This window comes from Azospirillum sp. NS33, from assembly GCF_059703765.1.
On record NZ_BAAKJB010000016.1, the window covers coordinates 1 to 54,201 of the forward strand.

56 protein-coding genes (1 of these 56 only partly in view) are annotated in these 54,201 nt (G+C 73.3%); 33 read left to right on the forward strand and 23 right to left on the reverse strand.

Annotated elements, in window-relative coordinates; genetic code table 11:
• On the reverse strand, positions 1-496 hold a 496-nt coding region (locus AC6H2I_RS15100), incomplete at its 3' end, for a helix-turn-helix domain-containing protein (RefSeq protein ID WP_497501485.1).
• 500 nt (positions 497-996) lie between these two features.
• On the opposite strand from AC6H2I_RS15100, the gene AC6H2I_RS15105 reads away from it, so the two are divergent.
• The 5 genes from AC6H2I_RS15105 to AC6H2I_RS15125 all read left to right on the forward strand — a co-directional run bounded on the left by AC6H2I_RS15105 (position 997) and on the right by AC6H2I_RS15125 (position 6,348).
• Positions 997-2,484, forward strand: coding sequence for a Do family serine endopeptidase (locus AC6H2I_RS15105; protein ID WP_497501486.1), 1,488 nt, complete (start codon positions 997-999; stop codon positions 2,482-2,484).
• Positions 2,484-3,473, forward strand: a complete 990-nt coding sequence (locus AC6H2I_RS15110; RefSeq protein WP_497501487.1) for a zinc dependent phospholipase C family protein — start codon at positions 2,484-2,486, stop codon at positions 3,471-3,473. Before AC6H2I_RS15105 ends, AC6H2I_RS15110 begins: the two co-directional genes overlap by 1 nt.
• A gap of 81 nt (positions 3,474-3,554) precedes the next feature.
• On the forward strand, positions 3,555-4,310 hold the full coding sequence (locus AC6H2I_RS15115; RefSeq protein ID WP_497501488.1) for a glycosyltransferase family 2 protein: 756 nt from the start codon (positions 3,555-3,557) through the stop codon (positions 4,308-4,310).
• A 35-nt stretch (positions 4,311-4,345) separates the two neighbouring features.
• Positions 4,346-4,687, forward strand: coding sequence for a lipid-A-disaccharide synthase N-terminal domain-containing protein (locus AC6H2I_RS15120; protein WP_497501489.1), 342 nt, complete (start codon positions 4,346-4,348; stop codon positions 4,685-4,687).
• Complete coding sequence (locus AC6H2I_RS15125) at positions 4,684-6,348, forward strand: ArnT family glycosyltransferase (protein ID WP_497501490.1); 1,665 nt, start codon at positions 4,684-4,686, stop codon at positions 6,346-6,348. The genes AC6H2I_RS15120 and AC6H2I_RS15125 overlap by 4 nt, the downstream gene beginning before the upstream one ends.
• Positions 6,349-6,375: 27 nt before the next feature.
• On the opposite strand, the gene AC6H2I_RS15130 is transcribed toward AC6H2I_RS15125, so the two are convergent.
• Together AC6H2I_RS15130 and AC6H2I_RS15135 are read right to left on the reverse strand one after the other, a co-directional pair.
• Positions 6,376-7,155, reverse strand: a complete 780-nt coding sequence (locus tag AC6H2I_RS15130) for an alpha/beta fold hydrolase (RefSeq protein ID WP_497501491.1) — start codon at positions 7,153-7,155, stop codon at positions 6,376-6,378.
• 98 nt (positions 7,156-7,253) lie between these two features.
• Positions 7,254-8,198 (reverse strand): ROK family protein, encoded by a 945-nt coding sequence (locus AC6H2I_RS15135; protein ID WP_497501492.1) that lies wholly within the window; start codon positions 8,196-8,198, stop codon positions 7,254-7,256.
• Between the two features lie 230 nt (positions 8,199-8,428).
• Between AC6H2I_RS15135 and AC6H2I_RS15140 the strand changes: the two genes are divergently transcribed.
• From AC6H2I_RS15140 to AC6H2I_RS15180, 9 genes are all read left to right on the forward strand, one after another.
• Positions 8,429-9,226, forward strand: a complete 798-nt coding sequence (locus tag AC6H2I_RS15140) for a hypothetical protein (RefSeq protein ID WP_497501493.1) — start codon at positions 8,429-8,431, stop codon at positions 9,224-9,226.
• Positions 9,227-9,421: 195 nt separating this feature from the next.
• Complete coding sequence (locus AC6H2I_RS15145; protein WP_497501494.1) at positions 9,422-10,162, forward strand: AzlC family ABC transporter permease; 741 nt, start codon at positions 9,422-9,424, stop codon at positions 10,160-10,162.
• Positions 10,155-10,508 (forward strand): AzlD domain-containing protein, encoded by a 354-nt coding sequence (locus AC6H2I_RS15150; RefSeq protein ID WP_497501495.1) that lies wholly within the window; start codon positions 10,155-10,157, stop codon positions 10,506-10,508. Before AC6H2I_RS15145 ends, AC6H2I_RS15150 begins: the two co-directional genes overlap by 8 nt.
• A gap of 293 nt (positions 10,509-10,801) precedes the next feature.
• A complete protein-coding gene (locus tag AC6H2I_RS15155) occupies positions 10,802-11,719 on the forward strand; it encodes an ABC transporter permease subunit (protein ID WP_497501496.1) in 918 nt (305 codons plus the stop codon).
• A 4-nt stretch (positions 11,720-11,723) separates the two neighbouring features.
• Positions 11,724-13,214 carry a high-affinity branched-chain amino acid ABC transporter permease LivM gene (livM, locus tag AC6H2I_RS15160; RefSeq protein WP_497501497.1) on the forward strand — a complete coding sequence of 497 codons (1,491 nt, stop codon included), beginning with the start codon at positions 11,724-11,726 and terminating at the stop codon, positions 13,212-13,214.
• The gene (locus tag AC6H2I_RS15165) at positions 13,211-14,137 is read left to right on the forward strand and encodes an ABC transporter ATP-binding protein (RefSeq protein ID WP_497501498.1); all 927 of its coding nucleotides are present in this window, start codon (positions 13,211-13,213) and stop codon (positions 14,135-14,137) included. The genes livM and AC6H2I_RS15165 overlap by 4 nt, the downstream gene beginning before the upstream one ends.
• A complete protein-coding gene (locus tag AC6H2I_RS15170; RefSeq protein WP_497501499.1) occupies positions 14,134-14,853 on the forward strand; it encodes an ABC transporter ATP-binding protein in 720 nt (239 codons plus the stop codon). Before AC6H2I_RS15165 ends, AC6H2I_RS15170 begins: the two co-directional genes overlap by 4 nt.
• Entirely contained in the window at positions 14,853-15,212 is a 360-nt protein-coding gene (locus AC6H2I_RS15175; RefSeq protein ID WP_497501500.1) for a DUF6867 family protein, read from the forward strand. Before AC6H2I_RS15170 ends, AC6H2I_RS15175 begins: the two co-directional genes overlap by 1 nt.
• Positions 15,213-15,372: 160 nt before the next feature.
• On the forward strand, positions 15,373-16,473 hold the full coding sequence (locus tag AC6H2I_RS15180; protein ID WP_497501501.1) for a branched-chain amino acid ABC transporter substrate-binding protein: 1,101 nt from the start codon (positions 15,373-15,375) through the stop codon (positions 16,471-16,473).
• 184 nt (positions 16,474-16,657) lie between these two features.
• Here the strand turns inward: AC6H2I_RS15180 and AC6H2I_RS15185 are convergent, their stop codons facing one another.
• Positions 16,658-16,930 (reverse strand): hypothetical protein, encoded by a 273-nt coding sequence (locus AC6H2I_RS15185; RefSeq protein WP_497501502.1) that lies wholly within the window; start codon positions 16,928-16,930, stop codon positions 16,658-16,660.
• A 230-nt stretch (positions 16,931-17,160) separates the two neighbouring features.
• Between AC6H2I_RS15185 and AC6H2I_RS15190 the strand changes: the two genes are divergently transcribed.
• Entirely contained in the window at positions 17,161-17,385 is a 225-nt protein-coding gene (locus AC6H2I_RS15190) for a hypothetical protein (RefSeq protein ID WP_497501503.1), read from the forward strand.
• Between the two features lie 87 nt (positions 17,386-17,472).
• On the opposite strand, the gene AC6H2I_RS15195 is transcribed toward AC6H2I_RS15190, so the two are convergent.
• Entirely contained in the window at positions 17,473-18,312 is an 840-nt protein-coding gene (locus tag AC6H2I_RS15195; protein WP_497501504.1) for an FkbM family methyltransferase, read from the reverse strand.
• Between the two features lie 93 nt (positions 18,313-18,405).
• On the opposite strand from AC6H2I_RS15195, the gene AC6H2I_RS15200 reads away from it, so the two are divergent.
• The 3 genes from AC6H2I_RS15200 (at position 18,406) to AC6H2I_RS15210 (ending at position 21,026) form a co-directional block, all read left to right on the forward strand.
• Positions 18,406-19,116, forward strand: a complete 711-nt coding sequence (locus AC6H2I_RS15200; protein ID WP_497501505.1) for a TIGR04283 family arsenosugar biosynthesis glycosyltransferase — start codon at positions 18,406-18,408, stop codon at positions 19,114-19,116.
• Positions 19,113-19,727: a TIGR04282 family arsenosugar biosynthesis glycosyltransferase gene (locus AC6H2I_RS15205; RefSeq protein WP_497501506.1), complete on the forward strand. Its 615-nt coding sequence runs from the start codon at positions 19,113-19,115 to the stop codon at positions 19,725-19,727. The genes AC6H2I_RS15200 and AC6H2I_RS15205 overlap by 4 nt, the downstream gene beginning before the upstream one ends.
• A 90-nt stretch (positions 19,728-19,817) precedes the next feature.
• Positions 19,818-21,026 carry an ABC transporter substrate-binding protein gene (locus AC6H2I_RS15210; protein WP_497501507.1) on the forward strand — a complete coding sequence of 403 codons (1,209 nt, stop codon included), beginning with the start codon at positions 19,818-19,820 and terminating at the stop codon, positions 21,024-21,026.
• On the opposite strand, the gene AC6H2I_RS15215 is transcribed toward AC6H2I_RS15210, so the two are convergent.
• Entirely contained in the window at positions 21,011-22,066 is a 1,056-nt protein-coding gene (locus AC6H2I_RS15215) for an SPASM domain-containing protein (protein ID WP_497501508.1), read from the reverse strand. The two genes, AC6H2I_RS15210 and AC6H2I_RS15215, sit on opposite strands and share 16 nt — an antisense overlap.
• Before the next feature lie 98 nt (positions 22,067-22,164).
• On the opposite strand from AC6H2I_RS15215, the gene AC6H2I_RS15220 reads away from it, so the two are divergent.
• From AC6H2I_RS15220 to AC6H2I_RS15230, 3 genes are all read left to right on the forward strand, one after another.
• Positions 22,165-23,889, forward strand: coding sequence for an ABC transporter permease (locus AC6H2I_RS15220; RefSeq protein WP_497501509.1), 1,725 nt, complete (start codon positions 22,165-22,167; stop codon positions 23,887-23,889).
• A 33-nt stretch (positions 23,890-23,922) separates the two neighbouring features.
• Entirely contained in the window at positions 23,923-24,579 is a 657-nt protein-coding gene (locus AC6H2I_RS15225; protein WP_497501510.1) for an ATP-binding cassette domain-containing protein, read from the forward strand.
• Between the two features lie 74 nt (positions 24,580-24,653).
• Entirely contained in the window at positions 24,654-25,088 is a 435-nt protein-coding gene (locus AC6H2I_RS15230; protein ID WP_497501511.1) for a DUF4383 domain-containing protein, read from the forward strand.
• Between the two features lie 94 nt (positions 25,089-25,182).
• On the opposite strand, the gene AC6H2I_RS15235 is transcribed toward AC6H2I_RS15230, so the two are convergent.
• The 8 genes from AC6H2I_RS15235 to AC6H2I_RS15270 form a co-directional block, all read right to left on the reverse strand.
• A complete protein-coding gene (locus AC6H2I_RS15235) occupies positions 25,183-25,572 on the reverse strand; it encodes a c-type cytochrome (protein ID WP_497501512.1) in 390 nt (129 codons plus the stop codon).
• Positions 25,573-25,681: 109 nt separating this feature from the next.
• Positions 25,682-26,053, reverse strand: coding sequence for a cupin domain-containing protein (locus tag AC6H2I_RS15240; RefSeq protein WP_497501513.1), 372 nt, complete (start codon positions 26,051-26,053; stop codon positions 25,682-25,684).
• On the reverse strand, positions 26,050-26,727 hold the full coding sequence (locus AC6H2I_RS15245; protein ID WP_497501514.1) for a cysteine hydrolase family protein: 678 nt from the start codon (positions 26,725-26,727) through the stop codon (positions 26,050-26,052). The genes AC6H2I_RS15240 and AC6H2I_RS15245 overlap by 4 nt, the downstream gene beginning before the upstream one ends.
• 20 nt (positions 26,728-26,747) lie before the next feature.
• Positions 26,748-28,289: an ABC transporter ATP-binding protein gene (locus AC6H2I_RS15250; RefSeq protein WP_497501515.1), complete on the reverse strand. Its 1,542-nt coding sequence runs from the start codon at positions 28,287-28,289 to the stop codon at positions 26,748-26,750.
• Positions 28,286-28,969, reverse strand: a complete 684-nt coding sequence (gene biuH / locus AC6H2I_RS15255) for a biuret amidohydrolase (RefSeq protein ID WP_497501516.1) — start codon at positions 28,967-28,969, stop codon at positions 28,286-28,288. The genes AC6H2I_RS15250 and biuH overlap by 4 nt, the downstream gene beginning before the upstream one ends.
• Before the next feature lie 40 nt (positions 28,970-29,009).
• Positions 29,010-29,936 carry an ABC transporter permease gene (locus AC6H2I_RS15260; protein WP_497501517.1) on the reverse strand — a complete coding sequence of 309 codons (927 nt, stop codon included), beginning with the start codon at positions 29,934-29,936 and terminating at the stop codon, positions 29,010-29,012.
• 3 nt (positions 29,937-29,939) lie between these two features.
• The gene (locus AC6H2I_RS15265) at positions 29,940-30,983 is read right to left on the reverse strand and encodes an ABC transporter permease (protein WP_497501518.1); all 1,044 of its coding nucleotides are present in this window, start codon (positions 30,981-30,983) and stop codon (positions 29,940-29,942) included.
• Positions 30,984-31,042: 59 nt separating this feature from the next.
• Positions 31,043-32,170 (reverse strand): BMP family ABC transporter substrate-binding protein, encoded by a 1,128-nt coding sequence (locus AC6H2I_RS15270; protein WP_497501519.1) that lies wholly within the window; start codon positions 32,168-32,170, stop codon positions 31,043-31,045.
• A gap of 379 nt (positions 32,171-32,549) precedes the next feature.
• Here AC6H2I_RS15270 and AC6H2I_RS15275 point away from each other — a divergent pair, with 379 nt between their 5' ends.
• The 7 genes from AC6H2I_RS15275 (at position 32,550) to AC6H2I_RS15305 (ending at position 41,016) form a co-directional block, all read left to right on the forward strand.
• Positions 32,550-33,392 carry a GntR family transcriptional regulator gene (locus tag AC6H2I_RS15275; RefSeq protein ID WP_497501520.1) on the forward strand — a complete coding sequence of 281 codons (843 nt, stop codon included), beginning with the start codon at positions 32,550-32,552 and terminating at the stop codon, positions 33,390-33,392.
• On the forward strand, positions 33,364-35,172 hold the full coding sequence (gene atzF / locus AC6H2I_RS15280) for an allophanate hydrolase (RefSeq protein ID WP_497501522.1): 1,809 nt from the start codon (positions 33,364-33,366) through the stop codon (positions 35,170-35,172). Before AC6H2I_RS15275 ends, atzF begins: the two co-directional genes overlap by 29 nt.
• A gap of 130 nt (positions 35,173-35,302) precedes the next feature.
• On the forward strand, positions 35,303-36,406 hold the full coding sequence (locus AC6H2I_RS15285) for a polyamine ABC transporter substrate-binding protein (RefSeq protein WP_497501523.1): 1,104 nt from the start codon (positions 35,303-35,305) through the stop codon (positions 36,404-36,406).
• Positions 36,407-36,528: 122 nt separating this feature from the next.
• The gene (locus AC6H2I_RS15290) at positions 36,529-37,683 is read left to right on the forward strand and encodes an ABC transporter ATP-binding protein (RefSeq protein WP_497501524.1); all 1,155 of its coding nucleotides are present in this window, start codon (positions 36,529-36,531) and stop codon (positions 37,681-37,683) included.
• A gap of 46 nt (positions 37,684-37,729) precedes the next feature.
• A complete protein-coding gene (locus AC6H2I_RS15295; RefSeq protein WP_497501525.1) occupies positions 37,730-38,752 on the forward strand; it encodes an ABC transporter permease subunit in 1,023 nt (340 codons plus the stop codon).
• On the forward strand, positions 38,749-39,582 hold the full coding sequence (locus tag AC6H2I_RS15300) for an ABC transporter permease subunit (protein WP_497501526.1): 834 nt from the start codon (positions 38,749-38,751) through the stop codon (positions 39,580-39,582). Before AC6H2I_RS15295 ends, AC6H2I_RS15300 begins: the two co-directional genes overlap by 4 nt.
• A gap of 390 nt (positions 39,583-39,972) precedes the next feature.
• Entirely contained in the window at positions 39,973-41,016 is a 1,044-nt protein-coding gene (locus AC6H2I_RS15305) for an agmatine deiminase family protein (RefSeq protein ID WP_497501527.1), read from the forward strand.
• Here the strand turns inward: AC6H2I_RS15305 and AC6H2I_RS15310 are convergent.
• The 4 genes from AC6H2I_RS15310 to AC6H2I_RS15325 all read right to left on the reverse strand — a co-directional run bounded on the left by AC6H2I_RS15310 (position 40,988) and on the right by AC6H2I_RS15325 (position 43,939).
• Positions 40,988-42,232, reverse strand: coding sequence for an MFS transporter (locus AC6H2I_RS15310; protein ID WP_497501528.1), 1,245 nt, complete (start codon positions 42,230-42,232; stop codon positions 40,988-40,990). The two genes, AC6H2I_RS15305 and AC6H2I_RS15310, sit on opposite strands and share 29 nt — an antisense overlap.
• Before the next feature lie 37 nt (positions 42,233-42,269).
• Positions 42,270-42,446: a (2Fe-2S)-binding protein gene (locus AC6H2I_RS15315; protein ID WP_497501529.1), complete on the reverse strand. Its 177-nt coding sequence runs from the start codon at positions 42,444-42,446 to the stop codon at positions 42,270-42,272.
• 34 nt (positions 42,447-42,480) lie between these two features.
• Entirely contained in the window at positions 42,481-42,930 is a 450-nt protein-coding gene (locus tag AC6H2I_RS15320; RefSeq protein ID WP_497501530.1) for a hypothetical protein, read from the reverse strand.
• 115 nt (positions 42,931-43,045) lie between these two features.
• Positions 43,046-43,939: a LysR substrate-binding domain-containing protein gene (locus tag AC6H2I_RS15325; RefSeq protein WP_497501531.1), complete on the reverse strand. Its 894-nt coding sequence runs from the start codon at positions 43,937-43,939 to the stop codon at positions 43,046-43,048.
• 142 nt (positions 43,940-44,081) lie between these two features.
• Between AC6H2I_RS15325 and AC6H2I_RS15330 the strand changes: the two genes are divergently transcribed.
• Positions 44,082-44,708: an FMN-dependent NADH-azoreductase gene (locus AC6H2I_RS15330; protein ID WP_497501532.1), complete on the forward strand. Its 627-nt coding sequence runs from the start codon at positions 44,082-44,084 to the stop codon at positions 44,706-44,708.
• 59 nt (positions 44,709-44,767) lie between these two features.
• Complete coding sequence (queC, locus tag AC6H2I_RS15335) at positions 44,768-45,475, forward strand: 7-cyano-7-deazaguanine synthase QueC (protein WP_497501533.1); 708 nt, start codon at positions 44,768-44,770, stop codon at positions 45,473-45,475.
• 35 nt (positions 45,476-45,510) lie between these two features.
• Here queC and AC6H2I_RS15340 read toward each other — a convergent pair whose 3' ends face one another.
• Positions 45,511-45,993, reverse strand: a complete 483-nt coding sequence (locus AC6H2I_RS15340) for a DUF411 domain-containing protein (protein ID WP_497501534.1) — start codon at positions 45,991-45,993, stop codon at positions 45,511-45,513.
• 115 nt (positions 45,994-46,108) lie between these two features.
• On the reverse strand, positions 46,109-46,495 hold the full coding sequence (locus tag AC6H2I_RS15345) for a hypothetical protein (RefSeq protein WP_497501535.1): 387 nt from the start codon (positions 46,493-46,495) through the stop codon (positions 46,109-46,111).
• A 205-nt stretch (positions 46,496-46,700) separates the two neighbouring features.
• Between AC6H2I_RS15345 and AC6H2I_RS15350 the strand changes: the two genes are divergently transcribed.
• A complete protein-coding gene (locus tag AC6H2I_RS15350) occupies positions 46,701-49,163 on the forward strand; it encodes a heavy metal translocating P-type ATPase (RefSeq protein WP_497501536.1) in 2,463 nt (820 codons plus the stop codon).
• Here the strand turns inward: AC6H2I_RS15350 and AC6H2I_RS15355 are convergent.
• Together AC6H2I_RS15355 and msrB are read right to left on the reverse strand one after the other, a co-directional pair.
• On the reverse strand, positions 49,111-50,166 hold the full coding sequence (locus AC6H2I_RS15355; RefSeq protein WP_497501537.1) for an LLM class flavin-dependent oxidoreductase: 1,056 nt from the start codon (positions 50,164-50,166) through the stop codon (positions 49,111-49,113). The two genes, AC6H2I_RS15350 and AC6H2I_RS15355, sit on opposite strands and share 53 nt — an antisense overlap.
• On the reverse strand, positions 50,163-50,642 hold the full coding sequence (gene msrB, locus AC6H2I_RS15360) for a peptide-methionine (R)-S-oxide reductase MsrB (RefSeq protein WP_497501538.1): 480 nt from the start codon (positions 50,640-50,642) through the stop codon (positions 50,163-50,165). The genes AC6H2I_RS15355 and msrB overlap by 4 nt, the downstream gene beginning before the upstream one ends.
• 152 nt (positions 50,643-50,794) lie before the next feature.
• Here msrB and AC6H2I_RS15365 point away from each other — a divergent pair, with 152 nt between their 5' ends.
• Entirely contained in the window at positions 50,795-52,999 is a 2,205-nt protein-coding gene (locus AC6H2I_RS15365) for a helicase-related protein (protein ID WP_497501539.1), read from the forward strand.
• A gap of 103 nt (positions 53,000-53,102) precedes the next feature.
• Complete coding sequence (locus AC6H2I_RS15370; protein WP_497501540.1) at positions 53,103-53,942, forward strand: ion transporter; 840 nt, start codon at positions 53,103-53,105, stop codon at positions 53,940-53,942.
• A 6-nt stretch (positions 53,943-53,948) separates the two neighbouring features.
• Here AC6H2I_RS15370 and AC6H2I_RS15375 read toward each other — a convergent pair whose 3' ends face one another.
• Positions 53,949-54,201, reverse strand: partial view of a DUF3750 domain-containing protein gene (locus AC6H2I_RS15375; protein ID WP_497501541.1) — the 3' portion only. The gene runs 527 nt beyond the window's last position; only the last 253 of its 780 coding nucleotides appear in the window; the start codon falls outside the window, past its right edge; the stop codon is at positions 53,949-53,951.

Here is a 54,201-nt window from a genome sequence, read left to right on the forward strand (position 1 = left end):
CGCCAGTCCCGGGCCGAGCCCGGGACTGGCGGTCGCCACGCAGCTGGTCGGCGCGCAGCGTGCCGCGGGAGCCTTCGCCACGCACCCGCGCCGGCGCCGGCTCCGCGGTGTCGCCGCCGGGCACGCCGCCTGGGGCGCCGCCGGGGACGCCATCGGGGCCGTCGTCGGCCTTCGTCTTGGCCGGGGCCGCTTCGCTGGCCGGCGCGGCTGCGCCGGTCGTCTCGCCGGCGGCCGGCGTGTCGGTCGCGTCCTCGGCGGCCACGCCCTCTGCCATGCCGTCCTCCCCCTCGGTTGCCGCGTCGTCTCCGGTCATGCCCGCGGCTTCCGCCTTGCGCACGATGTAGGAGATGGCGCTGGGCGTGCATTCGAATTCGCGTGCGATGGCCGACAGGGTCGCGCCCGAACGGTACCGTTCAAGAATTCGCGGCCACGCCGACTGCGGAATGCGACCGCGCCGCTTCGGGGATTCCGTATCGGTGCCGGTTTCTGCGTTCATAATGTCGCTCGGTTGCCAAAGTGAATTTTGCGTCATTCGACAGATGCCCGTGGGAGATCGCACACACCCGTCGCCGCGCCGCAACGGGGAAACGGCGGGACCTGGTGAAGCGCTGGCCTGGCGGCGATGATTTTCTGTGCAGATCAATATCGGCGTCCGGCCCGGAAAATACCAGCATAAGTTCGCCGGGAAAAGCGATTTCGTCGGCCGGGGCAGGGCAGCAGCCCTGGTCTGCGGGGCTGTGATCCTTCTGTGTCCCGGTGGTGCGTTGCTCGGCCGGCCGGGTTTGCGGTGGACCCGGTCACGCCGGCTGTTTTGCATTTTAAAAGTTAGCGCAATGGTGGTCGTTCTTTCACTCTTTCAAAAGAAATGCGGCGTGCCGTCCGCACCCCGTCTTTGCGGCGCCACCGCCGGCACCACGGCGGCGGTGGCGTCCCAGGGAACGCGGGCCGCGCCGGAGCGTTTCCCTTCGTCACGTCACGCCCGCCGGAGGTCGCCCCATGCCGCACGTTCTCGTCCCTGGCCGGCGGCACGCCGGCCGTGCCCTGCGGACGCTCGCCGTCGCCGCCGTCCTGGCCGCGGCGCCCGGGCTCGCGCCCGGCCCGCCGGCGGCGGCGGCACCGGCGCCGCAATCCTTCGCCGACATGGCGGAACGCCAGCTCCAGGCCGTGGTCAACATCTCCACCCGGGCGCGCGCCGCCGCACCGGCCTTGCCCGACGCCCCCGGAGTCCCGCCGGGCTCGCCCTTCGAGGATTTCTTCCGCAACTTCCAGGGCGAGGGCCCGCAGCCCGAGGGCGCACCGGAAACCGCGCTGGGGTCCGGATTCATCATTGATCCGGATGGCTTCGTCGTCACCAACAACCATGTCATCGACGGCGCCGACGAGGTGTCGGTCATCCTGCACGACGGGCGCTCGCTGACCGCGGCGGTGGTCGGGGTCGACGAGGCGACCGATCTCGCCGTCCTCAAGGTCGAGTCGGAGGGGCCGCTGCCCGCCACCTCCTGGGGCGACAGCGCGACGGTGCGGGTCGGCGACTGGGTCGTCGCCATCGGCAACCCCTTCGGCCTGGGCGGCACGGTCACCGCCGGCATTCTCTCGGCCCGCGCCCGCGACATCCAGCAGGGACCCTACGACGAGTATCTGCAGACCGACACGGCCATCAACCGCGGCAACTCCGGCGGGCCGCTGTTCAACGTGGCCGGCGAGGTCATCGGCATCAACACCGCCATCTTCTCGCCGACCGGCGGATCGGTCGGCATCGGCTTCGCCGTTCCGTCGTCGCTCGCCCGCCCGGTGGTGGAGCAGCTGAAGAACGGCGGCACCGTGCAGCGCGGCTGGCTGGGGGTGCGGGTGCAGGCGATCACGCCGGACATCGCGGAGTCCCTGGGGTTGGCGCAGGACGGCGGCGCCCTGGTCACCAGCGTCGACCCCGGCGGCCCGGCGGCGGCGGCGGGACTCGCCCAGGGCGACGTGGTCACCGCCTTTGCCGGAACGACCATCGCGTCCATGCGCGACCTGCCGCGTGCGGTGGCCAAGACGGCGATCGGCACCACCGTCCCGGTGCAGATCCTGCGCGACGGCGAGCGGCGGAGCATCGCGGTGACGGTCGGCGAGCTGGACCCGGACGAGCCGATGGCCGCCGCCGGGGCGAGCGGCGACCCGCCGCTGAGCCCGCCCGGCACCCGCGAGGTGCTCGGCCTGCGTCTGGCGCCGATGACGCCCGATCTGCGCGCGACCTTCGCCATCGCCTCCGGAGTCGACGGGGTGGTGGTCACCGGGGTGGCCGCCGACAGCCCGGCGGGCGAGCGGGGGATCGAGGCCGGCGACGTCATCGTCGCGACCGAGCAGGCGCCGGTGCTGCGGCCCGAGGACGTGCGGGCCAGCGTCGAGCAGGCGCGGGCGGAGCAGCGCACGACCGTTCTGATGCAGGTCAACCGTGGCGGCGACGCCCGGTTCGTCCCGGTCCCCGTGGGTGGGCGGGGGTGATGCCGAAGGAGCTGACCCACATCCTGTTCGCCGACAGCGTGCGCGACGCCGTGCCCGGGCCGGCCGCCCGCTGGACCGCCGACCTTCATTTTGGCGCGATCGCCCCGGACATCTTCTTTTACCGGCTTCCCCTTCCCCTGCCCGGCGGGGAGCCGGGCCTTCCGGCGTGGGGCAACCGGCTGCACGGCGAGGATGGCGAGGACACCGGCGCCGTGCCGGCGATGATGCTGGAGCGGATCGCCGCCATGCCGCCCGGCGACGAGCGCGACCGGCACGCCGCGTTCCTGTGCGGGTTCCTGTCGCACATGGCGCTGGACATCGCCGTCCACCCCTGGGTGCTTCACGTCGCCGGTGACGACGCGCGGGCGATGACCCGCCATTTCCTGGTGGAGAGCTGGCTCGACCTGGTGATGGTGCGTCGGGCCGGGCTGACCATGGAGGGCTGGCGGCCGCTCGACGCCGTCCTGCGCAACGGGCCGGCCAACCGCCGCGCCCTCGCGCTGCTGGCCGCGGCGGCGGCCCGGGCGTGGGGCACGGACGCCGCCGCGCTGCGCCGCGGTCTCCGGCGCCAGGCCGCGGTCCAGGCCGTGCTGACCCGGCTCTTCGCCCAGACCGGGACGGCGCGGGCGGCGGCGCTGGCCGACCGTGCCCTGGGCGGCGTCCTGGCGGAGCGGGTCGCACTGTTCTACCCGGTGGAGCGCGACCCGCTGCCCGAGCACCTGTTCGCCTTCGACGCCTTCGCGCACCCGGTCACCGGCAGCACCGTCGACGGCGGCCTGGCGGGCCGCTGGGCGGCGGCGCGGGACATGGCGCGGGCCTTCCTGGGCGCGGTCGGCGACGCGCTGGAGGGAGGGGCCGGCGCATCGTGGCTCTCGGCCGTGGTCGGCGGGCGCAGCCTGGCGACCGGGCTTCCCGCCTGCCCGGCCGTGCGGGCCCGCCACTTCGACCCCGTCGCCCTTGCCCCGCTCTGGCGGTATGGCACCACCTGAGGGCGCACCGCGTCTTTTCCCTATCGCTCCCGGGACGGCGGCGGTATTTTGCCGGCCGCTTGGGCTTTGGGACTCCTCCCCGTGACACCGAAACCGGACGACCGGGAGCCGCTGCTGCTGTCGGTGGTCATCCCGGTCTTCAACGAGGCCGACAACGTGATTCCGCTGCTCGACGAGGTCGCGGCGGCGTTGCGCGCGCACGGCCCGTGCGAGGTGGTGTTCGTCGACGACGGCTCCAGCGACGGCACGGTGGCGCGCCTGGCGCCGCGGGTCGCCGCCTCGGCCGGCACGGCGCTCGCCGTGCGCGTGGTCCGCCACCTCCGGCGATCGGGGCAGAGCGCGGCCGTGCGCACCGGCGTCAAGGCGGCGCGCGGCGGCTGGATCGCCACCCTGGACGGCGATGGCCAGAACGACCCCGCCGACATTCCGGCGCTGCTGGCCCGCGCCGGGGAGGCCGACCGGCCGTTGCTGGTGGGTGGCCTGCGGCGCCGGCGTCGCGACACCTGGTCCAAGCGGGCCGCCTCGCGCTTCGCCAACGGGCTGCGCCAGGCGATGCTGAAGGACGGCTGCGAGGACACGGGCTGCGGCATCAAGCTGTTCGACCGCGCGGCCTTCCTCGACCTTCCCTATTTCGGGGCGATGCACCGTTTTCTGCCGGCGCTGTTCCGCGCCCATGGCCACCCCGCCGCGTACGTCCCGGTGAACCACCGGCCGCGCCAGCGGGGCAGCTCCAAGTACACCAACCTGCGGCGTGGCCTGATCGGCGTCGTCGACCTCCTCGGCGTCTACTGGCTCACGCGCCGCACCCAGCTCTCGCCCGCGGTGGAGGAGCGCTGACGCGCTCGCTCCGCCCTTTTCGGAATCCCCCGTTCATGATCGACGCCCTGGTTTCCTGGTACGACGAGCGCACCACCACCGAGCTGGTGTGGATCGCCCTGGGTTTCTTCGCCCAGTTCCTGTTCATGATGCGCTTCGTGGTCCAGTGGCTCGCCAGCGAGCGCGCCCGCCGCAGCATCGTGCCGGAGATGTTCTGGTACTTCAGCATCGGCGGCGGCATCCTGCTGCTGGCCTACTCCATCCACCGCGCCGATCCGGTGTTCATGCTGGGGCAGGGGCTCGGCCTGCTGATCTACCTGCGCAACGTCTACTTCATCTGGGCCGGCAAGCGGGAGGACGCGCGGCGCGCGACCGGAACGCAGCCGGGCCGGCCGTGACGGCGCAGCGTTCGCTCTCGCCGGTCGCCTACCTGCTGCTGGCGCTGCTCAGCCTGGCCCTGTTCCTGCCCGGGTTCACGGTGCTGCCGCCCTTCGACCGCGACGAGGCGCGCTTCGCCCAGGCCTCCTTCCAGATGCTGGAGAGCGGTGACCTCGTCGACATCCGGTTCCAGGACGAGCCGCGGCACAAGAAGCCGGCGGGCATCTACTGGCTCCAGGCCGGCGCCACGGCCGTTGTGCAGCACCTCGACGCGGCGGTCGGCAAGGCCGTGTGGACCTACCGGATTCCGTCGCTGGCGGGCGCGGTGCTGGCGGTGCTGCTCACCGCCTGGACGGGGGCGCGCCTGTTCGGTGCCACCGCCGGCGCGCTCGCCGGGGTGATGATGGCGGGCTGCGTGGTGCTGGGGGTCGAGGCGCGGATGGCCAAGACCGACGCCGCCCTGCTCGCCTGCGTCGTGGCCGCCCAGGGCGCGTTGGCGGCGCTCTATGCGGGGCGCGACGGGCCGGCCGGCGGCTGGCGCCTGCCGGCGCTGTTCTGGGTGGCCCAGGGGCTGGGCATCCTGGTCAAGGGGCCGATCGCGCCCATGGTGTCGGCGCTCACCGTCCTCGCCCTGGTGGCGTGGGATCGCCGCGCCGGCTGGCTGGCGCGGCTGCGGCCGCTCCCCGGCCTCGCCATCGCCGCGGCCATCGCGCTGCCCTGGCTGATCGCCATCGCGGTGCAGACCAAGGGCGCGTTCTTCGCCGCGGCGGTTGGCCACGACATGCTGGGCAAGGTCGCCGGCGGCCAGGAGGGCAAGGGGCTGCCGCCCGGCTACTACCTCGCGACCTTCTGGGTGACCTTCGCGCCGTGGGGCTTCCTGGCGCTGCTGGCCGCGCCCTGGGCGTGGCGCCACCGCCGCGACGACGCGGTGCGCGTCTGCCTCGCGTGGATCGTGCCGACCTGGCTGGTGTTCGAGGCGGTGCCGACCAAGCTGCTGCACTACACCCTGCCGGTGTTCCCGGCCGTCGCCATGCTGACGGCGCGGGCCGCGCTCGACGGGATCGGCGGTGGCCTCGCGGACGCCGGCGGGCGCCGGCGCGCCCTGTTCGCGGCGGCCGCCGGGCTCGGGCTGGTCGGGGTGGCCGGCCTGGCGGCGACGGTCGCCGTCGTGCCCTGGCTGGTCGACGGGCGGGTGGATTCCCGGGCGGTGGCCCTGGTTCCCGTCGTCCTCGTCCTGTACGTGTGGGCGCTGGTGCTGGTCCGGCACGGCGCCGTACGCCGTGGCGTGGCGGCCGCGCTGGCGGCGGCGGCGGCGCTCTACGGCGTCACCTACGCCGTCGTTCTGCCCGCGGTGGACGGGGTCTGGGTGAGCCGGGCGGTTGCGGCCGCGGTCGCCGCGGCCGAGGGCTGCACCGAGCCGGTCGTCGCCTCGGCCGGCTACAACGAGCCCAGCCTGGTGTTCCTGCTGGGAACCGCGACCCGCCTCGGCTCGGGCGAGGACGCCGCGGCCCACCTGCGGGGCACCGACGGCTGCCGCCTGGCCCTCGTCGAAGGCCGCTTCGAGGACGCGTTCCGCGGCGCGCTGGCGGGCGCGCGGCCCCGTCCTCTGGCGACCATCCGCGGCTTCAACTACAACAACGGGCGCCGCCTCGACCTCACCGTGTACGCGCCCGGCCGCTGATCCCGTCCGTGTCGTGCGGGCGCGGACTCACGCCGCCGGGGCGTCGGAGTGCGCGATCCGGCGGATGAACCCGGTCACCGCCCGCAGCACCGTCGCCTGGTGGTCGCGGTGGGGCGAGTGGCGGCAATTGGGCAGGATCAGCGTCTCCGCCGGGCCCGACACCTGGCGGGCGATGGCGTCGACCTGGGCCAGCGTGGCGTACTCGTCGTCCTCGCCCTGGATCACCAGCACCGGGGCGGTGATGCCGGGCAGGTAGCTCTCGATGTTCCAGGCGCGGAACTCCGGCGACAGCCAGATCCCCGACCAGGCATCGAACAGGCCGTCGGCGTCGTCGTGGTGGCGCGCCAGCCGCTCCGGCAGGTCGGAGGCGTTCCACACCTCCACCGCCGTCTCGATCCCGGCCAGCGTCTCGTCCTCCACGAACACGTGGGGGGCTTCCAGCACCAGGCCGCGCACCGGCCGGCCGGCGCCGCCGGCGTGGATCAGGGCGATCGAGGCGCCGTCGCTGTGGCCGATCAGGATCGGCTCGCGGATCATGAAGTGGTCGAGAACCCGCGGCAGCACCTCCAACGCCTCGTGGTGCTGGTAGTCGACCCCGCGCGGCCGCGCCGCCGGGTCGGACCGGCCGTGGCCGGCCCGGCCGTAGATCAGCACCGGCGACCCGGTGGCCGCCGCCACCTTGTCCGGGAAGTCCCGCCAGAGGGACACGGAGCCCAGCCCTTCGTGCAGGAACACCAGGGTGGGAGCCGCGGCGTCGCCGGGAATCCAGCGGCTCTCGAGGCGGCGGTTCTCGATGTGGAACGTCATGCACCGCCCCTTAGCAAGGAGGGCGGGGGTTCGGCAAGACGCTCCTTCATCGCGGGTGGGCCGGCCGTCGCTCTCAACCGGCCGCGGCCGCCCCGCGCTCACCGCCCGGCGGCCCCGTCCGCGCTGTCCGTGCCGTCCGCCGGCCACAGCCACGCCGCCCCGCGCACCCCGCTGGAATCGCCGTGCGCGGCGCGGCGGATCGGCGTGTCGATGCGGTCCGAGAACGCCCAGTGGCCGATCCGCGCCGGCAACGCCCCGTAGAGGGCATCGATGTTGGACAGGCCGCCGCCCAGCACCACCACGTCGGGATCGATCACGCCGATCACCGTCGCCAGGCCGCGGGCGATGCGGTCCACCAGCCGGCCCAGCGTCGCCCGGGCGGCGCCGTCGCCGGCCGCGGCACGGGCGGCGATCGCCGCGGGGGCGAGCGTCTCGCCGGTCGCCGCGGCGTGGTCGGCGGCGAAGCCCGGACCCGACACGAAGGTCTCCAGGCAGCCGCGCTTGCCGCAGTAGCACGCCGGGCCCGGCCGCTCGTCGTCCGCCGGCCAGGGCAGCGGGTTGTGGCCCCACTCCCCGGCGACGCCGTTGCGCCCGGCAAGCGGCCGGCCGTCGACCACCACGCCGGCCCCGCACCCCGTGCCGAGGATCGCGGCGAACACGACGCGGGCGCCGGCGGCGGCGCCGTCGGCCGCCTCCGACACCGCCAGGCAGTTGGCGTCGTTGGCCAGACGGACCGGGCGGCCCAGCGCGGCGGCGAGGTCGCGGTCGAGCGGCCGGCCGATCAGCCAGGTCGAGTTGGCGTTCTTCACCAGGCCGGTGTGGGGCGAGACGATGCCCGGCATGCCCACGCCGACCCGGGCCGCGCCGGGCTCCGCCCCGGCCGCCGCCTCGAGGTCGGCCACCAGGGCGGCGACGGTGTCCAGCGTGGCGCGGTAGTCGCCGCGCGGCGAGGGCACGCGGCGGCGCGCCCGCTCGCGCCCGCCGCGGTCGAGCGCGACGCCCTCGGTCTTGGTGCCGCCGAGATCGATGCCGACGCGGATCATGGCCTGGCCTCCCGGACGCTGGTGACGGTGGCCCCCAGCAATAGCCGCGGTGGAACGCCGCCGTCGCGCGGCAGATTTGCAACGGGGCGGGGCGAAGCGGGAGGAGAGCCCCGATTGCTGTTGACCCGGCGCCGTCATCTTGTAGAAACCCGGAAGAGGTAGGAGGCGGGCAGAATGACTCCGCCGCCCGCCACCCCGCGCAGCCGCCGCCACCGCAGTCGGAGAACACGATGAAACGCGTGCAGGCCGTCCACGCCCGCTCCGCCACCCGAACGCTCCGCGCGCTCGCCGCCACCGCCGCGGTGGCCGTTCTCGCCCTGGCCCTTCCGGCCACCGCCGGGCAGGCCTGCTACTCGCGCGCCGAGCACGCCGCCGAGCAGGCGATCCGCATGCACACCGAGCTGATGGTGATCGGCCTGACCTGCCAGGGCCTGGCCGCCGCGGCCAATCCGTTCGGCACCTACCAGGATTTCACCGTCAAGCACCGCGCCTTCCTGTCCGCCCAGGAAGCGGTGATGATCAGCCACTTCCGCAAGACCGTGAAGGGCAACGCGACGCGCAGCTTCGACAGCTTCCGCACGGAGCTGGCCAACGACATCAGCCGGCGCGCGTCGATCGTCGGCAACCACGTCTATTGCTGGAACTACGTGGACCGCGCCAAGGCGGCCATGCAGCTGAGCCAGGCCGACGTGAAGGCGCTGACGACGGACGAGAAGGGTGCCGGTCTGATGCACCTCAGCTCCAAGCCGCTGTGCGACGTGAAGGTGGTGAGCACGCCGGACCCGGTCTACGACGTGGCCGCCGTGGACGCCGCCGCCAAGGCGACCGCCAAGCCGGCCGCCAAGCCCGGCGCCAAGGCCGGGACCGATGCCAAGGCGGCGCCCGACGCCAAGACCAAGACCGTCGCCGCCAAGCCGCCGGCCAAGCCGGCCGGCAAGCCGGCGCCCGAGAAGGCCGCCGCCAAGCCGGCCGCCAAGCCGCCGGTGAAGCCGACCTCCGACAAGGTGGCGGCGAACTTCAAGGGCTGAGCGGCGACCGCCCGGCACGGGTGACCCGACGAGCCCCCCGCCCGCCCCGGGCGGGGGGCTTTTCCTTGAGCGCATGCCCCGGCTGCCGAAAACGCGGGCGACGCGGCGCGGGGCGCCGTGTACGGATGGACAATCCGTCGCACCACCGTCCGCTCCATGCCCCGCACACCGCCCCCTGCCGCGCCCCCCCCTGCCGTGCCCGCCGCCCCGCGTCCCGTGACGCCGGAGCGGGTCCGCCTCGACGCCGTGCGCGACGCCCTCGGCCTGCCGTCCCTGGTGCTGTTCGCCAGCTATGTCGGCTTCGGTTCGCTGGTGCGCGAAAGCGGCCTGGGCCTGGCCGAAGGGATGGTGTCGACCGCCACGGGGTGGGCCCTGCCGGGGCAGATGGCGCTCGTGGAACTCTACGGCGTCGGTGCCTCGCTGGTGACCATCGCCCTGGCCGTGGCGCTCACCAACACCCGGCTGATGCCGATGGTGGTCACCCTGATGCCGCTGCTGCGCGGGTCCGCGGCGCCGCGCTGGCGCTACTTCGCCCTGGCCCATGTGATCGCCGTCACCTCCTGGGCCAACGGCATGCGCCGCCTGCCGGCGCTGGAACCGGCGCTGCGCCTGACCTGGTTCACCGTCTATGGGACGACCTTGTGGGCGGCCACCATGACCGGCACCGTCGTCGGGTTCTTCCTGGCCGGCCTGGTGCCCCACCCCGTCACCCTGGGCCTGGTGTTCCTCAACCCCGTCTACTTCCTGCTGCTGTTCCTCACCGACCTCGGCGACCGCGCCAAGGTGCTGTCGCTGGGCGCCGGCGCCGTGCTGGGACCGGTTCTGCATCTGGTCAGCCCGGCCTACGGCCTTCTGGTGACCGGCCTGGCGGCCGGCACGCTGGCGTTCGCGCTGGACCACGCGGTGCGCCGCCGCGCCGGCGGGCGCCGTGGCTGACGCCGCCACGGCCGACGCCGGGATCTGGCTGGCGCTCGCCGCCGGCGCCGCGGTGACCTATGCGGCGCGCGCCGCGGGGGTGGCGCTGTCGGGGCGCATCGATCCCGGCGGCGCCGTGTTCCGCTGGGTGGGCTGCGTCGCCTACGCGCTGCTGGCGGGGCTGGTGGCGCGGATGATCCTGTTGCCGGTCGGGCCGTTGCTGGAGGTCGGCCTGGGCATCCGTCTCCTGGCCGTCGGCGTGGCCCTCGCGGTCTTCCTGCTGGCCCGCCGCAACGTCGCCGTCGGCGTGGCCGCGGGGACCGGCGCGCTGATCGCCCTGGTGCAGTCGGGCTGGAGTCCGCTGTAGGCCGGGCGGCCTCGTGACGATTTTGCGACAGATTCTTGTGAATCCGCGGGGGGCGCGGCAATCTTCCGGCGGCTGCGGGGCAAAGCGGGGCAATCCCTTGACGCCGCGGCTTTCCCCTCTTGCCCTGCCCGAACGGGGTGGGCTAACGTCCTGAGAGAAAACGAATGCAGCCTTGCGATTCACGCATGGCTTCCGCTGGAACAGGGAGCGGGAAAAACGTGACCGAAACGCGCGAGGGTCCCGGCCGCCGCCCAGCCTGCCTCATTCCGGCACGCTGACGCGGGGGGCGGTCGATGGAATATTTCTTTCAGCAGTTGATCAACGGGCTGACGCTCGGCGCGATCTACGGCCTCATCGCCATCGGCTACACGATGGTCTACGGCATCATCGGCATGATCAATTTCGCCCACGGCGAGATCTACATGATCGGTGCCTTCGTCTCGGTGATCACCTTCCTGGTGATGGGGGCGGTGGGCGTGACCTGGGTGCCCCTGGCGCTCGCCATGATGCTGATCTTCGCCATGCTGTTCACCAGCGTCTACGGATGGGTGGTGGAGCGGGTGGCCTACCGGCCGCTGCGCGGCTCGCAGCGCCTGGCCCCGCTGATCTCGGCCATCGGCATGTCGATCTTCCTGCAGAACTACGTGCAGGTGCTGCAGGGCGCGCGGGTCAAGCCGCTGCCGCCGATCGTCACCGGCGGGTTCTCGGTGATGGAGCGTGCCGACGGCTTCACGGTGTCGCTCAGCTATCTCCAGATCTTCATCATGCTGCTGACCCTGGCGCTGATGGTGGGCTTCACCCAGCTGATCCAGCGCACCGAGCTCGGCCGCGCCCAGCGGGCGTGCGAGCAGGACAAGGTGATGGCCGGGCTGCTCGGCGTCAACGTCGACCGCACCATCTCGCTGACCTTCGTCATGGGCGCGGCCCTGGCCGCGGTGGCGGGCATGATGGTGACCCTCTACTACGGCGTGATCGACTTCTACATCGGCTTCCTCGCCGGGGTGAAGGCGTTCACGGCAGCGGTTCTGGGCGGCATCGGCTCGCTGCCCGGCGCCATGCTGGGGGGGCTGTGCATCGGCCTGATCGAAGCCTTCTGGTCGGCCTATTTCACCACCGAGTACAAGGACGTGGCGGCGTTCTCGATCCTGGTCCTGGTGCTCATCTTCCGCCCGACCGGCCTGCTCGGCCGGCCGGAAATCGAGAAGGTGTGAGCCGATGACCGCGATCCCCGCGCCCACCGAGGGCCGTGCCGTCCCGTGGGCGGCCGTGCTGCGCGACGCCGGCATGGCCGCCTTCGTCGCCCTGCTCCTGACGATCCCGCTGGTCGGCCTGCGCACCGTCGACCGCCCCACCGGCCTCGGCATCGACCTGCGTTTCGACGAGGTGCTGGTCGCCGTGGCCCTCGTCTTCGTCGGCCGCCTCGGCCTCGGCCTCGTCCGCGAGGGGCTGGCCCTGCCGGTTCTGGTGCTGGCGCTGGGTGCCGCGGCCTTCGGGCTGGTGCTGCCGCTGCCGACCGAGGTGCTGGAGGTGATGCTGGTGGCCGGCGGGCTGGTCATCGCCCTGCGCGCCGCCGTCAGCGCGGTCACCCACCGCTCCCGCCTCACCCAGGTCGAGCGCGACCGCAAGATGGACGCCGTGGCGGCCCGGGTGCAGCACGCCTCGCGCTGGCTGGCGCCGATCGGCATCCTCTTCGCGGCGGCCTTTCCGTTCCTGCCGTTCGCCGACCGCCAGCTCATCGACATCGGCATCCTCCTGCTGACCTACATCATGCTGGGCTGGGGGCTGAACATCGTGGTCGGCCTGGCCGGGCTGCTCGATCTCGGCTACGTCGCGTTCTACGCCGTGGGCGCCTACTCCTACGCCCTGCTGGCACAGTATCTGGGGCTCAGCTTCTGGGCCTGCCTGCCCCTGGCCGGCCTGTTCGCGGCGCTGTCCGGCGTGCTGCTGGGCTTTCCGGTGCTGCGCCTGCGCGGCGACTACTTCGCCATCGTGACGCTGGGCTTCGGCGAGATCATCCGCATCATCCTGCTCAACTGGTACACCTTCACCGGCGGTCCCAACGGCATCATCGGCATCCCGCGGCCGAGCTTCTTCGGCCTGGCCGAATTCTCGCGCAATCCCGCCGAGGGCATGCCGGCCTTCCATGAGATGTTCGGGCTGGAGTACACCTCGCTGCAGCGCATCATCTTCATGTACTACCTGATCCTGGTGCTGGCGCTGGTGGTGAACCTGTTCACCTTGCGGGTGCGCAAGCTGCCGTTGGGCCGGGCCTGGGAGGCGCTGCGCGAGGACGACATCGCCAGCGCGTCGCTCGGCATCAACCGCACCAACGCCAAGCTGGCGGCCTTCGCCATCGCCGCGATGTTCGGCGGCTTCGCCGGCTCGTTCTTCGCCACCCGCCAGGGCTTCATCAGCCCGGAGAGCTTCACCTTCATCGAATCGGCGATCATCCTGGCCATCGTGGTGCTGGGCGGCATGGGCAGCCAGATGGGGGTGGTGATCGCCACCTTCCTGGTGATCGGCCTGCCCGAGGTGTTCCGCGAGCTGGAGCAGTACCGCATGCTGGCCTTCGGCGCCGGCATGGTTCTGATCATGCTGTGGCGCCCGCGCGGCCTGCTGGCCCATCGCGACCCCACCGTCATCCTGGGCCGCCGGCCCAAGACGCCGCCCGGCGAGGGCGCCGCCGCCGCTGGAGGCATGCCATGAGCGCGCCCATGACCAGCCCGACGCAGCCGGCGGGCGGCGGCGTGGTGCCGCTGCTGACGGTGGAGCACCTGACCATGCGCTTCGGCGGTCTGGTCGCCGTCAACGACGTGTCGTTCGACGCCATGAACGGCCAGATCACCGCCATCATCGGCCCCAACGGCGCGGGCAAGACGACGCTGTTCAACTGCCTGACCGGGTTCTACAGCCCGACCGTCGGACGGCTGACGCTGCGCCATCCCGACGGGCGCGAGCATCTGCTGGAGCGGATGCCGGGCTACATCATCTCCAAGCGCGCGGCGGTCGCGCGGACCTTCCAGAACATCCGCCTGTTCAGCGGCATGAGCGTCCTGGAGAACCTCCTGGTGGCGCAGCACAACAAGCTGCAGAAGGCGTCGGGATGGGCGATCGCCGGCCTGCTCGGCCTGCCCGGCTACCGCAACGCCGAACGTCAGGCGATCGAGCTCGCGACCTATTGGCTGGACCGCGTGAAGCTCCTGGATTTCGCCGACTGGCAGGCCGGCAACCTTCCCTACGGCGCCCAGCGCCGGTTGGAGATCGCCCGGGCCATGTGCACGGAGCCGGTGCTGCTGTGCCTGGACGAGCCGGCCGCCGGCCTCAACCCGCGCGAATCGGGCGAGCTCGGCGATCTGCTCACCTTCATCCGGGACGAGCACCGCATCGGCGTCCTGCTGATCGAGCACGACATGAGCGTCGTCATGAGCATCTCCGACCACGTGGTGGTCCTCGACTACGGCAAGAAGATCTCCGACGGCACGCCGCACGAGGTCAGGAACGATCCCGCGGTGATCCGCGCCTACCTCGGCGAGGACGAGAGCGAGGCGTTGCCCGAGGAGGTCGCCCGCGACCTCCAGGCCGGCGGCGGCCACGGCGGAACGGACCGTCGCAGCGGGGAGGGCGCATGAGCACGCTTCTGAAGGTGTCGGGGGTCCACACCTTTTACGGCTCCATCGAGGCCCTGAAGGGCGTCGACCTGGAGGTCGGGGCCGGCGAGATCGTGACCCTGATCGGCGCCAACGGCGCCGGCAAGTCGACGCTGCTGATGACGATCTGCGGCAACCCGCGGGCGCGCGCCGGCCGCATCCACTTCGACGGCGAGGACATCACCGAGCGGCCGACCCACGAGATCATCCGCGGCGGAGTCGCCCAGAGCCCGGAGGGCCGGCGCATCTTCCCGCGGATGACGGTGCTGGAGAACCTCCAGATGGGGGCCATCACGGCCCGTCCCGGCAGCTTCGACAGCGAGCTGGAGCGGGTGCTGACCCTCTTCCCCCGCCTCAAGGAGCGCATCGGCCAGCGCGCCGGCACCATGTCCGGCGGCGAGCAGCAGATGCTGGCGATCGGCCGGGCGCTGATGAGCCAGCCGCGCCTGCTGCTGCTGGACGAACCGTCGCTGGGCCTCGCCCCGCTGGTGGTCAAGCAGATCTTCGAGGTGATCAAGGACATCAACCGCGAGCAGAAGATGACCATCTTCATGGTCGAGCAGAACGCCTACCACGCGCTCAAGCTGGCGCACCGCGCCTATGTCATGGTGACCGGCAAGATCACCCTGTCGGGCAGCGGCGCGGACCTGCTGGCCGACCCCGAGGTGCGGGCGGCCTACCTGGAAGGAGGGCACTGATGGACGGCGTTCTCGGCTCCTCGCTCGGCGTCTTCGTGTTCATGACGGTGTTGCTGTTCGGCGGTTGCGGCGTGCTGACCGGCCAGGCCCTGGCCGAGGGCTGGAAGCCGGCGTCCCAGGTGTACGCCTATTCGCTGCTGCTCGGCCTCGGCGACCGCTTCCTCGTGTACGCCCTGTTCGATGGCGAGCTGCTGTCGCTCTACGGTTTCGTCGTCCACACCGCGGTGATCGGCGTCATCGCGGTCGTCGCCTACCGCGTCGCCAAGGCCCGCCGCATGGTCGGCCAGTACCCCTGGCTGTACGAGCGGGCAGGGCCCTTCGGCTGGCGCGAGCGGCCGGGAGCCGGCCTTGCGGACTAGGCCGATGGTCCGCGTGTCACCGGCTCGATCCCGCGGGGTATAGTCGGACCCAAGCACCGCCGCGGCGTTCCGGGGGACGGCGCGGCCGGGGCCCCCGGAGCGATCCGGAGCGGCCTTTCCTCCTCGAGCGACCACATCCAAGCAGGGAGCAACAACAACCATGGCATTCAGGCACACCCTCCTCGCCGCCGCCGCCCTCACGGTGTTCGGCGCGTCGGTCGCCAAGGCCGACATCGCCGTGGCCACGGCCGGCCCGATCACCGGCCAGTACGCCACGTTCGGCGAGCAGATGCAGAAGGGCATCGAGATGGCCGTCAAGGACATCAACGAAGCCGGCGGCCTGCTGGGCGAGAAGCTGACCCTGCAGGTCGGCGACGACGCCTGCGATCCCAAGCAGGCGGTGGCGGTCGCCAACCAGCTCGCCCAGGACGGGGTGAAGTTCGTCGCCGGCCACTTCTGCTCCAGCTCCTCGATCCCGGCCAGCCAGGTCTACAACGAGGAGGGCGTCTTGCAGATGTCGCCGGCCTCGACCAACCCGCTGCTGACCGAGCAGGGCTTCGAGAACGTGTTCCGCGTCTGCGGCCGCGACGACCAGCAGGGCGCCGTCGCCGGCAAGTACCTCGCGGACACCTACAAGGGCAAGAAGATCGCCATCCTCCACGACAAGACCGCCTACGGCAAGGGCCTGGCCGACGAGACCAAGAAGGCCCTGAACGCCGCGGGCGTCGAGGAGACGCTGTTCGAAGCCTACAACCCCGGTGAGAAGGACTACTCCGCGGTCGTCTCCAAGCTGAAGCAGGAGAACGTCGACGTGGTGTACGTCGGCGGCTACCACACCGAGGCCGGCCTGATGGCCCGCCAGATGGCCGACCAGGGCATGGGCACCAAGATCGTCTCCGGCGACGCCCTGGTGACCAACGAGTACTGGGCGATCACCGGCGAGGCCGGCGAGGGCACGATGATGACCTTCGGCCCGGACCCGCGCCAGAAGGCCGAGGCGAAGGCGGTGGTGGAGAAGTTCCGCGCCAACGGCTACGAGCCGGAAGGCTACACCCTCTACACCTACGCCGCCATGCAGGCCTACGCCGACGCCGTGACCAAGGCCGGGTCCACCGACATGGACAAGGTGCTCGAGCAGCTGCGCAAGAACGAGTTCGACACCGTCATCGGCAAGATCGCGTTCGACGACAAGGGTGACGTCACCACCCCCGCCTATGTCTGGTACCGCTGGCACGACGGCCAGTACGCCGAGGTGAAGTAAGCGCCGTCCCGGGTCCCACCGGGGCCGGGGCGGTCCAGGGCCCGGCGGGCAACCGCCGGGCCCTGCTCGATTCCGGCCTCGCGCCGGTCTGGCCGGCGCGCCGCGCGCCCGGCGGGGCCGCGGCCGGAGCCTCCCGATCGCCACCCCGGCGGCGAACGCCGTGCCCGTCAGCGCGACAGCGGCGTCAGCCGGCGGCCTCGCCGCGCAGCGGCGGCCGGTCGGCGGCGGTGCCGGCGACGGCGGGCGGCGGAAGGCCGCCCCCGGCGCCCGCCGGCCCGGCCCGCTCCGCCAGCAGGCGTTCGCAGGTGTGCAGCACGTCGCGCCAGAAGGCGGCGGCCCGCAGGTTGTTGGCGGCGGTCAGTTCGACCAGGCGCACGCGGCTGATCCGGGTGGCAACCTCGCCCATCTCCCCGACCAGGCGAGTCGCCAGCAAAAGCACGTCATAGTCCATCTTCATGAAGGGCAGAACGCCGCGGCGGCCCGGCGGTTCCCGGCGCGATGCCGCAGCGCAGCACATTTCTCCGGCGATGGCTCTGTGGCCGGTCCGCTACAAAATGCCGGCGCCGGCGGCATATTCGAAACGGACGCTCGCCAACGTCGGCCCAATTGGTGTTTCTATGGCCCTCCGGTCGACCGGCGCCGCTTGGGGCCGCCGGGGCAGCGGGTTGGGGGTTCTGGAGAGTGGTCATGCGCAGGAAGCGCGAAGTGGTCGAAGGACACATGTATCGCAAGCTCGGCCCGGGCGGCGGGGTGTGGGAGGTGATGGCCGTTCGCAAGGACGCCTTGGGGGCGCAGCACGCGCAGATGCGCCGGGCCGACGACCCGCTGACGCTGAAGACGCTGGCCGTGGCCACCCTGCTCGATCCCCACGAGTTCGAGTGGGTCGGCGACGGCCAGCCGCCGCCGGCCTGAGGCCCCCCGGCGCCCGCGGTGCGGGGCGGCGGTGCTGGTGCTGGCGAGGCGTTGCGGCCGCTCCCGGGTGCGGCGACGCGGAACGGCTCAAGCGGGCTGGGAGCCCGCCGCGATCTCGGCGAAGTCGCGCGCCGGCACCAGCGCGGGCGGGACGCCACCCTCCGCGGGGAAGGCGACGACGTTGATGTCGCTCTTCCCGGCGTAGAGGTCGACGGGATTGCCCCGGAAATTGTCCGGCCGGAAATGCCGCGGGCAATGCCAGAACAGGCGGTAGCCCAGACGCTCGAGGCGCGCCCGCACCGCCTCGAAGGCTTCGGCCGTGTTGGTCTCGGCGCAGACCACCGGGCGCAGGCGGGTCAGGGTGGCGGTGAGCCCGTCGAGGGCGAGGGCCTCCATCCCTTCGATGTCCAGCTTGATCAGGCGGCACCCCGCTAGGCCGGCCAGCCGTCCGTCCAGGCGGGCCTTCGGCGTGGCGAAGGGGCCGGGGGCGGAGCGGGCGTCGCCGGGCAGGGTGAAGGCGCCGGAGTTGCGCTGGGCTTCCGGCGGCACCGCCAGCAGGCGGACCTGCGCGTCCTCGTGGGCGGCCACGAGGTTGTGGGGATGGACGTTGGCGAGGCCGTTCAGGGCCACGTTGGCGCACAGCAGGTTGAACACCAGGCGCTGCGCCTCGACGGCGATCACGCAGCCGGCCGGCCCGACGGCCCGGGCGAACGCCACGGCGAAGGTGCCGATGTGCGCGCCGACGTCGACCACCACGTCGCCCGGCCGGAGCAGCCCGGTCAGGAAGGCCACCTCGTCCTCCGCCCACTCGCCGTATTGCAGCAGCAGGCGGCCGATCATATCGTCGGGGGCGACCAGGAAGCGGCCGTGCCGGCACGGCACGATGGACAGGGCCGTTCCCGGAACGGCGAGTGCGGAGTCGGCCATGAACGTTTCCTTCCGACGCGGCGTGCCGCCACGGCATAGCAGGGCGGCGGCGCTTTGTCGTTCCCCGTGGTGACGGGGGGTGGCGGGACCGCCATGGCGGGCAGCGGCGCCGGTCTCGACATCGTCGTTCCGTGCCTGAACGCGGCCGCCGCGCTCGCCGGGCTGTTCTCCGCCCTGGCCGACCCGGAGGCGGGGGCGGCCGTGCCGGCGCTGGCCCATCGGGTGATCGTGGCCGATGGCGGGTCCGGCGACGCCACCGTCGCGGTCGCGCGGGCGGCCGGTGCCGCGGTGGTGGTCGCGCCGCGCGGGCGCGGCCCGCAACTGGCCGCCGGCGCGGCGGCGGGCGACGCGCCGTGGCTGCTGTTCCTGCACGCCGACACGCGGCCCGCCACGGGCTGGCGCGCCGCCGTCGCACGCTTCGCCGCCGACCCGGCCAACGCGCGGCGGGCCGGCTATTTCCGCCTGCGCTTCGACAGCCCGGCACCGGCCGCCCGGCGGATCGAGCGCGCGGTGGCGTGGCGGTGCCGTGCCCTCGGGCTGCCCTACGGCGACCAGGGGCTGGTGATCGCCCGGGCCTTCTACGACGAGCTGGGAGGCCACCGGCCCCTGCCGCTGATGGAGGACGTCGACCTGGTGCGGCGGATCGGGCGGCGGCGGCTGGCCGGGCTGCCGGTCGATGCCGTAACCTCGGCGGCGCGCTACCACCGGGACGGCTGGCTGGCGCGGCCGGCGCGCAACCTGCTGTGCCTCTCCCTCTACGCCGCCGGCGTGCCGCCGCGGCTGATCCAGCGGCTCTACGGATGAGGCGGGGCCACCTCGTCCTGTTCGCACGCCAGCCGCGGCTGGGCCGGGTGAAGCGCCGCCTGGCGGCGGGAATCGGCGCCGTGGCGGCGCTGCGGTTCTACCGCGTCACCCTCGACGCGCTGCTGCGGCGGGTGGCGCGCGACCCGCGCTGGACGGTGTGGCTGGCGGTCACCCCCGACGCGGCGGCGGGTGCGGCGGGCTGGCCGCGCGCGGCCGCCGGCGTGCGGCGGATTCCCCAAGGCGGCGGCGACCTCGGTCGGCGGATGGCGCGGTGCCTGCGCACCCCGCCGCCGGGGCCGGTGGTGCTGGTGGGCAGCGACATCCCCGACATCGACGGCCGCCGCCTCGCCGCCGCCTTCCGCGCCCTCGGCCGGCATCCGTTCGTCTTCGGCCCGGCCGAGGATGGCGGCTACTGGCTGGTGGGCGCGCGCCGGGTGGCGGCGCTGCCGACCGGGCTGTTCCGGGGGGTGCGATGGTCCACCGGGCACGCCCTGGCCGACACCCTGGCCACCGTGCCGAGCCGGGCCTCGGCCGGGTTCGTCGACCGCCTCGCCGATGTCGACGACGCCGCCGCCCTGGCCCGCCGTCGCGCCGCCCTCACGAAGACTTGACCGTCGGGCGGCTTGCCGGCCGCGGGGGCAGGCCGCCATTGTCGCTGGCCAACGGAACGGGGGACGGGAATGGGACGGGCGGGTCGGGCGATGCTGGCCTTGACACTGGCGGTGACGCTGGTGGCGCTGGCGGGGGTGCCGCCGCTGGCGGCGCGGGACGCCCTGGCGCCGGGCTGGGACGCGATCCGCGAGCGGGCGCGCGGCCAGACCGTCTACTTCAACGCCTGGGGCGGGTCGGCGCGGGCCAACGATTACATCCAGTGGGTGGCGGACACGGTGCGCGCCCGGCACGGCATCGACCTGCGCCACGTCAAGGTCACCGACATCGCCGCCACCGTGGCCCGGGTGATGGCGGAGAGGACCGCCGGGCGGACCGAGGGCGGCTCGGTCGACCTCATGTGGATCAATGGCGAGAACTTCGCGGCGATGAAGGAGAACGGGCTGCTGTTCGGGCCGTTCGCCGACGCGCTGCCCAACAGCCGGCTGGTCGACACGGCGGGCAAGCCGACCACCGTCGACTTCACGGTGCCGGTGGACGGGATGGAATCGCCCTGGGGCATGGCCCGCTTCGTCCTCGTGCACGACAGCGCCGTGCTGGCCGATCCGCCGCGCAGCGTCCGCGCCCTGCTGGACTGGGCCACCGCCAACCCCGGCCGGTTCACCTATCCGCAGCCGCCGAACTTCCTCGGCACCACCTTCCTCAAGCAGGCGCTGATCGCGCTGACGCCGCACCCGGGCGTTCTCGCCGCGCCGGCCGACGACGCCGGATTCGCCGCCGCGACGGAGCCGCTGTGGGCCTTTCTCGACGCGCTCCATCCCGCGATGTGGCGCGACGGGCGCGTGTTCCCGGCCAGCGGCCCCGACCAGCGGCGCCTGCTGAACGACGGGGAGATCGACCTGTCCCTCGGCTTCTCGGCGCTGGAGGCGGCCGGTGCCGTCGACGCCGGGCTGCTGCCGCCCAGCGCCCGCGTCTACGCGTTCGACGGCGGCACCATCGGCAATGCCAATTTCGTCGCCATCCCGGTCAACGCGGCGCACCCGGAGGGGGCCATGGTGGTGGCGGATTTCCTGCTGAGCCCCGAGGCGCAGGCGCGCAAGGCGGACCCTCGCCATTGGGGTTCGGAGACGGTGCTCGACCTGGACGCGCTGCCGGCCGACCAGCGCGCCCTGTTCGAGGCCATCCCGCGCCACCCCGCGGCCCCCGCCCCCGGTGCGCTCGGCGCGCCGCTGGCGGAGCCGCACCCGTCGTGGATGGACCGGATCGAGCGGGAATGGCAGCGGCGCTACGCGGCGGGCTGAACGCCGAGGCGGGCGCGCCGGCGGTCGGCCCGCACCGACTCGATGACCGGGCCGAGCACCTGTTGGTGGAAGCGGTCGCAGCCGATGCACAGGTTGCGGTAGGGGCGGCCGGACGGCGTCGTCGTCTCGCACGCCGCCAGGAAATCCTCCACCGACCAGCCATGGCCCAGGCCCATCCGCTCGGGCTGGCCGGCCGAGAGCGCCTCGAAGGCGGGGTGGCCGGCGAGGCTGTCGAGGATGGCCGTCAGGGGGTCCTCGAGCAGCGAGCCCAGCGGCGCGGCGGTCTTGAGGCAGCAGGGATAGACCGAGCCGTCGGGCTCCACCGCCACCTCCGACCCGGCGAAGCCGTGGCGCAGGAAGCCGAGGCCGCCGGACCAGCGGTTGCAGAAGTTGTCGGCCAGCGTCGCGGTGGACAGATCGTTGTCCCAGGCCCGGCCGCGCGGCCAGACCTTGCCGATCCACTGGTCCGGGGTGGCGCCGAAGAACGAGAAGCTGGGCTGCCCCGGCTCGCCCTGCGCGGCGCCGCCGGGGACCATCCCCGCGGCCTCGAACAGCGCGTTCAGCCGCGCCCGCACCGCGTCCTTGCGGTCGCCCTGCATGCCGACGTGGAAATCGTCGAGGCCGGAGACGGAGATGTGCTCGACGCCGTGGCGCAGCAGGTCGGCGACGATCCCGGGGGTGACCAGGTCTCCGGTGGTCTGAACCACCAGGCGCACACCGCCGCGCCCGGCGTAGCGGTCGCGCAAGCGGGCCAGGGTGGGGTACAGCACCCGTTCGCGCACCGGGTCGACCAGCACGTCGCCGCCGGCCAGGATGATGCGGCCGCGCCGGACCACCGGGGCGCCAGCGGCGTCCACCGCGGACAGGTCGCGGAAGAGCATGGTGTCCGGCAGATGGCCGACGATGCGCGGCCCGTTCTCCTCGGCCTCGCGCACGACCGCCTCCAGCGCCGCCCCGGTGTAGGGGCGGAAGCGGTCCTCGTAGCAATGCGTGCAGCGGCGGTGGCACGCCCAGCACAGGACGTAGTAGATCGACTCCACGGTTCTCGTTCCTCCCGTTGGCCTTGCCACTACATGGCGTGGCGGGGCGGGCGCGGAAACCTCGCGGCCCGGTCAACTGGTCGTGAAAGGGGCAGGGCATGAACGCCGCCCGGACTCCCTGCCGGGCCGGCGCGCCGGCGCGGTGGCTCGGCCTGTTCCCGATGGTGGCCGGCGTCGTCTTCCTGGCGCCGATCCTGGCCGGCCTGCTCGGGACCGTGCTGCCGGCGTTCGGCGTCCTGCCGGTGCTGGGCGGCCGGTCGGCCGGGCTGGCGCCGTGGCGGGACCTGCTGGCGGCGCCCGGCCTCGCCACCGCGCTGCGCCTCACCGCGACCACCGGCGTCGCCGCCACCGTCCTGTCGCTGGGGCTGGCCGTGGGCTTCTGCGCGGCGTGGCACGGCCGTCCCGCCTTCGCCCGGCTGCGCCGGCTGCTGCCCCCGCTGCTGGCGGTGCCGCACGCCGCCTTCGCCATCGGCTTCGCCTTCCTGGTCGCGCCGTCGGGATGGCTGGTCCGCCTGGCCTCGCCGTGGGCGACCGGCTGGGACCGCCCGCCGGACGTGGCGCTGGTCCAGGACCCCTGGGGCATCGCCCTGACGGTGGCGCTGGTCTGCAAGGAGGTGCCGTTCCTGATCCTGGTGATGGTCGCGGCGCTGGGGCAGGTGCGCGCCGACGCGTTGCTGGCGGCGGCGCGGGCCCTCGGCTACGGGCCGGTGACCGCCTGGCTGAAGGTGGTGCTGCCGCCGGTCTACCGGCGGGTGCGGATGCCGGTGCTGGCGGTGCTGGCCTATTCCCTGTCCGCGGTGGAGCCGGCGCTGGTGCTGGCGCCCACCGCGCCGCCGCCGTTGACGCCCCTGGTGCTGCGCTGGTTCGCCGATCCCGACCTGGCGCTCCAGTTCCGGGCCGCCGCCGGCGCGCTCCTGCAGGTGGCCGTGGTCGGCGTGGCGGTCGCCGGCTGGCTGATGGCCGAGCGCGCCGTGGCGGCGCTGGGGCGGCGCTGGGTGCGGGCCGGCGGGCGGGGCGGGGCGGGGCGGCTGGCGCGCGGCGCCAGCGCGCTGGCGATGGCCGCGGCGGTGGCGGCGATGGTCGGGGCGATGGCCGTGCTGGCGCTGTGGGCCGCGGCGTGGAGCTGGCGCTTTCCCGACGCCCTGCCGGACCGGTGGTCGCTGGAGACGCTGGCGCGGGCGCTGCCGGCCCTGGCCGGCCCCGCCGCACGGACGCTGGCGGTGGCCGGCCTCGCCACGCTGCTCGGCCTGGTCCTGGTGGTCGGCTGCCTGGAGTACGAGCGGCGTGCCGGCGCCGCCCGGGCGCACCGCGCGCTGGCGCTGGTCTACCTGCCGCTTCTGGTGCCCGGCGTCGGGTTCCTGTTCGGGGTCCAGGTCGGTCTGGTGGCCGGCGGGCTCGACGGCACGCTGGGCGCGGTGGTGTGGGTGCACCTCCTGTACGTGGTGCCCTACATGTTCCTGACCCTCGCCGACCCGTGGCGCGCCTTCGACGAGCGCTACGAACGCACGGCGCTGGGGCTCGGCGTGCCGGCGGGGGCGACGTTCCGGAGGGTGCGGCTGGCCATGCTGCTGCGCCCGGTGATGACGGCCTGCGCCGTGGGCTTCGCGGTCAGCGTCGGGCAGTACCTGCCGACCCTGTTCGCCGGCGCCGGCCGGGTCGCGACGCTGACCACCGAGGCGGTGGCCCTGGCGAGCGGCGGCGACCGCCGGGTGACGGCGGTGTACGCGTTCGCCCAGGGGGCGCTGCCCCTGCTTGCCTTCGCGCTGGCCATCGCCGTGCCGGCGTGGCGCCACCGCCACCGCCGGGGCATGCGGTCGGGATGAAGCATGTGGGGCGGGATGAGGAGGGGGAGCGGGATGGAGAGTGGGATGGGGCTGCGGCTGGACGGGGTGGTGCTGGAGGTGGCGGGGCGGGTGGTGGTCGGCCCCGTCGCCCTGGAGGTCGCGGCGGGCGCCGTGGCGACCGTGATGGGCCCCTCGGGCTGCGGCAAGTCGAGCCTGCTGGCCCACGTCTCGGGCAGCCTCGATCCGGCGTTCCGGGCGCGCGGCCGGGTGCTGCTGGACGGGCGCGACCTGGCGGGTGTGGCGCCGGAGCGGCGGCGCATCGGCATCCTGTTCCAGGACGACCTGCTGTTTCCCCACCTGTCGGTGGGCGAGAACCTGGCCTTCGGGCTGCCCCCGGCGGTGCTCGGGCGTGCCGCGCGCCGGCTGGCGGTGGAGCGTGCGCTGGCCGAGTGCGGTCTCGACGGCTACGCGGCGCGCGACCCGGCGACCCTGTCGGGCGGCCAGCGCGCCCGGGTGGCGCTGATGCGCACCTTGCTGTCGGCGCCGCGGGCGCTGCTGCTGGACGAGCCCTTCGCCAAGCTGGACGTGGCGCTGCGCGGGCAGATGCGCGCGTTCGTGTTCGAGCACGCCCGGCGGGCGGGGCTGCCGACTCTGCTGGTGACCCACGATGCGGCCGACGCCGCCGCGGCCGGCGGGGTGGTGCTGACGCTGGAGGCCACCGCGGCCTGACCGCCGCAACGCTCCGGCCCGCGGTCTGTTGGAGGGGCATTTCCGCAATGCGCATTGGAAGGAGAGGGCTCCCCATGTGGTCTCGCAACACAACGCTGCTGTTCGCCGTGGTCTTCGCGGCGATCGGCATCCTGGGCTTCGTACCCGGCCTCGTCACCATGCCGGTCGGCGACGGCCTGGCGGCCGATGGCATGCACGGCCGCCTGTTCGGCGTCTTCCCGGTGAACTGGCTGCACAACATCGTCCACCTCGGCTTCGGGCTGTGGGCGTTCTTCGCCTATTTCTCCGGAATCGGGGCGTCGCGCACCTTCCTCAAGGCGACCGCGGTGGTCTACCTGGCCTTCACGATCATGGGCTTCATCCCAGGCCTGGAAACCGTGTTCGGGCTGGTGCCGCTGTACGGCAACGACATCTGGCTGCACGCCCTGATCACCCTCGTCGCCGGCGGGGTCGGCTTCTTCGTGCACGAGCACGACCGGGTGGCCGAGGCGCACGGCTCGCGGCTGTGACCGCCCGGCCGGGGCCGCTCCGGCGGCCCCGGCACCCGGGCTCGAGGCATCCCGGCCGAAGGCATTCCGGCCCAAGCCGCCGCGGCACCCGGCGTCAGCGCAGGGTGTAGAGGTAGGCGGCGATGGCCTGGGCCTCGCCCTCGGGAATCCCCATGGCCGGCATCCCGGTCGCCGGGGCGAGGCTCGGCGGGTCCATCACCCAGCGCACCAGGGTGTCCGGGCGGTTGGGCACGATCCCGGCGATCAGGGCGCGCCGTGCGAATCCCTGGAGCGAGGGACCGACCACGCCGCGTGGCCCGGCCACGCCGGGAACCACGTGGCAGGTGCCGCAGCCATAGGCGCGGATCAGATCGGCGCCGCGCTCGGCATCGCCGGTGACCACCCGCTCCTGGCGCGCCGGCTCGGGACCGCACCCTCCCAGCAGGAGGGACAGCAGCAGGAAGGGGATCAGCGGCAGCGGGCGCGGGGCTGCGGGGCGTGTCACCGGCGGGCTTTCTGCAAGGGCAAGGCGCCCCGGGGGAACGCCGGGAGCGCCCGCGGGTTCCCGCGCGCCGGCCACGGCGGCCGCCGCCGCGCCGTCCCCGCCTGACGCGTCACACGAAGCGCACCGGGCGTTCCCAGACGATCAGCACGAGGCAGCCCTCGGGACTGGCCACGCTGTGCTCGGTCCCCGGCGGATTCACCACGAAGCTGCCGGCGCCGTAGCGGCCGCGCTCGTCCTCCTGGCTGCCCTCCAGCACCAGGATGTGCTCGTAGCCCCGGTGCACGTGGCGTGGCGCCCCGGCCCCGGGGGCGTAGCGCAGGAAGGCCGCGGCCGGCCCGTCGGGGCCGGTGCGGTAGAGCCAGCTCACGGCGATGCCCTCGCGGAACGGCTCCCAGGCCAGCGGCGGCATGCCGGCGGTCCCGCCGGGCAGGCCGGCCAGGACCAGCGGCGCGGCGAGGCCGAGGGGGGCGGGGGCGGTCATCGCACGGTCTCCGGCGCCAGCGCCGCGAGAACCGCGGCGCTGGGGGCGGTCCAGCCGACGATGGCGCCCTGGGCGCGGATCATCTCCAGGGTCGCGGCCTTGAACGCGGGGACGTAGCTTTCCGTGGCGTCCTCCACCAGCAGGCAGTCGTAGCCGCGGTCGTTGGCCTCGCGCATCGTCGTCTGCACGCAGACCTCGGTGGTGACCCCGGCGAACACCAGATGGGTGACGCCGAGGCGATCGAGGATCCCCTGCAGGTTGGTGGCGTGGAACGCGCCTTTGCCCGGCTTGTCGATGACGGTCTCGCCGGGCCGCGGCGCCAGGGCGGGCACGATGGCGCTGCCCGGCTCGCCGGCCACCAGGATGCGGCCCATCGGGCCGGCGTCGCCGATGCGCAACGGCGGGGCGCCGCGCTCGCGCTTGGCCGGCGGGCAATCGGACAGGTCCGGCCGGTGCGCCTCGCGGGTGTGGATGACGGGCAGGCCGCGGGCGCGGAACCCGTCGAGCAGGGCGCGCGCCGGCGCCACCGCCGGGGCGAGGAGAGAGACGTCGTTGCCGAGCGCCTCGCCGAAGCCGCCGGGCTCCAGGAAGTCGCGCTGCATGTCGATGACGACCAGGGCCGTGCCCGGCACCGGGAAGGGGAAGGGGAAGGGCCGTGCGGCGACGGTGGGCATGGGAACTCCTGTCGGTGGCGTCAGTGGCCGGCCATGCAGCGGCCGATGGTGGTGAGGTCGGCGTCGGCCGTGGCCGTCTCGTGGGCCACCGCGCCCTGGAACATCACGACCAGCCGGTCCGACAGCTCCAGCAGCTCGTCCAGGTCCTCGCTGACCAGCAGCACCGCGGCGCCGCGGTTGCGCGCCGTCATGATCTGCGCGTGGATGTCGGCCACCGCGGCGAAGTCGAGGCCGAACACCGGGTTGGCGGCGACCAGCACGGCGACGTCGCCCGACAGCTCGCGCGCCAGCACGGCGCGCTGCACGTTGCCGCCGGACAGGGTGGCGATGGGGGCGTCGGGGGAGGTGGTCTTGACCCGGTAGCGGGCGATCAGCTCCTGGCCGGCACGGCGCATCGCGCCCCGCTTCAGCCACCAGCCGCCGGACGCCAGCGGCGGCCGGTCGAAGGCGCGGAAGGCCATGTTCTCGGCGACGCTCATGGTCGGCACGCAGGCCGAGCGCAGCGGCTCCTCGGGCAGGCAGAAGACGCGGTGGCGGGCCATCTCCCGCCGGGTGGCGAGGTAGGGCTCGCCGTGCACCCGCACCGCCCCGCCGTCCGGCGTGCGCTGGCCCGCCAGGACCTGCACCAGCTCCACCTGGCCGTTGCCCGACACGCCGGCCACACCGACGATCTCGCCGGCCCGGACCTTCAGGTCCATGCCGCGCACCGCCGGCATGCCGCTGTCGTCGTCGGCCCACAGCCCGGCGATCTCCAGGCGCACCGTGTCCTTGGGGGTGGCGGCGCGGGCCGCCGGGGCGGCGATGGCGTCGCTGCCCACCATCAGGGCGGCCAGGCTGTCGGGGGTGTGGCCGGCGACCGGGCCGGAGCCGACCAGGCGGCCGCGGCGCAGCACCGACACCGCGTCGGCGAAGGCCATGACCTCGCGGAACTTGTGGGTGATGATCAGGACGGTCAGGCGGCCGTCCAGGGCCATGCCCCGGATCAGGCCGAGGATCTCGTCGGCCTCCGTCGGGGTCAGCACCGAGGTCGGCTCGTCGAGGATCAGGAAGCGGGCCTTGAGGTAGAGCTGCTTGACGATCTCCGCCTTCTGCTTGTCGCCGGCGGCCAGGGTGGCGACCGGCGCGTCGACCGGGACGCGGAACGGCATGGTGTCCATGAAGGCGGCCAGCGCCCGCCGCTCCGCCGGCCAGTCGATCACCGCGGGCACGTCGGCCCGGGCCATCACCAGGTTTTCCAGCACGGTCATGCGCGGCACCAGGGTGAAGTGCTGGTAGACCATGCCCAGGCCGTGGCGCTGGGCGGCGCGCGGGTTGTCGACGCTGATCTCGCGCTGGCCGACGATGACGTTGCCGGCGTCGGCGCGGTAAAAGCCCATGATGCACTTGACCAGGGTGCTCTTGCCGGCGCCGTTCTCGCCCAGCAGCGCGTGGACGGTGCCGGGGCGCACCCGCACCGTCACGTCGTCCAGCGCGGTGAAGCCGCCGAAGCGCTTGGTCATGGCGACGGCCTCAAGCCCCGGCGCCGTGATCTCCGGGGGGGCGACGCGGCTCAGCACGTTCATGGCAGGTGCTCCACCAGGGCGGCGGCGGTGCTGATGGCGCCGAACACGCCGCCCTGCATCGTCACCATGTGCACGGCGGCGGCGTGGTTGGCGGGGTCGGTGGCGCCGCAGCAGTCCTTCAGGATCACGCACTCGAAGCCGCGGTCGTTGGCCTCGCGCATGGTGGTGTGGACGCAGACGTCGGTGGTGATGCCGGTCAGGATGAGGTTGCGGATGCCGCGGACGCCGAGGATCAGCTCCAGGTCGGTGGCGCAGAAGCTGCCCTTGCCGGGCTTGTCGATGATCGGCTCGCCGGGCAGCGGGGCCAGCTCGGGGATGATCTCCCAGCCCGGCTCGCCGCGCACCAGGATCTTGCCGCAGGGGCCGGGGTCGCCGATGCCGGCGCCGATGCGCTGGGAGCGCCAGCGTTTGTTGGGCGGCAGGTCCGACAGGTCGGGGCGGTGCCCCTCGCGGGTGTGCAGCACGTGGTAGCCCTTGGCCCGCATGGCGTCGAGCACCCGGCGGATCGGCGCGATGGGGGCGCGGGTCAGCTCCAGGTCGTAGCCCATGCAGTCGACGTAGCCGCCCTTGCCGCAGAAGTCGGTCTGCATGTCGATGACGATCAGCGCCGTGTTGTCCGGGCGCAGGTCGCCGTTGTAGGGCCAGGGGTAGGGGTCGGCGGGGATGAAGCGCTCGATCATGCCGGGAACTCCCTGTCTCGTGGACGGTCGGGGTGGTCGGTCAGCGGGAGACGCTCAGCTCCGCCGGGGCGCCGGCGAGGTGGTGGCGCGACGAGGAGGTCGCGACCATGATGGCGAGCGTCAGGATGTAGGGGGCGGCGTTGAACAGGTAGTAGCCCTCGGTGATGCCCACCGACTGGAGCGCCGGGCCCAGCGCGCTGGCGCCGCCGAACAGCAGCGAGGCGTAGAAGCACAGCATCGGGTCCCAGCGGGCGAAGATGACCAGCGCCACCGCGGTGATGCCCTGGCCGCTCGACAACCCCTCGTTCCAGCTTCCCGGGTAGTAGAGCGACAGGAAGGAGCCGCCGATCCCGGCCAGGAAGCCGCCGCCGGCGGTGGCCGCCATGCGCACCCGGTTGACCGGGTAGCCCATCGCCCGCGCCGCGTCGGCGCTCTCGCCGACGATGCGCACCACCATGCCCCAGCGGGTGGTGCGCAACGCCCACAGCAGCGCCGGTGCCAGCGCCAGCCCGACCAGGAACAGCACGTTGACCCGCAACGCCGACTGCACCTGCGGCGACGCGCTCCACCAGCCGAAGGCGATGGCGGGAAGCTGTGGTGCCTGGGGCTGGATGAAGGGCTTGCCCAGGAAGAAGGCCAGCCCGGTCCCCAGCAGCATCAGCGCGATGCCCACGGCGATGTCGTTGACCCGGTCGAGCGCGCACAGGGCGGCGTGCAGCACCCCGAAGGCGGTGCCGGCCAGCCCGGCCACCAGCACCCCCGCCCACGGGTTGCCGGTGGCGTAGGCGGTGGCGTAGCCGCTCATGGCGCCCATCACCAGCGTCCCCTCCAGCCCCAGGTTGATGCGCCCGCTCTTCTCGGTCAGGCACTCGCCCAGGCTGACGAACAGGAAGGGGGTCGACACGCGGATGGCGCCGGCCAGCACGGCGAGCGGCACCCCCAACCATCCCAGCGCGGTGTCCTCCATGGCTCAGGCCTCCTGTGGGCGGGGGGCGGGGCGGCGCAGGATGTCGCGGCCCCGCAGGGATTCGCTGGCCAGCAGGGTGACGAAGACGATGCCCTGCAGCACCAGCACGGCGGCGTCGGGCAGGTCGAGGCGGCGCTGCAGCAGGCCGCCGCTGGCGCCGATGCCGCCGAACAGGATGGCCACGGGGATCACCGCCAGGGGGTTCTGGCGGGCCAGGAAGGCGACGAGGATGCCGGTGAAGCCGTAGCCGGCGACGAGGGCGGCGTTGGCCTTGCCGTGCACCGCCGCCACCTCGACCATCCCGGCCAGCCCGGCGGCGGCGCCGCCGAGCGCGCAGGTGACCACCAGCAGGGTGCCGACGGGCAGGCCGGCCATGCGCGCCGCGCGCGGGTTGCCGCCGACCATGCGGGCGGCGAAACCGAAGGTGGTGCGGGCCATCAGCACACAGGCGGCGACCGCGAACAGCACCCCCAGCGCCAGCCCCCAGTGCACGTCCATGCCCGGCATGTCGGCGATCCGGTAGGGATCGGCGATCGGCGGGGTGGAGGGCTTGTTGAGGCTGGCGGGGTCGCGCATCGGCCCCTCCACCACGTGGTTCAGCACGGCGATGGCGATGTAGGTCAGCAGCAGCGACGAGATGGTCTCGTTGACGCCGCGGGCGTGGCGGAGGTAGCCGGCGAAGCCGATCACCGCCGCCCCCGTGGCCATGCCGGCCAGCCCCATGCCGCCCCAGACGAGGGCGGGCGGCAGGCCGTCCAGGGCCAGCGCCGCGGCCACCGCCGCCAGGCCGCCCAGCGCCAGCGCGCCCTCGCCGCCGATGATGACGAGGCCGAGCTGGGCCGGCAGGGCGGTGCACAGCGCCGTCAGGACCAGCGGGGCGGCCCGCGTCAAGGTGTTCTGCCAGGAAAACCAGGAGCCGAAGGCGCCCTTGTACATCAGCGCGTAGGTGGCCAGCGGGTCGGCGCCGGCGGCGGCGACGAACAGTCCGAACAGCACCATCGCGGCGACCAGCGCGAGCGCGGTGGGCAGGAAACGGTCGAGGATCATGGGGAACCTCCGGCCTCGCCAAGGGCCCTCTCCCCCAGCGGGAGAGGGCGGTCGATCGCTCAGCCCACGCTGCCCTCGACCCCTTCGACGAGGTAGTCCATGGACTCCAGCGCAAGGTCGGTCTGGCCCTGGGCGGCGCCCGCGGCGATCACCGTGTTGCCCTTGTTGTCCTTGACCGGGCCCTGGTAGATGACGACGTCGCCGGCCATGAACCTGGCCTTGACCCCGTCGGCATGGGCGCGCGCCGCGTCGGACACCGCCGGGCCGTAGGCGGAGGTCTTGACGATCCCCTCCTTCAGGCCGCCGCGCACCAGGTTGGGCACCGTCTTGCCCGCCTGCACCAGGGCCACGTAGTCGGCGTAGACCTTGGCCCAGTTCCACTCCGCCCCGGTCAGGTAGCCCTTGGGCGCCAGCGCCGCCTGGCTGGCGTGGTAGCCGGTGCAGAAGACGCCGCGCCGCTCCGCCGTCTCCACCACCACCTTGGGGCTGTCGACGTGGCAGGTCACCACGTCGGCGCCCTGGTCGATCAGGCTGTTGGTGGCCTCCGCCTCCTTGACCGGCATCGACCAGTCGCCGGTGAAGATGACCGCGGTGCGCACCGCCGGATCGACCGACCGCGCGCCCAGGGTGAAGGAGTTGATGTTGCGCAGCACCTGCGGGATCGGCTTGGCCGCGACGAAGCCCAGCGTCTTGGACGTGGTGGTGTGGGCGGCGACGATGCCCGAGAGGTACTGGGCCTCGTCGATGTAGCCGAAATAGCTGCCGACGTTCGACGGGTGCTTGCCTTCCGCCCACAACCCGCCGCAATGCAGGAAGGTGATGTCGGGATACTTCTTCGCTTCCTTGAGGGCATGCGGGTCGAAATAGCCGAAGGAGGTGGGGAAGAGCAGAGACGCGCCGTCCAGCTCGATCATGCTCTCCATGCTCTTCTCGACGTCGACCGTCTCGGGGACGTTCTCCTCCTCCAGCACGGTGACTCCGGGCATCCCCTTCAGGGCGGCCGCACCCTCGGCGTGGGCCTGGTTGTAGCCGAAGTCGTCGCGCGGCCCGACATAGACGAAGCCGACGACCAGATCACCGGCGTTTGCCGCTTTCCAGGGCAGGCCGGTGCCCAGCGCGCCGAGCGCGCCGGCTGCGCCCATGCTGTGCAGAAGGGTGCGTCGGGAAAGGCGGTGCAGCTTGGCCATCTCTGAATTCCCCCGTGTCTGAGGCGCCCGTGGCGTCGGGCGCGGCGGCATGTTTCGCTGTGCACACAATCAGCAAGCCCCGTGCCAGTCGGAGGGGCCATTGCCAATTGCATGAATTGTCTGGAACTTTCGGTTTCGGCCGGAAGCCGTGCTGCGGTGGGGCCGGTGCCGCGGCGCACAAATTCTAATCGTCACGTATACATACGCACAAAACATAGTCACTTGTATGCACGGCCCCGTCGGGGCACCGCGGGAGGGATCGGTCAAGCGTCTGAGGATGCAGAACAATCGGCGTGGCCATGAAAACTGGAACGGTGTATGCATCAGTGCGGGCGGACCCTTGGAATGGCAGGACGGGGCGGACGCGATGGGGGAGAGGGTGCCGACGATCGGCAACGGGCGCGGGCGGACCGCCGGGCGGGCGTCTTCGGTGCGCGCCCGCGGCACCCTGGTCGACGACCTGGTGCAGAGGCTGGCCGACGACATCGTCGACGGCCGGCTGGTGCCGGGCGCCCGGTTGGAGGAGCAGGACCTGGCCGAGCGCTTCCGCGTGTCGCGCACGCCGGTGCGTGAGGCCTTGCGCCTGCTGGCGGCGACCGGTCTGGTGGCGCACCAGCCCAACCGGGGGGCCGCCGTCGCCGCCATCGGCGAGGAGCGCCTCTACGAGATGTTCGAGGTGATGGCCGAGCTGGAGGCGGTGTGCGCCCGCCTCGCCGCCGAGCGCATGACGCCGCGCGAACGCCTGGAGCTGGAGACGCTGCACCGCGACTCCGCGGCGCTGGTGCGCTCCGGCGACCGTGAGGGCTACGAGGGCGTCAACCGCCACTTCCACGCCGCGCTGTACCGGGGGTCCCACAACGGTGAGCTGGAGGAAACGGTGCTGGCGGCCCGCCGCCGGGTGGCGCCGTTCCGCCGCGCCTCGTTCCTGATGCTGGGGCGCCTTGCCCGGTCCTGGGCGGAGCACGACCAGGTGGTGCGCTCGATCCTGTGCGGCGACGGCGACGGCGCCGCCCGGGCGATGCGCGCCCATGTCCAGATCGTCAGCGTCGCCTCGGCCGAGGTGGTGGTCACCCGGACCGGCGGGGCGGGCGAGGACGCCGCCCCGGGCTCCGCCGCTGCCGTCGCCCCACCCGCCGCCTTCGCCACCGATCCCGCACCGCCACACCGCACCGCCGACGAGGAGGAGGAACGCCATGGGCTTCTCGCACCGCGACAGCCTTGACATCGCCACCCTGCGCGCCCGCTACCTCGCCGGCGACACCACGCCGCGGGAGGTGGCGGAAAGCGTCCTGAACCGGATCGCCGCCTACGGCGACCCCGCCGTGTGGATCACCCGGGAGAGCGAGATCGCCGTGCTGACCGCGGCCGAGGCGCTGGCGGCGCGCTCGGCGGCGGAGCTGCCGCTGTACGGCATCCCCTTCGCCGTCAAGGACAACATCGACGTCGCCGGGGTGCGGACCACCGCGGCCTGCCCGGAATTCGCCTATATGCCGCGCGAGACCGCGGCGGTGGTGCAGCGCCTCACCGCCGCCGGCGGGCTGTTCGTGGGCAAGACCAACCTCGACCAGTTCGCCACCGGCCTGGTCGGCGTCCGCTCCCCCTTCGGCGCGCCGCGCAACTGCTTCGATCCGGCCTATGTGTCGGGCGGGTCGTCGTCGGGCTCGGCGGTGGCGGTCGCGGCGGGGCTGGTCAGCTTCGCCCTGGGCACTGACACCGCCGGCTCGGGACGGGTGCCGGCCGCCTTCAACAACATCGTCGGGCTGAAGCCGACCCGCGGCCTGGTCAGCAGCCGCGGCGTGGTCCCCGCCTGCCGCTCGCTGGACTGCGTCAGTGTCTTTGCCCTGACGGTGGCCGACGCCGCCGCGGTGGGCGCGGTGGCCGCCGCCTTCGACCCGCACGACGCGTTCTCCCGGCCCGCCGCCGACGGGGCCGACCTCACGCCGGCCCGGCTGGCGCCGTTCCGCTTCGCCCTGCCGCTGCCGGACCAGTTGCAGTTCTTCGCCAACCAGCACACGCCGCGCCTGTTCATCGAGGCGGTGGGCCGCCTGAAGGCGCTGGGCGGCACCCCGGTCGCCGTCGACTTCACGCCGTTCCTGGAGGCCGCCCGGCTGCTGTACGACGGGCCGTGGGTGGCCGAGCGCACCGCCGCCGTCGGCGATTTCCTGGCCGCCCACCCCGGCGTCGGCCACCCGGTCGTGCGCGCCATCGTCGAGGGCGGACGGCCGCGCTCGGCGGTCGAGGCGTTCCGCGCCGACTACCGCCTGCGCGAGCTGGCCCGCCAGATCGAGCCGCTGTGGCGCAAGGCCGAGGTGCTGCTGACGCCGACCGCCGGCACCATCTACACCATCGCCGAGGTCGAGGCCGACCCGGTGCGCCTCAACAGCAACCTCGGCACCTACACCAACGCCATGAACCTGCTGGACCTGTGCGGCGTGGCGGTGCCCTCCGGGTTCCAGCCCGACGGGCTGCCGTTCGGCATCACCCTGGCCGCCCCGGCCTTCGAGGAGGCGCGGGTGCTGGGCATCGCCGCCGCCTTCCACGAGGCCGGCGGGATGCGCCTGGGGGCGACCGGCGTGGCCCCGCGCCCCGCCGAGCCGGCGGCCGAGCCGGCGCCGCGCCGCGGCCACGTGCGGGTCGCGGTGGTCGGGGCGCACATGGCCGGCCTGCCGCTGAACCACGAGCTGACGGAGCGCGGCGGACGCCTGTTCCGGCGGGCCCGCACGGCGGCGTCCTACCGGCTGTACGCGCTGCCGGGCACGCGGCCAGCGCGGCCCGGATTGGTGCGTACGGGCGACGGGGCCCCCATCGAGGTGGAGGTGTGGGAGATGCCGGTCGGCGGCTACGGCGAGCTGGTCGCCGGCATTCCCGCGCCGCTCGGCATCGGCACCATGGAGCTCGAGGACGGCTCCCGGGTCCAGGGCTTCCTGTGCGAGGCCCACGCCGTGCAGGGCGCGGACGACATCACCGCCCATGGCGGCTGGCGCGCGTGGCTGGCGCGGTGAGGCGGCGGCGCGACGCCCGCCCCCTTTCCGTTGACAAATCGGGGGTAGGCAAGTGCAATGGCGGCGACGACGGAAACGCCGTGCGGGTGCCGCCCGTGCGCCGCGCGATCGACAAACGGTGAGGGGCTCCATGAAGAAACGACTCGCTCTCGGCGTCCTCGGCGCCGCGCTCGCCGCCACGCTGGCTTCGCCCGCCGCGGCACAGGACAAGAAGCCGGTCAATCTCTACATCTGGAACGACTATCTCGGCGAGACGACGCTCGACGAGTTCACCAAGGCGACGGGCTACCCGACCAACGTCGACCTCTACGACAGCCTCGAGCTGCTGGAACAGAAGGTGCTGGTGGGCCGCTCCGGCTACGACGTGATCGTGCCGACGGTGCAGCCCACGGGGGCGCGCATGATCGCCGCCGGTGTCCTGGCCCCCCTGGACAAGTCCAAGCTGTCGAACTACGGCGGGATCGACCCCAAGGTGCTCAAGCAGCTCGAAAGCGCCGATCCCGGCAACACGCACCTCGTCCCCTACCTCGGCGGCACCGTCGGCATCGGCATCCTGCCGGAGAAGATCAAGGCGCTGATGCCCGACGCCCCGCTCGACAGCTGGGACCTGATCTTCAAGCCGGAGGTGGCGGCGAAGCTGGCGCCGTGCGGCATCACCCTGCTCGATTCGGCGATCGACGTGCTGCCGACGGTGCTCGACTACCTCGGGCTCGACCCGAACTCCGAGAGCAAGGAGGACCACGACAAGGCCGAGGCCCTGCTGACCTCCGTGCGCCCCTACATCAAGCAGTTCGTGACCGGGCAGAACATCAACCTGCTGGCCGGCGGCGACGCCTGCGTGGTGATGGCCTATTCGGGCGACGTGCTGCAGGCGCAGACCCGGGCCGAGGAGGCCGGCAGCGGCGTCACCGTCGAGTACGTCATCCCCAAGGAGGGCGCGCAGGTGTGGTGGGACGCCCTGGGCATCCCGGCCGACGCCCCCAACCCCGACGGTGCGCACGCGTTCATCGACTTCGTCCTGAAGCCCGACGCCATGGTCGGCATCACCAACTACGTGATGTACGGCAACGCGGTGCCGGCGACGCTGAGCGCGCTGGAGGACTCGGTCAAGAACAACCCGGCGATCTTCCCCCGCGAGGACCAGAAGGAGACCCTGTTCTCGCTGTCCACGGTGAAGCCCCAGGTCGAGCGGCTGCGCACGCGGCTGTGGACCAAGGTCAAGACCGGCCAGTAAGGGGGCGGTCCGCCTCAGCCCGGACGTCCCGGCCCCGGTCCCGGCGCGCGTGAGCGCCGGCGGCCGGGCCGGCACGGCCTCGTCGTTCGTGTCCGTCCCAACGAGCAAGGGGTATGCCGGGCATGGCCCAGCCGATCCGCAAGCCGACCCGCCTGGAACCGTGGCAGGATCCCGAGGCGGTGCCGTACATCCGCATCGAGCGGGTGACCAAGCGATTCGGCGACTTCGTCGCCGTCGACGACGTGTCGCTGGACATCTTCCGCGGCGAGTTCTTCGCCCTGCTCGGCGGCTCCGGCTCGGGCAAGACGACGCTGCTGCGCATGCTCGCCGGGTTCGAGCAGCCCAGCGAGGGGCGGATCTCCATCGACGGCGTCGACATGGCCGGCATCCCGCCCTACGAGCGGCCGGTCAACATGATGTTCCAGTCCTACGCCCTGTTCCCGCACATGAACGTGGAGCAGAACGTGGCCTTCGGCCTCAAGCAGGACGGGGTGCCGCGCGACGAGATCCGCGACCGCGTGGCGGCCATGCTGGACCTGGTCCAGCTCGGCCGGTTCGCCAAGCGGCGTCCGCACCAGCTCTCCGGCGGCCAGCGCCAGCGCGTGGCGCTGGCCCGGTCGCTGGTCAAGCGGCCCAAGCTGCTTCTGCTGGACGAGCCGCTGGGGGCGCTCGACCGCCGGCTGCGCGAACAGACCCAGTTCGAGCTGGTGAACATCCAGGAGAAGCTCGGCGTCACCTTCGTGGTCGTCACCCACGACCAGGAGGAGGCGATGACCATGTCCACCCGCATCGCCGTCATGAACCAGGGCTACATCCCCCAGGTCGGCACGCCGACGGAGATCTACGAGTACCCGAACTCCAAGTTCGTCGCGGAGTTCGTCGGCTCGGTCAACATGTTCGAGGGCCGGGTGGTGGAGGACGAGCCGGACCACGTGCTGGTCCGCTCCGAGGCGGCGGGCTGCGACCTCTACATCAGCCACGGCGTGCCGGCCCCCATGGGCACCCAGGTCTGGGTGGCGGTGCGGCCGGAGAAGATCATGCTGTCCAAGGAGCCGCCCGCCGACGCCGCGGCCCAGGGGCGCAACGTCACCACCGGTACGGTGCGCGAGATCGCCTATCTCGGCGACATGTCGATCTACCTCATCGAGCTGAGGAGCGGGACCATGGTGCGCGTGACCACGCCCAACGTGACCCGCAGCACCGAGCTGCCCATCACCTGGGAGGACGAGGTCCACCTGAGCTGGCGGCCGTTCGCCGGCGTCGTGCTGACCCAGTGACCGGAGGACGCCCGATGCGTGGAAGTCATTCGACCGGACGACGCCCGTGAGCCGCCAGGGGTACGTTCCGCTGGGCGACCGCATGAGCGAGGGCACGCCGCCGGCCTTCGCCGACGGACCCTACGGCGCGCTCGGCGCGCTGCGCCGCGGGCTGGTGCGGGTCGGGCTGACCGGCCGCGCCCTGGTGGTGGCGGTGCCCTACCTGTGGCTGCTGCTGTTCTTCCTGATCCCGTTCCTGATCGTCTTCCGCATCAGCTTCTCCGACGCGGTGATCGCCCAGCCGCCCTATTCGGGCCTGGTGGAGTGGTTCGAGGACACCGATTTCGGCGAGCTGAGGGTGCAGATCACCCTGAGCCTGACCGGCTATCTGCGGCTGTTCAGCGACGACCTCTACATCGTCGCGTACCTGTCGTCGATGAAGATGGCCTTCGTCTCGACGATCCTGTGCCTGCTCATCGGCTACCCCATGGCCTACGCCATCGCCCGGGCCCGGCCGTCGCTTCGCGGGCCGCTGATGATGCTGGTGGTTCTGCCCTTCTGGACCTCGTTCCTGATCCGCGTGTACGCGTGGATCGGCATCCTCAAGGCCAACGGCATCGTCACCGGGGTGCTGTCGTCGCTGGGCCTGGTCGGCGAGAACTTCGAGCTTCTGTACAGCGAGACGGCGGTCTACATCGGCATCACCTACACCTATCTGCCGTTCATGATCCTGCCGCTGTACGCGACCCTGGAGAAGATGGACCACTCGCTGCTGGAGGCGGCGGCCGACCTGGGCTGCCGGCCGTTCAAGGCGTTCCTGGCGGTCACCCTGCCGCTGTCCCTGCCGGGCATCATCGCCGGGTCGCTGCTGGTGTTCATCCCCGCGGTGGGCGAGTTCGTCATCCCCGAACTGCTGGGCGGCCCCGACACGCTGATGATCGGCCGGGTGCTGTGGAACGAGTTCTTCGCCAACCGCGACTGGCCGGTGGCCTCGGCCGTCGCCATCGCGCTGCTGCTGTTCCTGGTGGTTCCCATCATGGTGTTCCAGTTCGTCCAGGGGCGCCAGCAGGAGACGGAGGCCCGGCGATGAGGCGGATCGGCTTCCTGTCGTGGGCGCTGTGGTTCGGCTACGCCTTCCTCTACGTCCCCATCGCCCTGCTGGTCGTCTACTCGTTCAACGACAGCCGGCTGGTCACCATCTGGGGCGGCTTCTCGACCCGCTGGTACGGCGAGCTGCTGCGCGACGACCAGCTGCTGTCGGCGGCCGGGCTGTCGCTGCAGATCGCCGCCACCTCGGCCAGCGTGGCCGTGGTGCTGGGCACCATGGCCGGGCTGGCGATGGCGCGCTTCGGGCGGTTCCGCGGGCGCACCGTGTTCGGCGGGATGATCACGGCCCCGCTGGTGATGCCCGAGGTGATCACCGGCCTGTCACTGCTCCTGCTGTTCGTGGCCATGGAGCAGCTCATCGGCTGGCCCTCGGGGCGGGGCGTCACCACCATCACCATCGCCCACACCACCTTCACCATGGCCTATGTGGCGGTGATCGTGCAGTCGCGCCTGGTCAGCCTCGACGAGAGCCTGGAGGAGGCGGCGATGGACCTCGGCGCCCGCCCGGCCAAGGTGTTCTTCGTCATCACCCTGCCGATCATCTCGCCGGCCATCGTCTCCGGCTGGTTGCTCGCCTTCACCCTGTCCCTGGACGACCTGGTGATCGCCAGCTTCGTCTCCGGGCCCGGCTCGACCACCCTGCCCATGGTGATCTTCTCCAGCGTCAAGTTCGGCGTCAGCCCGAAGATCAACGCGCTGGCGACCATCATCGTGCTGGTGGTGGCCACCGGGATCTTCGTCGCCAGCCTGTGGATGGCGCGCCAGGAGAGGCAGCGCCGCCGGGACGAGCAGATGGCGCTCCAGGGCGGCTGACCGCCGCCCCGGGGCCGGTGCCCGGCGGGGGGGCGGGGCATGCGTGGGCCGCATGGCCGACCGGCGGTGCCTGGAATACGGGCGGCCGGGCTGCTATTCTCCGGGCATCGTCAACAATGAACGAGGCGTGCCGTGCACACCGTGCTGTGGTTTCCGATGATCCGTCTGGGCTTTGCCAACCCCTTCACCAACCTGTTCGCCCGCCGCCCCCGCCGCGGCCAGCGCCGCGCCGCTCCGGCGTAGTCCGGCCGCGCCGCGCCGCTCTCCCTCCCCCTTGCGCAACCCGGCCGTTGCCAAATCCTCACCGCGCTGTTTAGGGTTCCGCGAGCGTGGACCGTTGCGCCCGAACCAGAACAAGCAAGCGCGGCGCCGAAGGGGGAGAGACCGATCATGACGACTCCGGCCGAAGACGGCTTCTACATGCCCGGCGAGTGGGAGCCGCACACCCGGTGCTGGATGGCGTGGCCCTGCCGCGCCGAGACGTGGCCGGCCCTGGCGGCCGACGGCATGAGCGAGGGCATCGAGGCGGCCCGCGGCGCCTACGCCGAGGTCGCCAAGGCGATCGCCCGGTTCGAGCCGGTGACCATGGTGTGCGACCCCGACGACGTGCCGGAGGCGTCGTTGGCCTGCGGCGGCGGCGGCGTGCAGATTGTGCCGATGCCGCTGTCGGATTCGTGGATCCGCGACACCGGCCCCAGCTTCCTGATCGACGGCAAGGGGCGGGGCGCTGGTGTCCACTGGCGCTTCAACGCCTGGGGCGGCAACTACACCGAGTGCGGGCGCGACCGCGAGGTCGGCCGTCTGGTGCTGGAGCACCAGAAGCTGCTGCGCTACGAGGCGCCTCTGGTGATGGAGGGCGGGTCCTTCCACGTCGACGGCGAGGGCACCCTGCTGACCACCGAGCAGTGCCTGCTCAACCCCAACCGCAACCCCGACCTGTCGCGCGCCGCCATCGAGACGATGCTGAAGGACCATCTCAGCGTCTCCACGGTGATCTGGCTGGGCGAGGGTTACCAGGACGACGAGACCGACGGGCACATCGACGAAATCGCCCTGTTCGTGAAGCCGGGCGTGGTGCTGGCGCTGATCACCGACGACCCGGCGGACCCCAATTTCCGGATCTTCCAGGACAATCTCGACCGCCTGAAGAAGGCCCGCGACGCCCAGGGGCGGGAGCTGGAGGTGGTGCCGGTGCGCCAGCCGCCGCGGCGCGACCGCGACGGCGTGCGCCTCACCCTGTCCTACACCAACCTCTACATCGCCAATGGCGGCGTGGTCATGCCGGCGTTCGAGGACGCCGCCGACGACGAGGCCTACCGCACCATCCGCAAGGCCTTCCCCGACCGCGAGGTCATCCAGATCCCGGCCATGGACATCGTCCGCGGCGGCGGCGGCATCCACTGCATCACCCAGCAGCAGCCGAGCCTGGGCTGACCGCGGCCAGTGCCAGACTGCCGGCCACCGCGACCGCCGCCGTCGCCACCGCCAGGGGCACCAGGCCCAGGGTGATGAACGGTGCCACCGCCGCGGTGCCGGCGGCCGTGGTGGCGAAGATCGCCAGCATCACCAGTGCCGCGCCGCGGGCGTCGTCGCCGTGGGCGGCCAGCACCGCCAGGTGGAAGCCCGGCGGCCCGCTCAAGCCCAAACCGACGTTGAGCGGCACCATCAGCGCCACCAGCGCCGCGGGGGCGCCGCCCCCGGCCAGGGCGTAGAGCAGGGTGGCCAGGGCGCCGAGGGTGGTGAGGGTGGTGCCGATGCCGATCATCCGCGCCGCGCCGAAGCGGTCGGCCAGCCGCCCCGACAGGGTCGCCGCCGCCATGAAGAAGGCGATGCCGACCACCTGCAGGACCACGAAATCGTCCAGGGTGCCGCCCAGCGAGCCGACGATCACCGCCGGCGCCCCGAACACGAAGACCAGCAGGGCGCCCAGCACGCAGGCCTGGCGCAGGGCGTGGCCGAGGAACACCCGGTCGCGCAGCAGGGCGCCGTAGCCGCCGGCACGCCGCCCGCGGCTGGGCCCGGCCGGCAGGTGGTGGCGCAGCGCCGCAACGGCCGCCGCCGCCGCCAGGGCCAGCACCGCCAGCGCCGCGAAGACGGCCGGCCAGCCCGCCCACACCACCATCCAGGCGCCGAGCACGGGGGCGAAGGCCGGGGTCAGCGCCTCGACGCTGCTGAGCAGGGCGATCGCCCCGACCGCCCGGCCGTCGCCGTAGAGCCGGCGCAGCATGCCCGGTGCGAACACCGCCGGGGCCGAGGCGACGGCGCCCTGCACGGCGCGCACGGCGATCAGCGCGTCGAGCGAGGGGGCCAGCGCAGCCAGCGCCGAGGTCACGGCGTAGCCCACCAGCGACGCCGCGAGCAGCGCGCGCTGGTCGAACCGCGCCCCCAGCTCGCCGAAGACGACCAGGCCGAGGGCGGCACCGGCGACGAACGCGGCAAGCACCAGCTGGGCCTGCGCGGCCGTCCCGTCCAGGGCGTCGGGCAGGCCGGGGACGGCCGGCAGGACCAGGTCGGTGCCGGCGATGCACAGGGCGGTGCCGCCGACGATCGCCGCGAAGGCCAGGGCGGTGGGCGGCCGGTCCGGCGCGGCCGGCGAAGGGCGGCGGTGCGGCGTGTGCATGGCGATCCCCGTCAGGTGGACCGCAGTCATCGGCCATCGCGGCCGCTCCGGCAAGCGGGGCGGCCGGTCAGGCGCCGGATTTCCCCGCCTCGTCCTTCACCACCGCGTCCACGTCGTCGAGGCAGGCGCCGCACGGGTCCACCTTGAAATGGGCGAAGACGGCGTCGGCGTCGGCCAGCCCCTTCTGGCGCACCGCCTTGCGGATCGACGTCTCCGTCAGGTCGTAGCATTGGCACAGCGACATCGGCGGGCTCCGTGGCGGGCTCCGTGGCGGGCGGTCAGCAGCGGGCGGCGGCGGCGTAGAGCATAGCGGAATCGCCGGCCGGCGGCTCCACCGTGGTCGCGAAGGTCGCGAGATGGCCGGCGATGCCGTCGAGCAGCGACAGGGCGAAGCGCAGGTTCTCGCCGTCGAGGACACCCGACAGGGCGTCGCGGCAGCCGGCGCCGTCGCCGGCACCGGCGCGCTCCAGGGCCGCCACCAGCGACCCTTCGTCCGGGGTCAGGTGCCGGCAGGGGACGGGGCGCAGGGCGATCTCCGCCAGCGCGTGCTCCGCCAGCACCGTCATCAGCCCGTCGATCCCCATCAGCAGGCTGTGGCCGTCGCGCCGGTCCAGCCGGGCCGCCAGCGGTTCCATCCGCACCCACCAGGACGAGCGGTCGACATGCCATAGGCGCATGGCCACGAGGAACGCACGGGTGGCGGGGGGCAGGGCCTGGGTCCGGGGCATGGGGGCCATCTCCGAGAGCGGGGTCACGCTGAGGTTTCGAATGATGATGCAAATCATTCGCAAAACCCCTGCGACGCGACGCCGCAGTGCAAAAAATATCGTGCCAGAAGTGCGGTCATCGCCGGGCGAACGCCGCGGCCAGATGGTCGATGAGTCCGCGGACCGCCGGGACCAGCCCGCGGCGCGACGGGAACACCAGATGGATCAGGGCGTCGGGGGCGACCCAGTCGCCCAGCAGCACCTCCAGCCGGCCCAGGGCGATGTCCTCGCGGACCAGGAAGTCGGGAAGGCGAACGATGCCCAGCCCGGCAAGGGCGGCCCGGCGCAGGGTTTCCATGTCCTCGCTGACGATGCGCGGCCGGTGCGGCACGGTCGCCAGGACGCCGTCCTGCCCCTTGAGCATCCACGCGTGGTCGCCGGGAATGGGGACCGCCAGGCTGGGGAGGTCGGCGAGATCGGCCGGGGTCCGCGGCACCGGCCGCCCGGCCAGCAGCGACGGCGCGCCGACCAGGATCTGGCCGCCCGGGCCCAGGGACCGCACGATCAGGTCGGTGTCCTGCAGCGGCGGCGTGCGCACCCGCAGCGCCAGGTCGAATCCCTCCTCGACCACGTCGACCCGGCGCATGGTCGCCTCGATGCGCAGCGACACCCGCGGGTTGGCGATGAGGAAATCGGTCAGCATGGCCGCGACGTCGCTGTGCAGCAACGGTGGCGGGCAGCTCAGCTTGACCAGCCCCTGGGGGGTGGCCCGCACCCGGTCGACCGCCTCCTGCGCGGCCTCGGCCTCGGCGACCACGGCCTGGCAGTGGCGATGGAAGTCCCGGCCGACCTCGGTCACCGTGAAATGGCGCGTCGTGCGCTGGATCAGGCGGACGCCGAGGCCCTCCTCCAGCGCGGCGACGCGCCGGCTCAACGTCGACTTCGACACGCCGAGCGCCCGTCCGGCCGCGGCGAAGCCGCGGTGCTCGACCACCTTCGCGAACAGGAAGAGGTCGTTGAGATCGCGCATCACCACCCACCGTATCGTTCCAATAATGAGACGATCCGTAGCAGATTCGCCGGCTCCCGGCCAGACCGTCCCCCCGGTAGTGTGCCACCAGAGTTCGGCCGGCGCCGTGCGCCGCAGCCCCGTTTGATTTGGGAGTCCAGGCATGACCCTGCTGCACATCGATTCCAGCGCGCTCGGCGACGCCTCCGTGTCGCGCGTCCTGACCGCCGAGGTGGTGGCCGCCCTGACCGACGCCGACCCGGCGGCGCAGGTGGTGCACCGCGACGTCGTCGCCGATGCCCCCGACCACCTGACGCCGGAGCTGGTGAAGGTGGTGAAGTTCCGCGATCTCGACGGCATCGACGAGCGCCAGCGCCGCGAACTGGCGCTGACGGACACCCTCGTCGACGAGTTCCTGGCCGCCGACACCGTTGTCATCGGCGCGCCGATGTACAACTTCTCGGTGCCGACGCAGCTCAAGGCGTGGCTCGACCGGCTGGCCCAGCCCGGGCGCACCTTCCGCTACACCGAGACCGGCCCGGTGGGGCTGGCCGGCGGCAAGCGCGTGATCATCGTCTCGACCCGGGGCGGCAGGTATTTCGGCACCCCGGCGGAGGTCGCCCTGGACCACCAGGAAGCGTACCTGCGCGCCGTGCTCGGCTTCTTCGGCGTCACCGACGTGACGGTGGTGCGCGGCGAGGGACTCGCCATGGGGCCGGAGGCCCGCGAGCAGGGCATCGCCCGGGCCCGCGACGAGATCGCCGGGCTGGCCCGCCGCGCCGCCGCTTGACGGCGGCGGGCGCCGTCCGCTCCTATGCCGGGGTTCGTCACGCGACAAGGACCCCGATCATGACCGGCAAGGCGCTCGTGCTGTTGTCCGGCGGCCAGGACTCGGCCACCTGCCTGGCCTGGGCCCTCGACCGCTTCGACCATGTGGAGACGATCGGCTTCGACTACCGCCAGCGTCACGCGGTCGAGCTGGCCTGCCGTGGCCGGCTGCGCGACGGCCTGGCCGCCCTCGACCCGCGCTGGGCCGCCCGCCTGGGGGACGACCACGTCCTCGACGCCGGCGTGCTCGCCGACCTCGGCGACACGGCGATGACCGCGGACGTGGAGATCCGCATGACCGGCGCCGGCCTGCCCTCCACCTTCGTTCCCGGGCGCAACCTGCTGTTCTTCACGCTGGCGGCGGCGATCGCCTACCGCCGCGGCCTGAAACACCTGGTGGGCGGCATGTGCGAGACGGATTATTCCGGCTATCCCGACTGCCGCGACGACACCATCAAAGCCCTGCAGGCCACCCTGAACCTGGGGCTGGACAGCCGTCTCGTGCTCCACACCCCGCTCATGTGGATCGACAAGGCGGCGACCTGGGCGCTGGCGGAAACGCTGGGCGGGCTCCCCCTGGTCGAGCTGATCCTCGAGGACACCCATACCTGCTATCGCGGCGACCGCGGCCACCGCCACGCCTGGGGCTACGGCTGCGGGTCCTGCCCGGCCTGTGCGCTGCGCCGCACCGGCCACGCCGCCTACACCGCACAGCGGGCGGCACCCTGAGGCGCCGCCCGCCGGGTTCCGGGCGCGCCGGGCGATCAGTGCCGGGCGTAGACCGCGGGCCCGCCGGCGCCGCCGAAGGTCAGCACCTCGTACGGCTCTCCCGGGGTGTCCATGCCGGGCGCGCTCTGCGGCATGCCGGGGACGGCCAGCCCGGTGATGGCCGGCCGCTCCGTCAGCAGGCGGCGCACGTCGGCGGCCGGCACGTGCCCCTCGACCACGTAGCCGCCGACCGTGGCGGTGTGGCAGGAGCCCATCGTCTCCGGAACGCCCTTGTCCGCTTTCAGCGGCCACACGTCGTCGACGTCGTGGACCTTGAGGGCGAAGCCCGCGGCCTCCATGTGCGCGAGCCAGCCGCCGCAGCAGCCGCAGCTCGGCGATTTCCACACCTCCACCACGGGGTCGGCCGCGGCCGGCGCGCTGGTCAGGGCCGGCGCGGCGACGACGAGGACGGCACCGGCGGCACCGGCGAGAAGGACGGCGCCGGCGGCGCCGGCGAGGATGGTCGTCTTGATGGTCATGCGCTGTGACTCCCGCGGGCCCGTCCGCCGTGGCCGACGCGCGGCCGCGAACGGCCCGCTCTGAGGGTGTGGGGGATGGTCGTGGCGCGCCCCGTCGATGCGGCGCGCGACGCGGTCATGCCAGCGGTTTCGGCGGGTGGAGCGGCGGCCGGACCGCGATGCCGTCGGGCAGGCCGGCCGGCACGGCGATGCGCCACGCGGCCAGGCGGCGCGGCGCGGCGACACCGCCGGCATCGGGCGGACCGGCGAGCGCGGGCGTGCCGTGGGCGCCGATGCAACAGGATCCGGTCCCGGCCGCGGGGGACGGCGCCGGCGGACAGGGCGGTGCGGCGTCATCGCACCCCGTGGCGCCGAAGCCCGCTTGGGGGCAACCGGCCTCGGGGCAACCGGCCTCGGGCCATCCGGCTCCATCGGCGACGGCGGCCGGCGCGGCCGCCAGCAGCAGGGCGAGCGTCAGCAGCCCCGTCAACGCGACCCCCAGTGCTGCGGCAAATCGGCGCATGCCCACTCCCGTGCCGGCCCCATCGTGCCGGGCCGTCGATCACCATCACGCTGACACGCCCGCGCCGCCTTGATCAAGATCATCCGCCGGGCGTCGGCGCGGGGCGCACCATGCGCGACACGGACCGGCCATCCCCCATTGACCTTCCCGTTGCTGGAAGGCCCATGTGTGGGGGAGGCACGGATACGGGAACGGGGTTTCTGGAATGGCTGAGGTGGCGGAACGGATGCCGGCGGCCCGGGACGAGGACGCTGGCCTCACCATCGACCTGGGCATCGGCGGCATGACCTGCGCGTCCTGCGTCGGACGCGCCGAGGCGGCGATCCGGCGCGTGCCCGGCGTGGCCGACGTGGCGGTGAACCTGGCCACCGAGCGCGCGCGGGTGACCTTCGCCACAGCGCCCGACCCGGGGGCGGTGGCCGAGGCCATCGAGTCCGCCGGCTTTTCCGCACCGACGGCCGCCGTCGACCTGCGGATCGACGGCATGACCTGCGCCTCGTGCGTGGCGCGCGTGGAGAAGGCGCTGAAGCGGGTGCCGGGCGTCGCCGACGCCACGGTGAACCTGGCCACCGAGCGGGCCCATGCGGTCGGCCACGCCCTCGACGCCGCGCGCCTGGCGGCGGCGGTCGAGGCGGCGGGATTCACGGCGGTGCCCGTGAGCGGCGGCCAGGACGCCGCCGGCGGCGCCGTGGACGGCGACGGGCGCGCGCTGCGGCGGGTCGCGGCGGCCGCCCTGCTCTCGCTGCCCCTGGTCGCCGGCATGGCCGGCGACCTTCTCGGCGTCGCCGCGATGCCGCCGGGCTGGGTGCAGTTCCTGCTGGCGACGCCGGTGCAGTTCGTCCTGGGATGGCGGTTCTACCGGGCGGGCTGGGCGGCGGTGCGGGCCGGCACCGGCAACATGGACCTGCTGGTGGCGCTGGGCACCTCGGCGGCCTGGGGGTTGAGCACCTGGACCCTGGCGACGGCGCCGCATGGCGGGCACGGCGCGCTCTACTTCGAGGGGTCCGCCGTCCTCATCACCTTCGTCCTGCTGGGCAAGTGGCTGGAAACCCGGGCCAAAGGGCAGACCGCGGCGGCCATCCGGGGGCTGATGGGGCTGCGGCCGGACACCGCCCGGGTGTGGCGCGACGGCGTGGAAACCACCGTTCCCATCGCCGCGGTGCGCTGCGGCGACCGTGTGGTGGTGCGCCCGGGCGAGCGGGTGCCGGTGGACGGTGTCATCGTCGAGGGCGCCGGCAGCGTCGACGAGAGCATGCTGACCGGCGAGCCGCTGCCGGTGGAAAAGGGCGAAGGGGCGGCGGTGACCGGCGGGTCCATCGACGTGGACGGGCTGCTGGTGGTTCGCGCCACCGCCGTCGGCGGCGAAACCATGCTGGCCCGCATCGTCCGCCTGGTGGAGGGGGCCCAGGCGTCCAAGGCGCCGATCCAGCGCACCGTCGACCGGGTCGCCGCCGTCTTCGTCCCCGTCGTGCTGGTGATCGCCGCGCTGACCTTCGCCGGGTGGTGGGCGGTGGGCGGTGACGCCGGTGCGGCGCTGATCACCGCCGTGTCGGTGCTGGTCATCGCCTGTCCCTGCGCGCTGGGCCTGGCGACGCCGACGGCCATCATGGTCGGCACCGGCGCCGCCGCCCGGCACGGCATCCTGATCAAGGACGCCGAGGCGCTGGAGCGCGCCCACGCCGTCACCGCCGTCGCCTTCGACAAGACCGGCACCCTGACCGAGGGCCGGCCGCGGGTCACCGACCTGCTGGCCGCCGCCCATTCCGAAGCCGACTCCGACTCCGACACCGGGGCGGCCGAGGTGTTGCGCCTGGCGGTCACCCTGCAGCACGGCAGCGAGCACCCGCTGGCCCACGCGGTGCGGGCCCGCGCCGCCGCCGACGGCGTGGCGCCGGGGGCGCTGGATGGATTCAAGGCGTTGGCCGGGCGTGGCGTGACCGGCACCGTCGAGGGCCGCGCGCTGGCCCTCGGGACACGGCGCCTGATGGCGGACATCGGCCTTGCCGACCGCGCGACGGAGGAGCGGGCGGCGGCCCTGGAAGCGGCCGGGCGCACCGTGTCGTGGCTGGCCGAGACGGCGCCGCGGCCGCGGGTGCTGGGGCTGCTGGCCTTCGGAGACACGGTCAAGCCGGGCGCGCGGGCGGCGGTGCGCGCCCTGCACGACCAGGGCATCACCACGGTGATGGTGACCGGCGACAGCCGGGGGGCCGCCGCCGCGGTGGCCGCTGAGCTGGGCATCGACCGGGTGTTCGCCGAGGTGCTGCCGGCCGACAAGGCCGGCGTGGTCGCCACCCTGACCGGGGAGGGCCAGGTGGTCGCCATGGTCGGCGACGGCATCAACGACGCCCCGGCGCTGGCCGCCGCCGCCGTCGGCATCGCCATGGCGACCGGCACCGACGTCGCCATGCACACCGCCGGCATCACCCTGATGCGTGGCGACCCGGCGCTGGTGGGCGGCGCGCTGGAGGTGTCGCGGCGGACCTACGCCAAGATCCGCCAGGGCCTGTTCTGGGCCTTCGCCTACAACCTCGTCGGCATCCCCCTGGCCGCCTTCGGCTACCTCAGCCCGGTGCTGGCCGGCGCGGCCATGGCGCTGAGCTCCGTCAGCGTCGTCCTCAACGCCCTGTCGCTGCGGGGATGGGCGCCGCGGGCCGGCCGTCGGTCGTGATCCCGGCCATCATCCCGGCGAGGATCTCGTAAGAGCGCAGCCGCGCGGCGTGGTCGTGGATGGCCGAGGCCACCATGATCTCGTCGGCGCCGGTGCGCGCGGCGATGCGTTCCAGACCCGCGCGCACCGTCGCCGGGGAGCCGACGACGGAGCAGGCCAGCATGCCCGCCGCGTGGGCCTTCTCCATCGGGGTCCAATACCCCTCGATGTCGTCGATGGGCGGCGGCAGCAGCCCGCGGGTGCCGCGCACCAGGTTGGTGAAGGCCTGCTGGGCGGAGGTGAAGAGACGGTGCGCCGTGGCGTCGTCGTCGGCGGCCACCACGTTCACCCCGACCATGGCGTAGGGCCGGTCGTCCGGCCCCTCGGGCGCGAAATTGGCCCGGTACGTCTCGAGCGCCGGCATCAGCGCCTCGGGCGCGAAATGGGAGGCGAAGGCGTAGGGCAGGCCGAAGGCGGCGGCGAGCTGGGCGCCGAACAGGCTGGACCCGAGAATCCACACGGGCACCTCGGTGCCGGTGCCCGGCACCGCCTGCACCCGCTGCCCCGGCTGCAGCGGCCCGAGCAGCGCCTGCAGCTCCCGCACGTCCTGGGGGAAGGAGTCCGCGGTCATGGGATCGCGGCGCAGCGCCCGCAGCGTCATCTGGTCGGTGCCCGGGGCGCGGCCCAGGCCGAGGTCGATGCGTCCGGGGTGCAGGGTCGCCAGGGTGCCGAACTGCTCGGCGATCACCAGCGGCGAATGGTTGGGCAGCATGATCCCGCCGGCGCCCAGGCGCAGGGTGCGGGTGTGGGCGGCCACGTGGGCGATGACCACCGACGTGGCGGCGCTGGCGATGCCCACCATGTTGTGGTGTTCGGCCAGCCAGTAGCGGGTGAAGCCCCAGCGCTCGGCGTGCTGGGCCAGGTCGACGGTGTTGCGCAGGGCGTCCGCCGGGGTGCCGCCCTGCGGCACATGGGCGAGATCGAGAATGGAGAGCGGCGGCAGGGCCGGGGCGGGCGGGGTCATGGCGCGACGGCTCCGGCGTCGGCGATGCCTTCGGGCAGGGGCGTGCCCTCCGGCACGAAGCGCAGCGCCACGGAGTTGATGCAGAACCGCATCCCGGTGGGCGGCGGACCGTCGGGGAAGACGTGGCCCTGGTGGCTGCCGCAGCGGGCGCACAGGGTCTCCACCCGCACCATGCCGTGGCTGTCGTCCTGCTTCAGGGCCACGTGCTCCGTGTCGAAGGGCTCGGTGAAGCTGGGCCAGCCGGTGCCGGACTCGAACTTCGTGCCGGCGCGGAACAGGGGCAGGCCGCACAGGGCGCAGCAGTAGGTCCCGGGCGTCTTGTTGTCGAGCAGCGAGCCGCAGAACGGCGCCTCGGTTCCGTGGCGCAGCAGCACGTCCCGTTCGGCCGGCGACAGCAGGGATTCCAGCCGCTGGCGCAGCGCCGCGGAGGGCGGTGTCAGATCGAAGCCGGAGGCGGAGCGGTGCGGGGTGGTCATGGCGTGTCCTTTCGCGTCGATCGGCGTTGTATTTAGGGCGGGCGCGCGGTTTGGCATCCCCGGAATGGCCGGCATGTCCGCAGCGGCGGGCGGGGGCCCGCGCGCGCCGGCCGGCGTTGACCGCCGGCGCGCGCTCTGCCAGAACGGCCGGCATGTCCTGCCCTGACGGTCCCGGCGACGCCGACCCCCAGCTCGTCCTCGCCCTTGCCCGCGCCCATCCCGAGGTCGTGCCGCTGGCCGCCACCGGCTGCTCGCGGGTCGAGCAGGCCGCGGCCCGCGGCCTGGTGCCGCTCGGCCTGCCGCTGCCCAAGGGCCGGCGCGACCTGCTGGTGCCGACCGACCGGCGCGAGGCCATCGTCCGCGAGATCGCCGGCGGCGTCGACCGGGCCGTGCGCCGCGACGCCCTGCTGGCCCAGGGACGCCGTGCCCTGGAGGGCACGCGGGTGAGCCTGACGGCGGCCGAGGACCGCACCCGCGTGCGGGCCACCGTGGCCGACGAACTTCCCTGGCCCGGCTTGACGGGGCCGGTCGCCCTCCAGGCGTCGCGGACGCTGGACCCCCTGGACCTCGGCACGGTCGAGGACGACGAGCTGCGGCGGCGGGTCGAGGGCGACCCCCAGCTCGCCGCCCTGATGGACGAGGCCTTGTCGCGAACGGCGGCGCGCCTGCGCGCCTACGCCGAGGAGTCGGGCCCGGCCGCCGACGCCTGGACCTTCGAGGCCCTGGGCGAGCGGCTGTCGCGCGCCGCCCGCAACCGCACCGACGCCGACGACCTGCTGGCGCGCTGGGACCGCGAATTCGACGCCTGGCGGCGGGAGCGGGCCGAGGCCCGCGGGCGGGCCTACGTCGACCGGCATTTCGACTTCGCCCGCTTCGAGCGCCTGTTCCCGGTCGCCCGCGGCATGGGGCGCCGCCTGGTCCTGGTGATCGGCCCCACCAACTCCGGCAAGACCCACCGCGCGATCGAGGCGTTGCGCGCGGCCCGCGACGGCGTCTACCTCGCGCCGCTGCGCCTGCTGGCCCTGGAGGTGATGGAGCGGCTGAACGCCGCCGGCACACCGACCACCCTGCTGACCGGCGAGGAGGAGCTGCGGACGCCGGGCGCCCGCCACACCGCCTCCACCATCGAGATGATGGACCCCGACCGGCCGGTCGAGGTGGCGGTGATCGACGAGGTGCAGATGCTGGCCGACCCCGACCGCGGCTGGGCCTGGACCGCGGCGGTGCTGGGCGCCCCGGCGCGCACCGTCTATCTGCTGGGCGCGCCGGAGGTGCGGCCCCAGGTGGAGCGGGTCGCCGAGCACCTGGGCGAGACGCTGGAGGTGGTGGAGCTGGAGCGCAAGACGCCCCTGACCATGATCGACCGCCGCCTGGACTGGAGCGATGTGGAACCGGGCGACGCCCTGATCGCCTTCTCGCGGCGCGAGGTCCACGCGGTGCGCGACACGCTGCTCGCCCGCGACCTCTCGGTCGCGGCGGTCTACGGCGCCCTGGCCCCGGCGGTGCGGCGGCGCGAGGCGGCCCGCTTCGTGTCCGGGGAGGCCGACGTGGTGGTGGCGACCGACGCCATCGGCATGGGCCTGAACCTGCCGTGCCGCCGGGTGCTGTTCACCGCGCTGGAGAAGTTCGACGGCCACGCCGTGCGGCCGCTGACCGCGACCGAGGTGCGCCAGATCGCCGGCCGTGCCGGCCGCTTCGGCCACCACGACGCGGGGGAGTTCGGCGTGGTCGCGCGCGGCACGCCCCAGGCGCTGGGGCGCCTGCTGGAGCAGGCCGACCCCCGGCTGGCGGCGGGCGCCCCGCTCACCGTCCGGCCCTCCCGGGCCATGCTGGCCCGCCTCGCCGAGCATCTCGGCGGCGAGGCGGTGGGGCTTCTGGTCGACAGCTTCGCCGTTGCCCGCACCAATGGATCGCCCTATCGGGTCGGCGACCTCTCCGGGCTGCGCCGTCTGGCCGGCCTGCTGGACGCGCGGCGGCTGCCGCTGGCCACCCGCCTGGACCTGCTGCTCGCCCCCGCCGACCTGGACGAGGAGGCCGACCGCCAGATGATCGCCGCCGTGCTCGACGCCGTGGAGTCGGGCACCGTCCTGCCGCTGGGGCGGGTCGTTCCGGCCCGGCTGGACGGCCTCGACCCGGCCGCGCTGGAGGGGCTGTCGCGGGCCTGCGACCTCTATTTCTGGGCGGCCCGCAAGGTGCCCCGTGCGCTGCCCGACCGCGGCCTCGTGCGCGAGCGGCGCGACGCCATCGGCCACCGCCTGTCGCAGGCGCTGGCGTCGCGCGCCCGCCGGGGCCCGCCGCCGCCGGCCGCAGGGTTCCGCGGGGCGCCGCGGCGCCGTTTCGGGCCGCGGCGGCGCTGAACGGCCTCTCTTGCCGGGCGCCGGTTTCCCGGGCAACGTCGCTCCGTGGGCGGTGAAGGCCGTGGGACGGCCGCCGGCCCGACGAGGGGGAGATGGACAACACATGAGCGAAGCAGCGTTTTTCGTGCGCTGGGGCACCTGGATCGAAAGCCCGCCCATCCAACGTCTGATCACCATTCTCATCATCGTCAACGCCATCATTCTCGGCCTCGACACGTCGCCGACGGTGGTCGCCGCCTCCGGCGGCGTGCTGCACGCCCTGGACACGGCGATCCTCGGGATCTTCGTGGTCGAGCTGGTGCTGCGAATCGGCTATCGCCGCCTTTCCTTCTTCCGCGACGGCTGGAACAATTTCGACTTCGTCGTGGTCGCCATCGCCCTGGTGCCGACCGTTCCCGGCCTCTCGGTGCTGCGGGCGCTGCGGGTGCTGCGGGTGCTCCGCCTGATCACCGCCAACCGGCGGCTGAAGCTGGTGGTGCGGGCGCTGCTGTCATCGCTGCCCGGGCTCGGCGCCATCGCCATGCTGCTGTCCCTGGTCTTCTACGTCGCCGCGGTGATCGCGACCAACCTGTTCGGCGCGGCGTTCGACGAGTGGTTCGGCACCATCGGCCGCTCCCTCTACACCCTGTTCCAGGTGATGACGCTGGAGAGCTGGTCGATGGGGATCGTCCGGCCGGTGATGGAGCAGGCCCCGCTGGCGTGGCTCTTCTTCGTTCCGTTCATCATGGTGGCCACCTTCACCATGCTGAACCTGTTCATCGCCATCATCGTCAACGCCATGCAGACCACCCACGAACTGGAGCGCGCGGAAAACGAGGAGGCGATCCGCGAGACCGCCCATTCCGAGGGCGCCCTGGTGATCGAGGAGATCCGCGCGCTGCGCGCGGAGGTGGCGACCCTGCGCGACGCCCTGGCCCCGCGTCCGCCGGTGCCGGCGGACTGATGCCGGTCACGCCGGCGGGACGCCCGCCGCCTCCGGCGGCAGCGTTCCGCCCGGCGCGATCCGGCCGATTCCGGGGATCTTGACCGCGAGGTCCAGCGGGTCGACCCCGAAGGTGAGGCCGAGCAGGTTGATCTCGAGTCCTTCCTCGACCGCCACCAGCACCCCGGCCAGGCCGAACACGCTCACCTGCCAGCCCGTGCCGCTCGGCGCGCGGGCGATCACGCCGCCGCCGAGGTAGTCCTTGCCGAGCGCGGTCGGC

Excerpts from the sequence above, each read along its gene's own strand:
- AC6H2I_RS15105 (WP_497501486.1), top strand. The coding sequence starts at position 997 with ATGCCGCACGTTCTCGTCCCTGGCCGGCGGCACGCCGGCCGTGCCCTG.
- AC6H2I_RS15110 (WP_497501487.1), top strand. The coding sequence starts at position 2,484 with ATGCCGAAGGAGCTGACCCACATCCTGTTCGCCGACAGCGTGCGCGAC.
- AC6H2I_RS15120 (WP_497501489.1), top strand. The coding sequence starts at position 4,346 with ATGATCGACGCCCTGGTTTCCTGGTACGACGAGCGCACCACCACCGAG.
- AC6H2I_RS15130 (WP_497501491.1), bottom strand. The coding sequence starts at position 7,155 with ATGACGTTCCACATCGAGAACCGCCGCCTCGAGAGCCGCTGGATTCCC.
- AC6H2I_RS15135 (WP_497501492.1), bottom strand. The coding sequence starts at position 8,198 with ATGATCCGCGTCGGCATCGATCTCGGCGGCACCAAGACCGAGGGCGTC.
- AC6H2I_RS15140 (WP_497501493.1), top strand. The coding sequence starts at position 8,429 with ATGAAACGCGTGCAGGCCGTCCACGCCCGCTCCGCCACCCGAACGCTC.
- AC6H2I_RS15155 (WP_497501496.1), top strand. The coding sequence starts at position 10,802 with ATGGAATATTTCTTTCAGCAGTTGATCAACGGGCTGACGCTCGGCGCG.
- livM (WP_497501497.1), top strand. The coding sequence starts at position 11,724 with ATGACCGCGATCCCCGCGCCCACCGAGGGCCGTGCCGTCCCGTGGGCG.
- AC6H2I_RS15165 (WP_497501498.1), top strand. The coding sequence starts at position 13,211 with ATGAGCGCGCCCATGACCAGCCCGACGCAGCCGGCGGGCGGCGGCGTG.
- AC6H2I_RS15170 (WP_497501499.1), top strand. The coding sequence starts at position 14,134 with ATGAGCACGCTTCTGAAGGTGTCGGGGGTCCACACCTTTTACGGCTCC.
- AC6H2I_RS15175 (WP_497501500.1), top strand. The coding sequence starts at position 14,853 with ATGGACGGCGTTCTCGGCTCCTCGCTCGGCGTCTTCGTGTTCATGACG.
- AC6H2I_RS15180 (WP_497501501.1), top strand. The coding sequence starts at position 15,373 with ATGGCATTCAGGCACACCCTCCTCGCCGCCGCCGCCCTCACGGTGTTC.
- AC6H2I_RS15185 (WP_497501502.1), bottom strand. The coding sequence starts at position 16,930 with ATGAAGATGGACTATGACGTGCTTTTGCTGGCGACTCGCCTGGTCGGG.
- AC6H2I_RS15190 (WP_497501503.1), top strand. The coding sequence starts at position 17,161 with ATGCGCAGGAAGCGCGAAGTGGTCGAAGGACACATGTATCGCAAGCTC.
- AC6H2I_RS15195 (WP_497501504.1), bottom strand. The coding sequence starts at position 18,312 with ATGGCCGACTCCGCACTCGCCGTTCCGGGAACGGCCCTGTCCATCGTG.
- AC6H2I_RS15200 (WP_497501505.1), top strand. The coding sequence starts at position 18,406 with ATGGCGGGCAGCGGCGCCGGTCTCGACATCGTCGTTCCGTGCCTGAAC.
- AC6H2I_RS15205 (WP_497501506.1), top strand. The coding sequence starts at position 19,113 with ATGAGGCGGGGCCACCTCGTCCTGTTCGCACGCCAGCCGCGGCTGGGC.
- AC6H2I_RS15210 (WP_497501507.1), top strand. The coding sequence starts at position 19,818 with ATGCTGGCCTTGACACTGGCGGTGACGCTGGTGGCGCTGGCGGGGGTG.
- AC6H2I_RS15220 (WP_497501509.1), top strand. The coding sequence starts at position 22,165 with ATGAACGCCGCCCGGACTCCCTGCCGGGCCGGCGCGCCGGCGCGGTGG.
- AC6H2I_RS15225 (WP_497501510.1), top strand. The coding sequence starts at position 23,923 with ATGGAGAGTGGGATGGGGCTGCGGCTGGACGGGGTGGTGCTGGAGGTG.
- AC6H2I_RS15230 (WP_497501511.1), top strand. The coding sequence starts at position 24,654 with ATGTGGTCTCGCAACACAACGCTGCTGTTCGCCGTGGTCTTCGCGGCG.
- AC6H2I_RS15240 (WP_497501513.1), bottom strand. The coding sequence starts at position 26,053 with ATGACCGCCCCCGCCCCCCTCGGCCTCGCCGCGCCGCTGGTCCTGGCC.
- AC6H2I_RS15245 (WP_497501514.1), bottom strand. The coding sequence starts at position 26,727 with ATGCCCACCGTCGCCGCACGGCCCTTCCCCTTCCCCTTCCCGGTGCCG.
- AC6H2I_RS15250 (WP_497501515.1), bottom strand. The coding sequence starts at position 28,289 with ATGAACGTGCTGAGCCGCGTCGCCCCCCCGGAGATCACGGCGCCGGGG.
- biuH (WP_497501516.1), bottom strand. The coding sequence starts at position 28,969 with ATGATCGAGCGCTTCATCCCCGCCGACCCCTACCCCTGGCCCTACAAC.
- AC6H2I_RS15260 (WP_497501517.1), bottom strand. The coding sequence starts at position 29,936 with ATGGAGGACACCGCGCTGGGATGGTTGGGGGTGCCGCTCGCCGTGCTG.
- AC6H2I_RS15265 (WP_497501518.1), bottom strand. The coding sequence starts at position 30,983 with ATGATCCTCGACCGTTTCCTGCCCACCGCGCTCGCGCTGGTCGCCGCG.
- AC6H2I_RS15270 (WP_497501519.1), bottom strand. The coding sequence starts at position 32,170 with ATGGCCAAGCTGCACCGCCTTTCCCGACGCACCCTTCTGCACAGCATG.
- atzF (WP_497501522.1), top strand. The coding sequence starts at position 33,364 with ATGGGCTTCTCGCACCGCGACAGCCTTGACATCGCCACCCTGCGCGCC.
- AC6H2I_RS15285 (WP_497501523.1), top strand. The coding sequence starts at position 35,303 with ATGAAGAAACGACTCGCTCTCGGCGTCCTCGGCGCCGCGCTCGCCGCC.
- AC6H2I_RS15290 (WP_497501524.1), top strand. The coding sequence starts at position 36,529 with ATGGCCCAGCCGATCCGCAAGCCGACCCGCCTGGAACCGTGGCAGGAT.
- AC6H2I_RS15300 (WP_497501526.1), top strand. The coding sequence starts at position 38,749 with ATGAGGCGGATCGGCTTCCTGTCGTGGGCGCTGTGGTTCGGCTACGCC.
- AC6H2I_RS15305 (WP_497501527.1), top strand. The coding sequence starts at position 39,973 with ATGACGACTCCGGCCGAAGACGGCTTCTACATGCCCGGCGAGTGGGAG.
- AC6H2I_RS15310 (WP_497501528.1), bottom strand. The coding sequence starts at position 42,232 with ATGACTGCGGTCCACCTGACGGGGATCGCCATGCACACGCCGCACCGC.
- AC6H2I_RS15315 (WP_497501529.1), bottom strand. The coding sequence starts at position 42,446 with ATGTCGCTGTGCCAATGCTACGACCTGACGGAGACGTCGATCCGCAAG.
- AC6H2I_RS15320 (WP_497501530.1), bottom strand. The coding sequence starts at position 42,930 with ATGCCCCGGACCCAGGCCCTGCCCCCCGCCACCCGTGCGTTCCTCGTG.
- AC6H2I_RS15325 (WP_497501531.1), bottom strand. The coding sequence starts at position 43,939 with ATGCGCGATCTCAACGACCTCTTCCTGTTCGCGAAGGTGGTCGAGCAC.
- AC6H2I_RS15330 (WP_497501532.1), top strand. The coding sequence starts at position 44,082 with ATGACCCTGCTGCACATCGATTCCAGCGCGCTCGGCGACGCCTCCGTG.
- queC (WP_497501533.1), top strand. The coding sequence starts at position 44,768 with ATGACCGGCAAGGCGCTCGTGCTGTTGTCCGGCGGCCAGGACTCGGCC.
- AC6H2I_RS15340 (WP_497501534.1), bottom strand. The coding sequence starts at position 45,993 with ATGACCATCAAGACGACCATCCTCGCCGGCGCCGCCGGCGCCGTCCTT.
- AC6H2I_RS15345 (WP_497501535.1), bottom strand. The coding sequence starts at position 46,495 with ATGCGCCGATTTGCCGCAGCACTGGGGGTCGCGTTGACGGGGCTGCTG.
- AC6H2I_RS15350 (WP_497501536.1), top strand. The coding sequence starts at position 46,701 with ATGGCTGAGGTGGCGGAACGGATGCCGGCGGCCCGGGACGAGGACGCT.
- AC6H2I_RS15355 (WP_497501537.1), bottom strand. The coding sequence starts at position 50,166 with ATGACCCCGCCCGCCCCGGCCCTGCCGCCGCTCTCCATTCTCGATCTC.
- msrB (WP_497501538.1), bottom strand. The coding sequence starts at position 50,642 with ATGACCACCCCGCACCGCTCCGCCTCCGGCTTCGATCTGACACCGCCC.
- AC6H2I_RS15365 (WP_497501539.1), top strand. The coding sequence starts at position 50,795 with ATGTCCTGCCCTGACGGTCCCGGCGACGCCGACCCCCAGCTCGTCCTC.
- AC6H2I_RS15370 (WP_497501540.1), top strand. The coding sequence starts at position 53,103 with ATGAGCGAAGCAGCGTTTTTCGTGCGCTGGGGCACCTGGATCGAAAGC.